Source organism: Streptomyces sp. NPDC104309 (genome assembly GCF_055584025.1).
Genome location: NZ_JBVJMV010000017.1, coordinates 1 through 57,409, shown reverse-complemented (window position 1 = coordinate 57,409; position 57,409 = coordinate 1). Strand labels below are relative to the sequence as shown.

49 protein-coding genes, 1 pseudogene and 1 riboswitch (1 of these 51 cut by a window edge) are annotated in these 57,409 nt (G+C 70.8%); of the genes and pseudogenes, 38 read left to right on the top strand and 12 right to left on the bottom strand.

Annotated elements, in window-relative coordinates:
- The 4 genes from ACZ68L_RS24510 to ACZ68L_RS24495 all read left to right on the top strand — a co-directional run.
- On the top strand, window positions 1-775 hold the 3' portion of the coding sequence (locus ACZ68L_RS24510; protein WP_469580176.1) for a M16 family metallopeptidase. It extends 608 nt beyond the left edge of the window; 775 of the gene's 1,383 nt are visible here — the last part of the coding sequence; the start codon falls outside the window, past its left edge; the stop codon is at window positions 773-775.
- Between the two features lie 26 nt (window positions 776-801).
- Entirely contained in the window at window positions 802-2,184 is a 1,383-nt protein-coding gene (locus ACZ68L_RS24505) for a M16 family metallopeptidase (RefSeq protein ID WP_469580174.1), read from the top strand.
- A gap of 443 nt (window positions 2,185-2,627) precedes the next feature.
- Window positions 2,628-2,794: riboswitch (cyclic di-AMP (ydaO/yuaA leader) on the top strand.
- 13 nt (window positions 2,795-2,807) lie between these two features.
- Window positions 2,808-3,608, top strand: a complete 801-nt coding sequence (locus ACZ68L_RS24500; protein ID WP_469580171.1) for a M23 family metallopeptidase — start codon at window positions 2,808-2,810, stop codon at window positions 3,606-3,608.
- A gap of 227 nt (window positions 3,609-3,835) precedes the next feature.
- Entirely contained in the window at window positions 3,836-4,549 is a 714-nt protein-coding gene (locus ACZ68L_RS24495; RefSeq protein WP_469580168.1) for a GntR family transcriptional regulator, read from the top strand.
- Between the two features lie 140 nt (window positions 4,550-4,689).
- Here the strand turns inward: ACZ68L_RS24495 and ACZ68L_RS24490 are convergent, their stop codons facing one another.
- A complete protein-coding gene (locus ACZ68L_RS24490; protein WP_093898943.1) occupies window positions 4,690-4,971 on the bottom strand; it encodes an HPr family phosphocarrier protein in 282 nt (93 codons plus the stop codon).
- A 172-nt stretch (window positions 4,972-5,143) separates the two neighbouring features.
- Between ACZ68L_RS24490 and ACZ68L_RS24485 the strand changes: the two genes are divergently transcribed.
- The 5 genes from ACZ68L_RS24485 to ACZ68L_RS24465 all read left to right on the top strand — a co-directional run bounded on the left by ACZ68L_RS24485 (window position 5,144) and on the right by ACZ68L_RS24465 (window position 11,704).
- Entirely contained in the window at window positions 5,144-8,119 is a 2,976-nt protein-coding gene (locus ACZ68L_RS24485) for a bifunctional acetate--CoA ligase family protein/GNAT family N-acetyltransferase (protein WP_469580165.1), read from the top strand.
- A gap of 130 nt (window positions 8,120-8,249) precedes the next feature.
- Window positions 8,250-8,846: a DUF5998 family protein gene (locus ACZ68L_RS24480; protein ID WP_376272361.1), complete on the top strand. Its 597-nt coding sequence runs from the start codon at window positions 8,250-8,252 to the stop codon at window positions 8,844-8,846.
- Entirely contained in the window at window positions 8,846-10,033 is a 1,188-nt protein-coding gene (locus tag ACZ68L_RS24475; protein WP_469580161.1) for an alkaline phosphatase family protein, read from the top strand. The genes ACZ68L_RS24480 and ACZ68L_RS24475 overlap by 1 nt, the downstream gene beginning before the upstream one ends.
- Window positions 10,034-10,113: 80 nt before the next feature.
- Complete coding sequence (locus ACZ68L_RS24470) at window positions 10,114-10,764, top strand: thymidine kinase (protein ID WP_469580158.1); 651 nt, start codon at window positions 10,114-10,116, stop codon at window positions 10,762-10,764.
- 43 nt (window positions 10,765-10,807) lie between these two features.
- Window positions 10,808-11,704 carry a PaaX family transcriptional regulator gene (locus ACZ68L_RS24465; RefSeq protein WP_469580156.1) on the top strand — a complete coding sequence of 299 codons (897 nt, stop codon included), beginning with the start codon at window positions 10,808-10,810 and terminating at the stop codon, window positions 11,702-11,704.
- 20 nt (window positions 11,705-11,724) lie between these two features.
- Here ACZ68L_RS24465 and ACZ68L_RS24460 read toward each other — a convergent pair whose 3' ends face one another.
- A complete protein-coding gene (locus ACZ68L_RS24460) occupies window positions 11,725-12,501 on the bottom strand; it encodes a VOC family protein (protein ID WP_469580153.1) in 777 nt (258 codons plus the stop codon).
- Window positions 12,502-12,734: 233 nt separating this feature from the next.
- On the opposite strand from ACZ68L_RS24460, the gene ACZ68L_RS24455 reads away from it, so the two are divergent.
- Window positions 12,735-13,562: a sulfurtransferase gene (locus tag ACZ68L_RS24455; protein ID WP_469580151.1), complete on the top strand. Its 828-nt coding sequence runs from the start codon at window positions 12,735-12,737 to the stop codon at window positions 13,560-13,562.
- A 175-nt stretch (window positions 13,563-13,737) separates the two neighbouring features.
- Here ACZ68L_RS24455 and sepH read toward each other — a convergent pair whose 3' ends face one another.
- A complete protein-coding gene (gene sepH / locus ACZ68L_RS24450) occupies window positions 13,738-14,799 on the bottom strand; it encodes a septation protein SepH (RefSeq protein WP_469580148.1) in 1,062 nt (353 codons plus the stop codon).
- A 497-nt stretch (window positions 14,800-15,296) separates the two neighbouring features.
- Here sepH and ACZ68L_RS24445 point away from each other — a divergent pair, with 497 nt between their 5' ends.
- A complete protein-coding gene (locus ACZ68L_RS24445; RefSeq protein ID WP_469580147.1) occupies window positions 15,297-16,334 on the top strand; it encodes a hypothetical protein in 1,038 nt (345 codons plus the stop codon).
- A gap of 13 nt (window positions 16,335-16,347) precedes the next feature.
- On the opposite strand, the gene ACZ68L_RS24440 is transcribed toward ACZ68L_RS24445, so the two are convergent.
- Together ACZ68L_RS24440 and ACZ68L_RS24435 are read right to left on the bottom strand one after the other, a co-directional pair.
- Entirely contained in the window at window positions 16,348-17,670 is a 1,323-nt protein-coding gene (locus tag ACZ68L_RS24440) for a D-arabinono-1,4-lactone oxidase (RefSeq protein ID WP_469580144.1), read from the bottom strand.
- Window positions 17,627-18,874 (bottom strand): MFS transporter, encoded by a 1,248-nt coding sequence (locus ACZ68L_RS24435; protein WP_469580142.1) that lies wholly within the window; start codon window positions 18,872-18,874, stop codon window positions 17,627-17,629. Before ACZ68L_RS24435 ends, ACZ68L_RS24440 begins: the two co-directional genes overlap by 44 nt.
- Before the next feature lie 152 nt (window positions 18,875-19,026).
- On the opposite strand from ACZ68L_RS24435, the gene ACZ68L_RS24430 reads away from it, so the two are divergent.
- Entirely contained in the window at window positions 19,027-20,154 is a 1,128-nt protein-coding gene (locus tag ACZ68L_RS24430) for a ferrochelatase (RefSeq protein ID WP_469580139.1), read from the top strand.
- A 38-nt stretch (window positions 20,155-20,192) separates the two neighbouring features.
- On the top strand, window positions 20,193-21,011 hold the full coding sequence (locus ACZ68L_RS24425) for an inositol monophosphatase family protein (protein ID WP_469580136.1): 819 nt from the start codon (window positions 20,193-20,195) through the stop codon (window positions 21,009-21,011).
- A 248-nt stretch (window positions 21,012-21,259) separates the two neighbouring features.
- Here ACZ68L_RS24425 and fliE read toward each other — a convergent pair whose 3' ends face one another.
- Window positions 21,260-21,433 carry a flagellar hook-basal body complex protein FliE gene (gene fliE / locus ACZ68L_RS24420; RefSeq protein ID WP_176740391.1) on the bottom strand — a complete coding sequence of 58 codons (174 nt, stop codon included), beginning with the start codon at window positions 21,431-21,433 and terminating at the stop codon, window positions 21,260-21,262.
- Window positions 21,434-21,806: 373 nt separating this feature from the next.
- On the opposite strand from fliE, the gene ACZ68L_RS24415 reads away from it, so the two are divergent.
- The 4 genes from ACZ68L_RS24415 (at window position 21,807) to ACZ68L_RS24400 (ending at window position 25,420) form a co-directional block, all read left to right on the top strand.
- Window positions 21,807-22,460, top strand: a complete 654-nt coding sequence (locus ACZ68L_RS24415; RefSeq protein ID WP_469580132.1) for a response regulator transcription factor — start codon at window positions 21,807-21,809, stop codon at window positions 22,458-22,460.
- Window positions 22,461-22,466: 6 nt separating this feature from the next.
- The gene (locus ACZ68L_RS24410) at window positions 22,467-23,696 is read left to right on the top strand and encodes a sensor histidine kinase (protein ID WP_469580129.1); all 1,230 of its coding nucleotides are present in this window, start codon (window positions 22,467-22,469) and stop codon (window positions 23,694-23,696) included.
- Between the two features lie 404 nt (window positions 23,697-24,100).
- Window positions 24,101-24,397, top strand: coding sequence for a DUF4193 domain-containing protein (locus ACZ68L_RS24405; protein WP_003965732.1), 297 nt, complete (start codon window positions 24,101-24,103; stop codon window positions 24,395-24,397).
- A 12-nt stretch (window positions 24,398-24,409) separates the two neighbouring features.
- The gene (locus ACZ68L_RS24400) at window positions 24,410-25,420 is read left to right on the top strand and encodes a hypothetical protein (protein ID WP_469580126.1); all 1,011 of its coding nucleotides are present in this window, start codon (window positions 24,410-24,412) and stop codon (window positions 25,418-25,420) included.
- Window positions 25,421-25,610: 190 nt separating this feature from the next.
- On the opposite strand, the gene ACZ68L_RS24395 is transcribed toward ACZ68L_RS24400, so the two are convergent.
- On the bottom strand, window positions 25,611-26,066 hold the full coding sequence (locus tag ACZ68L_RS24395) for a DUF3093 domain-containing protein (RefSeq protein ID WP_469580123.1): 456 nt from the start codon (window positions 26,064-26,066) through the stop codon (window positions 25,611-25,613).
- A 58-nt stretch (window positions 26,067-26,124) separates the two neighbouring features.
- Between ACZ68L_RS24395 and ACZ68L_RS24390 the strand changes: the two genes are divergently transcribed.
- The 7 genes from ACZ68L_RS24390 (at window position 26,125) to ACZ68L_RS24360 (ending at window position 32,947) form a co-directional block, all read left to right on the top strand.
- Window positions 26,125-26,709 (top strand): PaaI family thioesterase, encoded by a 585-nt coding sequence (locus ACZ68L_RS24390; RefSeq protein WP_469580120.1) that lies wholly within the window; start codon window positions 26,125-26,127, stop codon window positions 26,707-26,709.
- The gene (dut, locus tag ACZ68L_RS24385; RefSeq protein WP_093898960.1) at window positions 26,709-27,242 is read left to right on the top strand and encodes a dUTP diphosphatase; all 534 of its coding nucleotides are present in this window, start codon (window positions 26,709-26,711) and stop codon (window positions 27,240-27,242) included. Before ACZ68L_RS24390 ends, dut begins: the two co-directional genes overlap by 1 nt.
- A 1-nt stretch (window position 27,243) precedes the next feature.
- On the top strand, window positions 27,244-28,017 hold the full coding sequence (locus ACZ68L_RS24380; RefSeq protein WP_469580117.1) for a DUF3710 domain-containing protein: 774 nt from the start codon (window positions 27,244-27,246) through the stop codon (window positions 28,015-28,017).
- A gap of 370 nt (window positions 28,018-28,387) precedes the next feature.
- A complete protein-coding gene (gene kdpF / locus ACZ68L_RS24375; protein ID WP_351084850.1) occupies window positions 28,388-28,477 on the top strand; it encodes a K(+)-transporting ATPase subunit F in 90 nt (29 codons plus the stop codon).
- 7 nt (window positions 28,478-28,484) lie between these two features.
- Window positions 28,485-30,149, top strand: a complete 1,665-nt coding sequence (gene kdpA / locus ACZ68L_RS24370; RefSeq protein WP_469580112.1) for a potassium-transporting ATPase subunit KdpA — start codon at window positions 28,485-28,487, stop codon at window positions 30,147-30,149.
- Between the two features lie 26 nt (window positions 30,150-30,175).
- Entirely contained in the window at window positions 30,176-32,272 is a 2,097-nt protein-coding gene (gene kdpB / locus ACZ68L_RS24365) for a potassium-transporting ATPase subunit KdpB (protein WP_469580403.1), read from the top strand.
- A gap of 6 nt (window positions 32,273-32,278) precedes the next feature.
- A complete protein-coding gene (locus ACZ68L_RS24360) occupies window positions 32,279-32,947 on the top strand; it encodes a potassium-transporting ATPase subunit C (protein WP_469580110.1) in 669 nt (222 codons plus the stop codon).
- Window positions 32,948-33,029: 82 nt separating this feature from the next.
- On the opposite strand, the gene ACZ68L_RS24355 is transcribed toward ACZ68L_RS24360, so the two are convergent.
- On the bottom strand, window positions 33,030-34,463 hold the full coding sequence (locus tag ACZ68L_RS24355; protein WP_469580107.1) for a M1 family metallopeptidase: 1,434 nt from the start codon (window positions 34,461-34,463) through the stop codon (window positions 33,030-33,032).
- A gap of 22 nt (window positions 34,464-34,485) precedes the next feature.
- A complete protein-coding gene (locus ACZ68L_RS24350; RefSeq protein WP_469580105.1) occupies window positions 34,486-35,394 on the bottom strand; it encodes a M20/M25/M40 family metallo-hydrolase in 909 nt (302 codons plus the stop codon).
- Between the two features lie 284 nt (window positions 35,395-35,678).
- On the opposite strand from ACZ68L_RS24350, the gene ACZ68L_RS24345 reads away from it, so the two are divergent.
- The 9 genes from ACZ68L_RS24345 (at window position 35,679) to ACZ68L_RS24305 (ending at window position 48,954) form a co-directional block, all read left to right on the top strand.
- The gene (locus tag ACZ68L_RS24345; protein ID WP_469580103.1) at window positions 35,679-38,969 is read left to right on the top strand and encodes an ABC transporter permease; all 3,291 of its coding nucleotides are present in this window, start codon (window positions 35,679-35,681) and stop codon (window positions 38,967-38,969) included.
- Complete coding sequence (locus ACZ68L_RS24340) at window positions 38,966-41,917, top strand: hypothetical protein (RefSeq protein WP_469580100.1); 2,952 nt, start codon at window positions 38,966-38,968, stop codon at window positions 41,915-41,917. The genes ACZ68L_RS24345 and ACZ68L_RS24340 overlap by 4 nt, the downstream gene beginning before the upstream one ends.
- Window positions 41,914-42,051 carry a hypothetical protein gene (locus ACZ68L_RS24335; RefSeq protein WP_469580097.1) on the top strand — a complete coding sequence of 46 codons (138 nt, stop codon included), beginning with the start codon at window positions 41,914-41,916 and terminating at the stop codon, window positions 42,049-42,051. Before ACZ68L_RS24340 ends, ACZ68L_RS24335 begins: the two co-directional genes overlap by 4 nt.
- Complete coding sequence (locus tag ACZ68L_RS24330) at window positions 42,048-42,950, top strand: ABC transporter ATP-binding protein (RefSeq protein WP_469580095.1); 903 nt, start codon at window positions 42,048-42,050, stop codon at window positions 42,948-42,950. The genes ACZ68L_RS24335 and ACZ68L_RS24330 overlap by 4 nt, the downstream gene beginning before the upstream one ends.
- Before the next feature lie 95 nt (window positions 42,951-43,045).
- Complete coding sequence (locus ACZ68L_RS24325) at window positions 43,046-43,795, top strand: ABC transporter ATP-binding protein (RefSeq protein WP_469580092.1); 750 nt, start codon at window positions 43,046-43,048, stop codon at window positions 43,793-43,795.
- Window positions 43,796-44,193: 398 nt separating this feature from the next.
- Window positions 44,194-46,737 carry an ATP-binding protein gene (locus tag ACZ68L_RS24320; RefSeq protein ID WP_469580090.1) on the top strand — a complete coding sequence of 848 codons (2,544 nt, stop codon included), beginning with the start codon at window positions 44,194-44,196 and terminating at the stop codon, window positions 46,735-46,737.
- Between the two features lie 70 nt (window positions 46,738-46,807).
- Window positions 46,808-47,500 carry a response regulator gene (locus ACZ68L_RS24315; RefSeq protein ID WP_469580089.1) on the top strand — a complete coding sequence of 231 codons (693 nt, stop codon included), beginning with the start codon at window positions 46,808-46,810 and terminating at the stop codon, window positions 47,498-47,500.
- 260 nt (window positions 47,501-47,760) lie between these two features.
- Complete coding sequence (locus ACZ68L_RS24310; RefSeq protein ID WP_469580086.1) at window positions 47,761-48,177, top strand: OB-fold nucleic acid binding domain-containing protein; 417 nt, start codon at window positions 47,761-47,763, stop codon at window positions 48,175-48,177.
- A 3-nt stretch (window positions 48,178-48,180) separates the two neighbouring features.
- On the top strand, window positions 48,181-48,954 hold the full coding sequence (locus tag ACZ68L_RS24305) for a DUF3159 domain-containing protein (RefSeq protein WP_469580085.1): 774 nt from the start codon (window positions 48,181-48,183) through the stop codon (window positions 48,952-48,954).
- A gap of 113 nt (window positions 48,955-49,067) precedes the next feature.
- Here ACZ68L_RS24305 and ACZ68L_RS24300 read toward each other — a convergent pair whose 3' ends face one another.
- Together ACZ68L_RS24300 and ACZ68L_RS24295 are read right to left on the bottom strand one after the other, a co-directional pair.
- On the bottom strand, window positions 49,068-49,745 hold the full coding sequence (locus ACZ68L_RS24300; RefSeq protein WP_124721010.1) for a potassium channel family protein: 678 nt from the start codon (window positions 49,743-49,745) through the stop codon (window positions 49,068-49,070).
- On the bottom strand, window positions 49,745-50,413 hold the full coding sequence (locus ACZ68L_RS24295; RefSeq protein WP_124721011.1) for a potassium channel family protein: 669 nt from the start codon (window positions 50,411-50,413) through the stop codon (window positions 49,745-49,747). The genes ACZ68L_RS24300 and ACZ68L_RS24295 overlap by 1 nt, the downstream gene beginning before the upstream one ends.
- 302 nt (window positions 50,414-50,715) lie before the next feature.
- Between ACZ68L_RS24295 and ACZ68L_RS24290 the strand changes: the two genes are divergently transcribed.
- A complete protein-coding gene (locus tag ACZ68L_RS24290) occupies window positions 50,716-51,432 on the top strand; it encodes a GntR family transcriptional regulator (protein WP_469580080.1) in 717 nt (238 codons plus the stop codon).
- 146 nt (window positions 51,433-51,578) lie between these two features.
- Here ACZ68L_RS24290 and ACZ68L_RS24285 read toward each other — a convergent pair whose 3' ends face one another.
- Window positions 51,579-51,719, bottom strand: coding sequence for a hypothetical protein (locus ACZ68L_RS24285; protein WP_469580079.1), 141 nt, complete (start codon window positions 51,717-51,719; stop codon window positions 51,579-51,581).
- Here ACZ68L_RS24285 and ACZ68L_RS24280 point away from each other — a divergent pair.
- From ACZ68L_RS24280 to ACZ68L_RS24265, 4 genes and pseudogenes are all read left to right on the top strand, one after another.
- A complete protein-coding gene (locus ACZ68L_RS24280) occupies window positions 51,718-52,812 on the top strand; it encodes a 1-aminocyclopropane-1-carboxylate deaminase (protein WP_469580077.1) in 1,095 nt (364 codons plus the stop codon). The two genes, ACZ68L_RS24285 and ACZ68L_RS24280, sit on opposite strands and share 2 nt — an antisense overlap.
- 112 nt (window positions 52,813-52,924) lie before the next feature.
- A complete protein-coding gene (locus ACZ68L_RS24275; RefSeq protein WP_469580076.1) occupies window positions 52,925-54,973 on the top strand; it encodes an APC family permease in 2,049 nt (682 codons plus the stop codon).
- Window positions 54,974-55,077: 104 nt separating this feature from the next.
- Complete coding sequence (locus tag ACZ68L_RS24270; protein WP_469580073.1) at window positions 55,078-56,406, top strand: class I SAM-dependent RNA methyltransferase; 1,329 nt, start codon at window positions 55,078-55,080, stop codon at window positions 56,404-56,406.
- A gap of 758 nt (window positions 56,407-57,164) precedes the next feature.
- A pseudogene (locus ACZ68L_RS24265) lies at window positions 57,165-57,409 on the top strand (SseB family protein); the annotation flags it as partial.

Here is a 57,409-nt window from a genome sequence, read left to right as displayed (position 1 = left end):
CGCGGTGCTCTCGGTCGTCGGTGACATCGATCCCGAGCAGACGCTGGCCTGGATCGAGAAGTACTTCGGCTCCATCCCGTCCCACGACGGCAAGCAGCCGCCGCGCGACGGCACGCTCCCCGAGACCATCGGCGAGCAGCTGCGCGAAGAGGTGCACGAGGAGGTTCCGGCGCGGGCGCTGATGGCCGCCTACCGGCTGCCGCACGACGGCACCCGTGAGTGCGACGCGGCGGATCTCGCGCTGACCGTGCTCGGCGGCGGCGAGTCGTCTCGGCTGCACAACCGTCTGGTGCGCCGTGACCGTACGGCCGTGGCGGCCGGATTCGGGCTGCTGCGGCTGGCCGGCGCCCCCTCGCTCGGCTGGCTGGACGTCAAGACGTCCGGCGGTGTCGAGGTGCCGCAGATCGAGGCCGCGGTCGACGAGGAGCTGGCCCGGTTCGCGGCCGAAGGCCCCACGCCCGAGGAAATGGAGCGCGCGCAGGCCCAGTTGGAGCGGGAGTGGCTGGACCGGCTCGGTACGGTCGCGGGCCGCGCCGACGAACTCTGCCGGTTCGCCGTGCTGTTCGGTGACCCGCAGCTCGCCCTGACCGCGGTACAGCGTGTGCTCGACGTCACCGCGGAAGAGGTCCAGGCCGTCGCCAAGGCCCAGCTGCGCCCCGACAACCGGGCGGTGCTGGTCTACGAGCCGGTCGAAACGGCCGAGCCGGCGGACGCGGCGGACACCGATGAGACCGACGCCGATGACACCGACGCGCACGAAGGGGCGGACAAGTGACCGACGCTGCCGCGACTGGAGTTTCGATGCAGTACCACCCGCAGCCGGCCCCCGGTGTCGCACGACCCTGGGCCTTCCCCGCGCCGGAGCGCGGCGCCCTGCCCAACGGCCTCACGGTGCTGCGCTGCCACCGCCCCGGCCAGCAGGTCGTGGCGGTCGAGATCTTCCTCGACGCCCCTCTGGACGCGGAGCCCGAGGGCCTCGACGGCGTGGCCACGATCATGTCGCGTGCGCTGTCCGAGGGCACCGACAAGCACACCGCCGAGGAGTTCGCCGCCGAACTGGAGCGCTGCGGCGCCACTCTCGACGCGCACGCGGACCACCCCGGAGTCCGGGTCTCCCTGGAGGTCCCGGCCTCCCGGCTGGCCAAGGCGCTCGCGCTGGTCGCCGAGGCGCTGCGGTCGCCCGCCTTCGCCGACAGCGAGATCGAACGGCTGGTGCGCAACCGGCTCGACGAGATCCCGCACGAGCAGGCCAATCCGGCCCGGCGAGCCGCGAAGCAGCTCTCCAAGGAGCTCTTCCCGGCCACGGCGCGGATGTCGCGCCCGCGCCAGGGCACCGAGGAGACGGTGGAGCGGATCGACTCGGCGGCCGTGCGTGCCTTCTTCGACGCCCATGTCAGGCCGTCCACGGCGACCGCCGTGGTCGTCGGCGACCTCACCGGCATCGATCTCGACGCCCTGCTCGCCGACACCCTCGGCGATTGGTCGGGCGACGCCGCCGAGCCCCGTCCGGCCCCGCCGATCACCGCCGACGACACCGGCCGAGTGGTGATCGTCGACCGTCCCGGCGCGGTGCAGACGCAGCTGCTGATCGGCCGGATCGGCGCCGACCGGCACGACAGCGTGTGGCCGGCCCAGGTGCTGGGCACGTACTGCCTGGGCGGCACGCTCACCTCCCGGCTGGACCGTGTGCTGCGCGAGGAGAAGGGCTACACCTACGGCGTGCGGGCCTTCGCCCAGGTGCTGCGGTCGTCGGCCCCGGACTCCGCCTCGGGCGCGACCGGCGCCGCGATGCTCGCCATCAGCGGCTCGGTGGACACGGAGTCCACCGGACCGGCGCTGGAGGACCTGTGGACGGTCCTGCGGACCCTGGCGGCCGATGGACTGACCGATCAAGAGCGCGAGACGGCCGTGCAGAATCTCGTGGGCGTCGCACCGCTGAAGTTCGAGACGGCGGCCTCCGTCGCGGGCACTCTCGCCGATCAGGTCGAGCAGCACCTCCCGGACGACTACCAGGCACAGCTGTACGCCAGGCTCGCGGAGACCGGCACGGTCGAGGCGACCGCAGCGGTGGTCAACGCCTTCCCGGGAGACCGGCTCGTCACGGTCCTCGTCGGTGACGCTGCGCGGATCGAGGAGCCGGTCCGCGCGCTGGGCATCGGAGAGGTGTCGGTGGTCGCCGGCTGACCGTCGTCGTACCCCGTCGCGGATGCCGGATGCCGGATGCCGGACGACCGACCCGGCGCGGGTGCGGGCGCCGACTGGCCGGCTGCCCGGTCGCGTGTGACAGATCGCCGGCTGACTGTCACGTTCGATCGGGCACCGGCGGGGCTCCTGGCCATGTGCGGGTCGGTGCAGCGGAGCATCCGGCAGAGCAGGTCGCACCGGCTGAGTGCCGGTCGCACCGGTAGGTCCACCGATTCGCCGTAGGTGTGCATACCGGAACAGAAGGGAGGTCCTTGTGCGTCACATCTCGCCAGGGTCTCCCTTTTGTCCGTTCTGGTGGGGTGGTTGCCTGTCTGCCCTGTGGGATGCGCTACAAAACGGCCTGTCCGTTTGGTGAATGAAAGTGGCGCCGCTTAGCGTCGGCTGGGCTGTCCGCCACTCGTATGCCGCAACCGTGACGTACCGGACAGTCATCGCCGAGTCCCCGTCAGGCGCGAGCCTGGGGAGCCGGGGACCCACGCAGTCCCTGGGGTGAATCGGATGCCTGATCCTCGGTGAGGCCGGGGCGTCCGTAGGAGACCTTCCTGCTCCGAACCCGTCAGCTAACCCGGTAGGCGAGAAGGAAGGAAAGGATCAGCCACTCCATGGCTTTCACCCGTGCCACCGGGAAGCATCGCGCCCCGAGCCGACTGACCCGCAGGAGCGCGAAGATCGCCGGCACCGCGGCTCTGGCGACCACCGGAGTCATCGGCGGCATGGCCTCGCCGGCCCTCGCCGCGGACGCCGGGACTCCCTCCGTCAGCGAGACCGGTCTGAACCAGATCATCGCCATCGAGGGTGCACTCGCCGACCAGGTCGCCGCCCAGGCCGACGAGCAGAAGCGTCAGGCCGATGTCGCGGCCAAGGCTGAGGCGGAGGCCCGGCGCAAGGCCGAGGCCAAGAAGAAGGCCGCGGAGGCGAAGGCCGTGGCGGAGCGTGCGGCCGAGGCGCGTGCCGAGAAGGTGCGTGCCGCCCGGTCCGCCGAGCGCACCCGTCTGGGCGCCTACCAGCTCCCGGTCGCCGGCTCGTACGTCACCACCGGCTACAAGTCCAGCGGCTCGCTCTGGTCCTCCGGCAGTCACTCGGGCATCGACTTCCACGCCGCGTCCGGCAGCTCCGTCGTCGCCGTCGGTGCAGGAACAGTTGTCGAGGCCGGCTGGGGCGGTGCGTACGGCAACAACATCGTGCTCCGGATGACGGACGGTACGTACACGCAGTACGGCCACCTCTCCTCGATCGGCGTCTTTGTCGGCCAGAGCGTCGGTGCCGGTCAGCGGATCGGCCTCTCCGGCTCGACCGGCAACTCCACCGGGCCGCACCTCCACTTCGAGGCCCGGACCACGCCCTCGTACGGCTCTGACATGGACCCCGTCGCGTACCTGCGCGCCCACGGCGTCAACGTCTGACCGGGGCCTGTCAGCAGCACCCCTTCGAAGGCCCCGGCGTCGCGCCGGGGCCTTCGTCGTGCCCGGCCTCCGCACCCGCCCGCGGTACCTGCTCCCCGAACCGTTCTGTGGCCAAAAGATATTCATGAATTTCCACCTGGCATCGGAAATGTGGCCGCATTGCAATAGAGTCGCAGAACAGGCGTCGGTCGGCTGCGTTTCGCGGGGATTAAGGCGGAGGTTCGGACATGCGCATTCCGGCGCATTCGGTATGCACGGCAATCCGTGACGACATCGTCTCCGGTGTCTTCGCACGCGGCAGCCGGCTCACCGAGGAGTTGCTGGCGCGCCGTTACGGGGTCTCCCGTGTCCCGGTGCGGGAAGCGTTGCGGACCCTGGAGTCCGAGGGGTTCGTGGTCACCCGCCGGCACGCGGGCGCCTGTGTCGCCGAGCCCACCGAGCAGGAGGCCGCCGACCTCCTGGAGGTCCGGGCGCTGCTGGAGCCGCTGGGTGTCGCGCGCGCCGCGCAACGCCGCACCGAGGCGCATCTCAAGGTGCTGCGCGGTCTGGTCAGGCTCGGTCGGGAGCGGGCCGGGCGGGGCGAGGGGGAGGACCTGCGCTCACTGGGCGGCTGGTTCCACGAGACGTTGGTGCAGGCCTCGGGCAGTTCCAGCCTGATCGCGACACTCACTCAGCTGCGGCACAAGATCGCCTGGATGTACGTGGTCGATCAGCCGGCCCGCCCGGTGGATTCCTGGGCGGAGCACGGAGCCATTGTGGACGCGGTGGCGCGCGGCGACGCGGAACGGGCGAGGAAGCTGGCCACCCAGCATGCCGAACGGGCCACGACCGTGCACCGGCTGCGCCGCGCCGGCCGGCCGGACCGTCAGCCGGCCGCTTCCCGCGCCGGCCGGGTGAGGACTTCGCAACATTCCGTAAACACTCCGGGTGTCCGGAATTAATGATCACGCCGTATACAAAGAGTGGCAATTCCGTTCGGGTTTCTTTGGGCTGCCCGAATTCTCTTCGACCGCCCCCGCCCGGAAATGCGTGGAGCCGCGGCCCCGAATAAGGGTGCCGCGGCTCTCTCGCAGGAAATGGTTCAGACCGTCTCCGGAAGCTCGTCGAGCCCTTCGGCGACCAGCTTCGCCAGGCGGTCGAGGGCGGCTTCGGAGTCGTCGGCCTCGGATGCCAGCACGATCTCCTCGCCGCCGTGCGCGCCGAGACCGAGCACCGCGAGCATGGAGGCGGCGTTCACCGGGTTGCCGTCGGCCTTGGAGATCGTCACGGGCACGCCGGAAGCCGTGGCGGCACGGACGAAGATGGAAGCGGGACGGGCGTGCAGGCCCTCGGCCCAACCGACGTTGACGCGGCGCTCAGCCATGGTTCTGCCCTTCAGGAATCAATGGTTGTCTAGACCAGTCTCTCATGTGGTGCGCGATGCTCCGGCCGACCCGCAGCACGCCCAAAACCCGCACCGTACCGCCGATCGGCCCCCTCAGACTGCCCCGGCCCCAGGACCTACGCGACCGCTGGCGGAGCCGTAGTCTTGGCCCATGCACCCCTCGCCGGAGCAGAGTCCGCATCACGCGTATCCCGACCACTGGGAAGCGGACGTCGTTCTCCGAGACGGGGGAACCGCGCGGATCAGGCCCATCACCACGGACGACGCCGAACGGCTGGTCAGCTTCTACGAGCAGGTCTCCGACGAGTCGAAGTACTACCGATTCTTCGCCCCGTACCCGCGTCTGTCCGACCGTGATGTGCACCGCTTCACCCATCACGACTACGTCGACCGGGTGGGCCTCGCGGTCACGGTCGGCGGTGAGTTCATCGCGACCGTCCGCTACGACCGGATCGACGAGCGGGGCAGGCCCGCCTCCGCGCCCGCCGACGAGGCCGAGGTCGCCTTCCTCGTCCAGGACGCCCATCAGGGCCGGGGCGTGGCCTCGGCGCTCCTCGAACACATCGCGGCCGTCGCCCGCGAGCGGGGCATCCGCCGCTTCGCGGCCGAGGTGCTGCCCGCCAACAACAAGATGATCAAGGTGTTCCGGGACGCCGGTTACACCCAGCAGCGCAGCTTCGAGGACGGTTCCGTCCATCTCACCCTGGACCTCGAACCGACCGCGGAGTCGCTCGCCGTCCAGCGTGGCCGTGAGCAGCGCGCCGAGGCCCGTTCCGTGCAACGACTGCTCGCCCCCGGATCCGTCGCCGTCATCGGCGTCGGCCGCACTCCGGGCGGCGTCGGCCGCACGGTCCTGCGCAACCTCCTCGGTGCCGGCTTCACCGGCCGCGCCTACGCCGTGAATCGCGCCTTCCCCGCTGACCGGGGCACGATCGACGGCGTCCCCGCGCACCGTTCCGTCGGCGAGATCGACGAACCGGTCGACCTCGCGGTCGTGGCCGTCCCCGCCGACCGGGTTCCGGAGGCCGTGGCCGACTGCGGCGAGCACGGCGTCCAGGGCCTGGTCGTCCTCTCCGCCGGGTACGCCGAATGGGGAGCCGAAGGCAGGGAACGACAGCGGGAACTCGTCCGCCAGGCCCGCTCGTACGGGATGCGGATCATCGGCCCGAACGCCTTCGGTGTCATCAACAACGCCGAGGCCGTCCGGCTGAACGCCTCCCTCGCCCCCGAGCCGCCCGCGTCCGGACGTATCGGCCTGTTCACCCAGTCCGGAGCGATCGGCATCGCGTTGCTCTCCGGGCTCTACCGGCGCGGCGCCGGCCTCTCCACCTTCATCTCCGCGGGCAACCGCGCCGACATCTCGGGCAATGACTTCCTCCAGTACTGGTACGAGGACCCGGACACCGATGTCGCCCTGCTGTACCTCGAATCGATCGGCAATCCCCGCAAGTTCACCCGCCTCGCACGGCGCACCGCGGCAGTGAAGCCGGTGGTCGTGGTGAAGGGCGCCCGGCACAGCGGCTCCACTCCGCCCGGCCACGCGGTGCCGGTCAGCCGGATCCCCGACGCGACGGTCTCGGCGCTCATGCGGCAGGCGGGCGTGATCCGCGTCGACACGGTGACGGAGATGGTCGACGCGGGCCTCCTCCTCGCCGACCAGCCCCTCCCGGCGGGGCCGCGGGTCGCGATCCTCGGAAACTCCGAGTCGCTCGGTCTGCTCACGTACGACGCCTGCCTGGCCGAGGGGCTTCGCCCGCGCCCGCCCCGCGACCTCACCACCGCCGCCACCCCGCAGGACTTCCGGGACGCCCTGGCCGAGGCACTCGCCGACGAGGGCTGCGACTCGGTCGTCGTGACGGCGATCCCGTGGGTGGGAGAGGACGGCGAGGCGGAATCGGGCGGCGGAGAGGTGCTGGCGACCGCACTGCACACGGCTGCGGCCGCCGGCCCCGCCAAGCCGGTGGCCGTCGTCCATGTGGAGATCGGCGGCCTGGCGGAGGCTCTCGCCGCGGCCACCAGCACGGTCGCGCTGCCGCGCCCTTCGGCGCGGCCCCTCGGAGCCCCCGCCTTCACGGACGCCGGAACCAACGCCTCCGCGCAGGGAACCGCCACCGACCCCACGCCTGCCCTTGCGGCATCCGGCCCCGGACTCGGGCCCACCGGTCCCGCGCGGCCCGCGGCACCGGATGCCGCCGCAACCGGAGCGAGCAGAGTGGACGGCGAGGACGGCCCCGGATCCGGCCCCCGTAACGGCCGGATCCCCGCCTACCCCGCCGCCGAGCGGGCCGTGCGGGCCCTGGCCGAAGCGGTGAGGTACGCGCAGTGGCGACGGCAGGCCGCCGTGCCGGGCAAGGTGCCCGAGTTCCTCGACGACACCATCGACGAGCAGGGTGCCGCCGACCTGATCCACGCCCTGCTCGGCTCCGACCCCGACCCGCGGGGCCGGCCGCTCGCGCCCGACGAGGCGCGGGAACTCCTGGGCCGCTACGGCATCACCGTGCGACCGGCCCTTCCGGCCCCCGACCCGGAATCCGCCGTCGCCGCGGCGGCCCGGCTCGGCTGTCCCGTGGCGCTCAAGACCACCGCCCCTCATCTGCGCCACCGGGCCGATCTCGGCGGTGTCCGGCTGGACCTCGCCAACGAGAGCGCACTGCGCCGGGCATACGGCGAACTGACCGAGCTGCTCGGCAAGCCCGCGGAACTCCAGCCCGTCGTCCAGGCCATGGCGCCGCGCGGCGTCGACACCGTTGTCCGGGCCGCGATCGACCCGGCGGCGGGCGCCGTCCTCTCCTTCGGACTCGCGGGCGCGCCCTCCGAACTCCTCGGCGACACCGCCCACCGCCTCGTTCCGGTCACCGACCGCGACGCCGCCGAGCTGATCCGGTCCATCCGGGCCGCCCCGATGCTGTTCGGCTGGCGTGGCGCGGCGCCCGTGGACACCGCGGCGCTCGAAGAGCTGCTGCTGCGGGTGTCCAGGCTGGTCGACGACCATCCCGAGGTGGTCTCCATCGCCCTGGAACCGGTCGTGGTCGCCACCCAGGGACTGACCGTTCTCGGTGCGAGCGTCCGGCTCTCGCCGCCCCCGGCCCGCACCGACCTCGGCCCCCGTCGGCTCCCCAACTACTGACCGGAGCGGCAGGCCTCGACATCCGTCGCCGGAGGGGCGCGAAGGCACGGGTTGCCTCGCCGCTCCGGCCCAGGTCGGCCCTGCCGCACAACGTCCCCGGCAGTCGTCCGTCCCCCGTAGGATGGTGCTCATGGCTAAGACCGGTACGACGACCCAGGGGCTGCGCGCGGCGATCGAGCGCAGTGGCTACTACCCGGCCCTCGTGGCCGAGGCGGTGGAGGCCGCCGTGGGCGGTGAGCCGGTCGCTTCGTACCTTGTGCACCAGGAGACCACCTTCGACTCCAACGAGGTGCGGCGCCATGTCACGGTCCTGGTCCTGACGGACAACCGATTCATCGTCAGCCACACCGACGAGCAGAACGCGGACACCAGCTCCCCGACGCCGTACGCCACCACCTCCACGGAGTCGGTCAAGCTCGACCGGATCTCGTCGGTCGTGGTCAGCCGCGTCGTGGCCAACCCCGAGAAGTACGTACCGGGCACACTGCCCCGCGAGGTCGTCCTCACCATCGGCTGGGGCGCCGTCTCCCGCATCGACCTGGAGCCGGCCGCGTGCGGCGACCCCAACTGCGAGGCCGACCACGGTTACACCGGCAGCTCCACCGCCGACGATCTGAGCCTGCGGGTCAGCGAGGCCGGTGACGGTCCGGACACCGTGCGCCAGACCCTTGCCTTCGCGCAGTCGCTCTCCGAGGCCACGGCCGCGACCGCGGCGACCGGCCGCTGATGGCCCAGCCGGCCTGGCAGGACCCCGTTCTGCTCCCCGTCGACACCGCCCCGGTCCCGGAGTACGGCAGCGGCTCGCTCGGCGATCTGCTGCCCACGCTCGTCGCCGGACAGGGCGTACCGGGCTTCACCGCGGCGATCCCCGAACTCACCCCGGCCGACCGGAACTGCGTGTTCCTGATCGACGGCCTCGGCTGGGAGCAGATCAAGGCCCACCCTGACGAGGCACCGTTTCTGCACTCCCTGCTCCCCACCTCGCGCGGTGGCACCGGCTGTCCGGTGACGGCGGGCTTCCCGGCCACCACCGCGACATCGCTGGCCTCGGTCGGCACCGGACTTCCGCCCGGCGAGCACGGCCTGCCCGGCTACACCGCGCGCAATCCGGAGACCGGCGAGCTGATGAACCAGCTCCGCTGGAAGCCCTGGACCTCGCCGAAGGCCTGGCAGCCGTACCCCACCGTCTTCTCGCTCGCCGAGGCCGCGGGGGTGTGCACCGCCCAGGTCTCCGCGCCCGCCTTCGAGCAGACCCCGCTCACCAAGGTCGCACTCAGCGGGGGCTCGTTCCTCGGCCGGCTGTCCGGCGAGGAGCGGATGGACGTCGCCGCCGAACGGCTCGCCGCGGGTGACCGCTCGCTCGTCTACACCTACTACAGCGAGGTCGACGGCAAGGGCCACCGCTTCGGCGTGGACTCCGACGCCTGGCGGGGACAGCTGATGTACGCGGACGGCCTGGCCCGGCGGCTGGCCGAACAGCTCCCGCCCCGCTCGGCGCTGTACATCACCGCCGACCACGGCATGATCGACATCCCCTTCGACGAGCGGTCCCGGATCGACTTCGACGAGGACTGGGAGCTGCGTGCGGGCGTCGCCCTGCTCGGTGGCGAGGGCCGGGCACGGCATGTGTACGCGGTCCCGGGGGCCGAGAACGACGTACTGACCGTCTGGCGGGAAGTGCTCGGGGAGCAGTTCTGGGTGGCGAGCCGGGACGAGGCGATCGCGGCCGGCTGGTTCGGCCCGAAGGTCGACGAACGTGTCCACGGCAGGATCGGCGATGTCGTCGCGGCGGCCCATGACGACGTGGTGATCACGGCCTCGGTCAATGAGCCGCACGAGTCCGCGATGGTCGGCATGCACGGTTCGATGACCCCCGTCGAGCAGCTCGTGCCGCTGCTCGAAGTACGCTCGTAACCGCGTTTTTCCCACCGCAGGTCCTCCACCACCGTTTTCCCGGTCCTGCCTCGCCCCGCCCGAAAGGTCCTCAGCCCCTCATGCCCGAGCTTGTGTTCTTCTCCGGAACGATGGACTGCGGAAAGAGCACGCTGGCGCTGCAGATCGGCCACAACCGTTCGGCGCGTGGCCTGCAAGGCGTGATCTTCACTCGTGACGACCGGGCGGGAGAGGGGAAGCTCTCCTCGCGCCTGGGCCTCGTCACCGAGGCCGTCGAGGCCGATGAGGGCATGGACCTGTACGGGTACCTCGTCGACCGCATAAGCCGGGGCGGCCGGGCGGACTACGTGATCGTGGACGAGGCGCAGTTCCTGGCCCCCGTCCAGATCGACCAGCTCGCCCGTGTCGTCGACGACCTCGACATGGACGTCTTCGCTTTCGGTATCACCACGGACTTCCGGACCAAGCTGTTCCCCGGATCCCAGCGACTGATCGAACTGGCCGACCGGGTCGAGACGCTCCAGGTCGAAGCGCTCTGCTGGTGCGGCGCTCGGGCCACGCACAATGCCCGAACGGTCGGCGGCGAGATGGTCGTCGAGGGCGCACAGGTGGTGGTGGGGGACGTCAATCAGCAGGCGGGCGAGGTCGGTTACGAGGTGTTGTGCCGCCGTCACCACCAGCGCAGGACGACCAGCGCGAGCGCCCGCGCGGGCGCGCTCTCACCGGATGTGCTGCCCGTCTCCTCCGCCTGAACCGTCCCCTCCGGCGTCGGGTAGGGATGCTTAGGATGACGCTGTGAACACGGTGAGCGGAAAAGAGGCCGAGTCCGAACCGGGCCCGCTGGGCAAGGTGCAGCCGAGGCAGCTGATCGTGACGGTCTACGGACTGTACGCGCGCGACACCGACGGCTGGATGTCCGTGGCCTCGCTGATCCAGCTGCTCGCCGACCTCGGTGTCGAGGGCCCCACCGTGCGCTCCTCGGTCTCGCGGCTGAAGCGCGCCGGACTGCTCGACGCGGAATCGGTCTCCGGAGCCGCCGGATACCGGATCTCACCCGAGACCGAACACATTCTGCGCGACGGTGATCCACGCATCTTCGCGGCCCGCAGGGCCACGGTGGACGAGGGCTGGGTGCTGGTGGTCTTCTCCGTGCCTGAGTCCGAACGGGCCAAGCGGCACACCCTGCGCACCCAGCTGACCCGGCTCGGCTTCGGTTCCGTGTCGGCCGGGGTGTGGATCGCACCGGGACATGTGCACGACGAGGCGGAGGACATGCTGGCCCGGCACGGGCTGCGTTCGTACGCCGACCTGTTCCGGGCCGACTACCTCTCCGTGGCGAGGGACCAGGACATGGACAGGGACGAGGACGGCGGAGCGGACCTGGCCGCGAAGGTCCGCTCCTGGTGGGACACCGTCCGGCTGCAGCGGCTGTACGTCGAATTCCTCGCGGCGCACCGCCCGGTGGCCGAGCAGATCGCGAGCGGCGGACCGGTGACGGACCGCGAGGCGTTCACGACGTACATCAGGGTCCTCACCGACTGGCGTCGGCTCGTCTACCTCGACCCGGGCGTGGCGCGTGAACTGCTGCCTGCGGAGTGGAGCGGAACCGAAGCGTCCGAACTCTTCGACGAGATACACGCCCGACTGGCCGGACCCGCCCACCGCCATGTCGAACGGGTCCGCACCGGCTGACCGCCCCGCGGCCCGACGGCTCAGCGGGCCGCCGACCGCACGATCGTGAACGCCGCGCCCTCCGGGTCCGCCACGGTCGCCACCCGGCCGGTCGACCCCTCCCGGGGCGGCTGCAGGATGTATCCGCCGAGATCCACCACGCGATGGGCGGCCTCGTCGGTGTCCTCGACCTCGAAGTACGTCATCCAGTGCGGTCCCCGGTCGCGCGGCAGGGCGTGGCCGACGCCGTGCAGCGAGGCCACCGGGCGGCCGCGCAGATGCAGGGTCTGGTAGTCGAAATCGGCCGAGACCACGGCCTCCGCCTCGTAGCCGAAGACCGTCTGGTAGAACTTGCAGACCGTTGACGTCTCGCGGGTCATCAGCTCGTTCCAGACCGGGGTGCCGTGGGCGCCCGCGAGTGCCGTACCCATATGCGCGGCGGCCTGCCAGATTCCGAAGACCGCGCCACTGGGATCGGAGGCGATGGCGAGCCGGCCCGCTTCACCCGCGTCGAGCGGTCCGACGGCCACCGTGCCGCCGCAGGAGCGGATCACCTCCGCCGTGACATCGGCGTTGTCGGTGGCCAGATAAGTCGTCCAGGCGACCGGCAGATGGCGTTCGGGCGGTAGTTGTCCGATGCCCGCGACCACTTTCCCGTCAATCAGCGCGCGGACGTACGGACCCAACTGGTCCGGTCCGGGCACGAACTCCCAGCCGAACAGGGCGGCGTAGAAGTCCTGGGTCGCGCTCAGTCCGTGCACGATCAGACTCACCCAGCAAGGTGTTCCAGGCATTCGCCGGGCGGCAGCCTCGGTCATCGTCACTCTCTCCTCGGACCATCGTGGTGGCCGTACGGGGGGAACGGGGCCGGTGTGCCGCCGTGCGGTACAGGATGTGTACGCCCCGTGCAGATGCTTGCACCACCCGGCGCACGATGTGCCCCGGCCGCGCCGCACTTTCCGGGATCTCGACTGAGGAAGACCGGTTTTGGGCGGTACGTCCGTTTCGACGGTATGACGAGTGGGGCGGCTCCTGCGCGAGGATGGCACCCATGAAGCCCATCATCACCGCATCCGAATACGTGAGCGAGTCGGCGGGGCCACGTCCGCCGGCGCTCCTGGACGTACGTTGGCAGCTGGGCGGCCCGCACGGCCGACCCGACTACGAGGCCGGGCACATCCCCGGCGCGGTCTTTGTCGATCTGGACGCGGAACTCGCCGGTCCGGCGGGCGCCGGGGGCCGTCATCCGCTGCCCGATCCGGAGGAGTTCGGCGCGGTGATGCGCCGGGCCGGCGTCTCCCGGGACACTCCGGTGGTCGTGTACGACGGCGGCCAGGGCTGGGCGGCGGCGCGCGCCTGGTGGCTGCTGCGCTGGACGGGGCACGAGGACGTGCGGGTTCTGGACGGCGGTCTCGCGGCCTGGAAGGGGGAGCTCCAGAAGGAGACCCCGATCCCGGTCGAGGGCGACTTCCGGCCGGCCCCCGGTGCGCTGCCGCTGCTGGACGCGGACGGGGCGGCGGCGCTGGCTCGTACCGGACTGCTGCTCGACGCGCGAGCCGCCGAGCGCTACCGGGGCGATGTGGAGCCCATTGACCGGGTGGGCGGGCACATCCCGGGTGCGGTCTCGGCTCCGACCGCCGAGAACGCACGGGACGACGGCCGATTCCTGCCCGCCCGGTCGCTGGCGGCCCGTTTCGAGGGGCTCGGCGCCGACCGGGCGCCGGAGGTCGGCGTCTACTGCGGCTCCGGCGTGTCCGGCGCCCATGAGGTGCTGGCCCTGGCCATCGCCGGGATCCCCGCGGCGCTGTACGCGGGTTCCTGGTCCGAGTGGTCCGGAGACGAGTCCCGCCCGGTCGCCACGGGCCCCGACCCCCAGTAACGGAACCCGCGCCGCGCGGATCGACCGGCACCGCCGCAGGGCGCCCCGGCCGCGCACGGCCGGGGCGCAGGCCGCGCATCCGTCGCGAGCGTCGCGTAAGGCACCAGGGGCGCGTAAGACACGAGGGCCCGTACGCAGCGGCGTACGGGCCCTCGTCATGCCGCGGTCACCCCGTTCAGTCCTGCTTCTTGCGGCGCGTGCCGAAGACGATCTCGTCCCAGCTCGGCACGGCGGCCCGGCGGCCCGGCCGGACACCGTCCGCCTCGGCCTGGCGGTCCGTCGTCCCGGTCAGCCGGTCGCGGTGCCCCGCCACCGCCCGCGGCATCAGCACATCCGCATAGGCGGAACCGGCACCGAGGGAGGCCGCCGCGGCAGGCGGCTCATCGGTCTCCGGCTCCTGCGCGGCGGGTTCGATGGCCGGAGGTTCGGGCGGCGCGGGCCGCTCGGGCACCACCATGTCGCCACGGAAGCTCGGTACCGCCTCCAGCAGGCTGGTCAGCGAATCACGCTCGCCGGCCGAGATGCCGCCGATGTGTTCCTCGGGCTCGGGAGCCGGGGGCGTCGGGCGCTCCATCTGGCGGTCCAGGGCGCGGTCGAGCGGCCTGTCGCGGGGCAGCCGGGCGATCCGGGGCACGAACGGGAAACTCGGCTCGGGCGCGGCGACGTCGTCGGTCTCGCCGATCAGCGAACGTGCCTCGTCGTCCACGGCCTGCACCAGCCGGCGCGGCGCGTCGTACGTCCAGCTCGCCGAGTGCGGCTCTCCCGCGACCCGGTAGACCAGCAGGACCTCCCAGGTGCCGTCGTCGCGGCGCCAGGAATCCCACTGGACGGTCTCCTTGTCGGCGCCGCGCAGCAGCAGCCGCTCCTGCACCGCGTCGCCGAGTTGGGGGCCGGTGTTCTCGCCGGGACGGCGCACAGGAGTCTTCCGGGCCCGCTCGGCCATGAAGGCGCGCTCCGCGAGCACGGGGCCCTCGAAGCGGCGGACACGGTCGACCGGGATGCCGGCGAATTGAGCGACCTCCTCCGCGGAGGCACCGGCTCGTATCCGGGCCTGGATGTCGCGGGGGCGGAGGTGGCTCTCCACCTCGATCTCGATCTGGCCGAGCCGCGCGCGGTCGTTGCGCACGGCGGCTCGCAGCCGCTCGTCGATCGGAAGCGTGTACTCCGTGCTGTCCGCAGCCTTGAGCACCAGTCGTGTGCCGTCGTTGGAGACGGCCACGACACGCAGTTCGGGCATGGGGACCTCCCGGGTGGTGCCTGCCGACGTCACGTGCGTCGCTGCTTCCGCTAGTCGAGTGTGGCCTGCCCGGGTGCAGCCTGCCACAACATTGCCGTGTTGCCCGGCGTGTCGGGCGTGAGCCCTTGATCGCCGGTATGACACGGTGACCTATTGTGCAACACAATGTGACCGCTGGTCACCTCGTGTAGCCAGTCCCCGTGCTATGCCGTGGCGCCGCCGGATCGAGTGCCTCCTTCGGCCCCCTCCCGAAGATCCCGGACACCCACGTGGGAGTCCGGCCCCAGGGCTCGCCACAGTACTCCATTCGGGCCATGTGGGTGGACCGCCGCGCCGCCGAAGTTCTCGTCAGGTGCGGGAGTTGAGCTACCCGGCCCGATGCGGGATGACCTCCCTGCGTGTCCTGCTTCACACAATCCCCTGAAGCGGAACTATTCACTTCGCTCAAATGTCCCTTCCTGTTGCATGGTGGGAGAGATGTCAATCAAGGGCTGGAAATGGTGCAGAAGCCGGAAAGTGACATAGAACCCAAAGAAAGGCGTATAGACCTGAGCCTGCCGCAGGTGGCGGGCAGCGCGGTGGCAGCGGTCGCGGCAGCGGTGGCCGCCTCCCAGCTGGGCGTGTACGGAACGATCCTCGGCGCGGGCGTCATGAGCGTCGTCGCCACCTGTGGCGGTTCGGTCTTCCAGCACTTCTTCCGCCGCACGGGGGAGCAGATCCGCGAGGTCACGGTGCAGGTGAAGCACCCGGGCCGGGAAGTGACCGTGCGTACGCGGGAGACGGTCGACGCGCGCGGGGCCCAGGGGGAGCGGCGGCCACCGGCCGAAACTCTCCACGGAGCCGCGGACGCCACCGCGATGATGCCCGTCGTGGACGCCACCACCGTGCTGCGTGAGGCCGACGCCACGACCGCGCTGCGCAGCGTGCCGGTGGATGTGGATCCGGACCGTACGCGGCTGCCGCGGCAGTTCGACGGGACGCGGTCGACGACGGCGGGCCGTCCGGACCAGGACGAGGAGTTCTCCGAAGCCACCACCCACGGCACCCGGCTCCGCGGTTGGAAGCGGCCGGCGCTCGGGGCGGTCGTCGTCTTCGCCGTGACGATGGCCGGCATCACCACGTTCGAGCTGGTCTCCGGCAATGACCTGAGCGGCGGCCAGGGAACCACCGTGGGCTCCGTCGTACGTGGTGGGGAACGGGGCTCGGGGCCGAACGACCCGGCACCGTCGACCAGCGACGAACCCGCCCGGGGGCAGACCCCGGGCCAGGAGAGCGGTGCGACGCCCGGCACGGGCGCACAGGACGGGCAGAGCGGGAAACCCGACTCCGGTCAGGGCGGCCGTTCCTCGGCCGATCCGACGCCCAGCCCCACGCAGTCCGACAAGACCGGAAGCGTGACCGGCCCGTCCCCGGCGGCCACGCCCTCCCCGTCGGCGCCCGGCAACGGCGGCAGCACCGGCCCGAACTCCACGGGTGCGGGCGACGCCCCCGCGCAGGGCGACCGAGCCACCTCGGGCACGGGCACCGGGCAGTGAACGGCCGCGGCGCTCAGTCGCCCAGTACCCGGCGCAGATAGTCGTTGCCGAAGAGCCGGTCCGGGTCCAGCCGGTCGCGCACGGCGGTGAACTCGCCGAACCGCGGGTACACCCCGGCGAGGTACTCGGCATCGCGCGTGTTGACCTTGCCCCAGTGCGGGCGGCCGGCGTGGGCGGTCATGATCCGCTCGACCGCCGTGAAGTACGCCTGGTAGGGCGTGCCCTTGTAGAGATGGACGGCGATGTACGCGCTCTCCCGGCCCGACGCCGTGGAGAGCGCGATGTCGTCGGCGGGAGCGGTACGGACCTCCACCGGGAAGCTGATCCGCAGGGGTGAACGCTCGACCATGGCCTTGACCTCGCGCAGCGCCTCCACGGCGGCCTCGCGCGGCAGCGCGTACTCCATCTCCACGAAGCGCACCCGGCGCGGGCTGGTGAAGACCTTGTAAGGGATGTCGGTGTACGTACGGGCCGACAGGGCACGGCTGGAGATCTTGGCGATCGAGGGAATGGTGGCCGGGACCGCCCGCCCGAGCGAACAGGCCACCTGGAAGATCCCGTTGGAGAGGAGCTCGTCCTCGATCCAGCCGCTGACCTTCCCGGGCGGGGCGGCGGGGCCCGCGCTGCGGTTGTTGCGCTTGGTATTGCAGTTGCCGGTGTGCGGGAACCAGTAGAACTCGAAGTGCTCGTTCTCGGCGACCAGCTCGTCGAAATCGGCCGTGACCCGGTCGAAGCCCATCGGTTCCTCGCGGGCCGTCAGCAGGAAGACGGGCTCCACGGCGAAGGTGATCGCCGTGACGACACCCAGGGCGCCCAGCCCGATCCGGGCGACGGCGAAGATGTCGGCGTTCTCCTTCTCGGAACAGGCCAGCACCGTGCCGTCGGCCGTGACGAGTTCGAGGGCGCGGATCTGCGCGGATATGGACGCCGAGTCACGGCCGGTGCCGTGGGTTCCGGTGGAGGTGGCCCCGGCGACGGTCTGCTCCATGATGTCGCCCATGTTGGTGAGCGACAGGCCCTCCCTGGCCAGAGCGGTGTTCAGCCGCTTCAGCGGGGTGCCGGCCTCGACGGTCACCGTCATCGCCTCGCGGTCGATCTTCCGGATGCCGGTGAGCAGATCCGGGCGGATCAGCACGCCGTCGGTGGCCGCCGTGGCGGTGAAGGAGTGCCCGGTGCCGACCGGCTTCACCTTCAGCCCGTCCTCGGACGCCCGGCGCAGTGCCTCGGCGAGTTCCGGCACGGAGGCGGGGGACACGGCCCGTACCGGACGGGCGCTGACGTTCCCAGCCCAGTTACGCCACGCGTTCGTCGTCGTCCGTGCGTCGGTGTCGGTCATCTGCCCCGCGCCCTTCCGTAGGAACCGGCCCGCTGAGCCGGCGATATCCCAGGAACGCCACCGCGGCCGCGAGCGCTCCCGCCACCGCGGGCACCGCGTACCCCGCCTCGGCCCCGGACGCGTCGACCACCCAGCCGGCGGCCGAGGAGCCGAGCGCCACACCGACGGCGAGCCCGGTGCTGGTCCAGGTCATGCCCTCGGTCAGTTTGGTGCGCGGTACGTGCCGTTCGACGAGGGCCATGGTGGTCACCATCGTCGGTGCGATGGCGAGGCCCGCGACAAAGAGCGCCACGGCCAGAAACGGGAGGCTCCCGGCCAGTTGGAGGGGGATCATACTCACGGCCATCGCGCACACACCCACCAGCCACCGGGTGGAAGCCGGCCCCTTGAGGCGAAGCAGGCCGAAAACAGCTCCGGCCAGGCAGGACCCCAGCGCGTACACGGCCAGCACGAGGCTCGCCGCGGCCTTGTGGCCCCGCTCCTCGGCGAAGGCCACCGTCACCACGTCGATGGCCCCGAAGACCGCCCCCGTCGCCACGAACGTCACCACCAGCACCTTCAGCCCCGTGGAGCGCAGCGCGGAGCCGTCGGTGTGCTGCTCGCGCGGATGCGGCACCGGCTCGGTGGCGCGCTGCGCGGTCAGCCAGAAGACGCCGACCAGCAGGAAGCCGGCCGCGAGCAGTGGCCCCGCCTCCGGGAACCAGGCGGTGGAGAGACCGATCGAGATGATCGGCCCGAAGATGAAGCACACCTCGTCGACGATCGACTCCCACGAGTACGCGGTGTGCAACTGCTGCGGCGATCCGCGGTAGATGTCCGCCCAGCGGGCCCGGATCATCGACCCCACACTGGGGACGGAGCCCGCGCCCGCCGCGAAGACGAAGAGCGTCCAGTCCGGCAGCCGCTGCTGCGCGCAGATCAGGAGGCCGGCCACCGCCGCCAGCGCGACCAGGGTCACGGGACGCAGCACGCGGCGCTGCCCGTGCCGGTCGACCAGCCGGGAGATCTGCGGTCCGACCACCGCCGCCGACATCGCCAGCGTCGCGGAGAGCGCGCCCGCGAGCCCGTAACGGCCGGTGAGCTGGGAAACCATGGTCACCACGCCGATGCCCATCATGGACAGCGGCATCCGGCCTAGGAATCCGGCCGCCGAGAACCCCTTGGTGCCGGGGGCGGCGAATATCGCGCGGTAGGGACTTGGCAAGGAGGGCTCCGGAACAGCGTGATCGCACGCGCCAGTAATGCGTGAATATGGCCGGTACAGCTTACGGTCGGGACCGGCGCCCCGACACCGGGGTTGGCCGGGAGCCGATGTCGGTGGGAGCGCTGTCCGAGGCGGGTGGCAGGATCGGTGCCATGTCCGATCTGCGCGATCCCGCTCCCTACGACGCCCTCCTGCTCCTCTCCTTCGGCGGCCCCGAAGGCCCGGACGACGTGGTCCCGTTCCTGGCGAACGTGACCCGTGGCCGCGGCATCCCCGAGGAGCGGCTGAAGGAGGTCGGCAAGCACTACTTCCTGTTCGGCGGCGTCAGCCCGATCAACGCCCAGAACAGAGCTCTGCTGGACGCCCTGCGCAAGGACTTCGCGGAGCACGGACTCGATCTGCCGGTGTACTGGGGCAACCGCAACTGGGCGCCGTACCTCACCGACACCCTGCGCCGGATGGCCACCGACGGACACCGCCGCATCGCCGTCCTCGCCACCAGCGCCTACGCCTCCTACTCGGGCTGCCGCCAGTACCGCGAGAACCTGGCCGAGTCACTGGCCGCCCTGGAGGCCGAGGGCCTGCCGGTGCCCCGGGTCGACAAGTTCCGGCACTACTTCAACCACCCCGGGTTCGTACAGCCCATGGTGGACGGCGTCCTCGCCTCGCTGGCCGACCTCCCCGAGGACGTACGGGGCGGGGCGCACCTCGCCTTCACCACGCACTCCATCCCCGTCTCCGCCGCCGACACCTCGGGCCCGGTGGAGGCGCACGGCGACGGCGGCGCCTACGTCGCCGAGCACCTCGACGTCGCCCGGCTGATCGTCGACGCGGTGCGCGAGGAGACCGGCGTGGAGTACCCCTGGCAGCTCGTCTACCAGTCCCGCAGCGGCGCCCCGCACATCCCGTGGCTGGGGCCCGACATCTGCGACCACCTGGAGACACTGCACGGCGAAGGCGTCCCCGCCGTGGTGATGGCCCCCATCGGCTTCGTCTCGGACCACATGGAAGTGCTCTACGACCTCGACACGGAGGCCACCGCGAAGGCCGCCGAGCTCGGACTCCCGGTGCGCAGGTCCGCGACCGTGGGCGCCGACCCTCGGTTCGCCGCCGCCGTGCGGGAGCTGGTGCTGGAGCGCGCAGCCGCCGAACAGGGGCGCGGCGCGCGGCCGTGCGCACTGGGCACGCTCGGCCCGAGCCATGACCTCTGCCCGGTCGGCTGCTGCCCGGCGCGGGCCCTCAAGCCCGCCGTGGCGGGCGCCGACAGCCCGTACGCGTGACAAGCCCCCTGCCGCACGTCAGAGCCCCCTGGAGCGCCGTGACCGACCCGAACCCCTCCGAACTGCTCGACCTCGCCCTGGAGGCCGCCCACCGCGCCGGTGTGCTGCTGCGCGACGGCCGTCCGGCCGACCTGGGAGTGGCAGCGACCAAGTCGAGCCCCATCGATGTCGTCACCGAGATGGACATCGCCGCCGAGAAGCTGATCACGGGATTCCTCGCCGAGCGCCGCCCCCAGGACGGCTTCCTCGGTGAGGAAGGGGCCAGCGCGGCGGGCAGCAGCGGTATCCGCTGGGTCATCGACCCGCTCGACGGCACCGTGAACTACCTGTACGGGCTGCCGACATGGGCCGTCTCCATCGCCGCCGAACGGGACGGCGAACGCATCGTGGGCGTGGTGGAGGCCCCGATGCGCCGCGAGACGTACCAAGCGGTGCTCGGCGGCGGCGCGTACGCGAAGGGCGGTGCGTACGGTGAGGGCACCGCGCTGCGCTGCCGGCCCGCGCCCCCGCTCGACCAGGCGCTCGTCTCGACCGGCTTCAACTACGTCGGCCACGTCCGGACGCACCAGGCGGACGTGGCCCAGAAGCTGATCCCGAGGCTGCGTGACATCCGGCGCAGCGGCTCCGCCGCCGTGGACCTCTGCGATGTCGCGTCCGGCCGCCTCGACGGCTACTACGAGCGCGGGCTCCACCCGTGGGACCTCGCCGCCGGTGACCTCATCGCCCGGGAGGCGGGGGCGTGCACCGGTGGCCGTCCTGGGCTGCCCGCCGACGGTGACCTGACGGTGGCCGCGACGCCGGGTGTCTTCGAGCCGCTGCAGGGCCTCCTGGAGGAGTTCGGAGCCTGGCACGACTAGGCCCTGTCCTGCCGATCTTCGCGGGCCCGGGGCGTCTGGTGCGGCACCTCGCCGCGTTGTCGGTGTCGCCCGAGTACGTCCAGTACGAGGACGAACCTCCGCCTTGCGATGCACCGCACCAGACGCCCCGGGCTGATCCACGAAGATCGACAGGACAGGACCTGAAAGACCGACCGTCCGGAGCCTTCCGCCGCGCGAGAAGGGCCCCCGACGCCGGACAACGGCATCAGGGGCCCTTCTCGCGCGGCTCAGACGCTGGTGGCGCCGATTTCGACGCCGTGCTCGGCGGCGAGGCGGTGCAGGTCGTCCAGCTCGCCCTGCTCGACATCCGCGAGGAAGTCGTCGCCCGTCTCGCGCGCTTTCGTGAGGTCGGACTCGGTGGTCTTGATTCGTTGCAGCAGACCTGCGGTGAAAGCGTCCATAATGCGCCCCCTCATCGTGGGTCGGTGGCACGGGGGTGTGCCCGGGTTTCCCTCCGCGCGGAGGCGGTAGGGCGGGTGATCACGCGCTCTCCGGGGACGGAGTGGCCAGTGGTACGCCACATTCAAGGCGTGATCGCGGGTGTGAATGCGTCCTCCCCAGCCTCAAGCTCAGAGAAACCTCAACTGGCCGGGAAATCCGGCGCATTCCCCGGAGCCCGGGGTCGGCCAGCGCCGTCTTACCGCCGGTTTATGCGCGTTGCGGGCAGGATGGAGCAGCACAGAGCATCACCGACGAGCGGCCCGCATCACGGACCGTGAGTACATGGGGACGTTCTGAAATTTCCGTCTGATTTTTCTAAGGAAGGACAGCGCCGTGCGCGTACTCGTCGTGGAGGACGAGCAACTGCTCGCCGATGCGGTGGCCACCGGATTGCGCCGTGAGGCCATGGCCGTCGATGTCGTGTACGAGGGCGCCGCGGCCCTGGAGCGCATCGAGGTCAACGACTACGACGTCGTGGTGCTGGACCGGGACCTCCCCCTGGTGCACGGCGACGACGTCTGCCGCCGGATCGTCGAGCTGGGCATGCCCACCCGGGTGCTCATGCTCACCGCGTCCGGCGACGTCAGCGACCGGGTGGAGGGCCTGGAGCTGGGCGCCGACGACTATCTGCCCAAGCCGTTCGCCTTCAGCGAGCTCACGGCACGGGTACGGGCGCTGGGCCGGCGTACGACGGTGGCGCTGCCGCCTGTCCTGGAGCGCGCGGGCATCAAGCTCGACCCCAACCGGCGCGAGGTCTTCCGGGGCGAGGCCGAGATCCAGCTCGCGCCGAAGGAGTTCGCCGTGCTGGAGGTCCTGATGCGCAGCGAGGGCGCGGTCGTCTCGGCCGAGCAGCTGCTGGAGAAGGCCTGGGACGAGAACACCGACCCGTTCACCAATGTCGTCCGGGTGACGGTCATGACGCTGCGTCGCAAACTCGGCGAGCCGCCCGTGATCGTCACCGTGCCCGGCTCCGGCTACCGGATCTGACGGCCGATGCCCTCCGTCCCGGCGCCGCCGACGGCGCCTCCGAAGCCCACCTGGGAGCCCAAACAGCAGGAGCCGCCCTACTGGCTGCGGCCGACCATCCGGATACGGCTGACGCTGCTGTACGGCGGCATGTTCCTGATCGCGGGCATTCTGCTGCTGTCGATCATCTACATGCTGGCCGCGCAGGCCCTGCATGTGGGCAGCGAGCTGCCGTTCAAGATCGTCAACGGCCAGGTGACGAGTGAGGTCTGCAACCTGCCCGAGAAGGCATCACCGAACTCCTTCAACGCCGCGATGAACTCCTGCGTCAACCACCAGCGCCAGCAGGCACTCGACACGCTTCTCAACCGGTCGCTGTTGGCCCTCGTGGGTCTGAGCATCATCGCCTTCGCCTTCGGCTACGCCATGGCGGGCCGGGTGCTCTCCCCGCTGGGCCGGATCACCCGCACCGCCCGCCGGGTGGCCGGAACGGATCTGTCCCGCCGGATCGAGCTGGACGGCCCGGACGACGAGCTGAAGGAGCTCGCCGACACCTTCGACGAGATGCTCGACCGCCTGGAGCGGGCCTTCACCGCCCAGCAGCGGTTCGTCGGGAACGCGTCGCACGAGCTGCGGACCCCGCTCGCGATCAACCGGACGCTGCTGGAGGTCCATCTCTCCGATCCGCAGGCCCCGCCCGAGCTGAAACAGCTCGGCAAGACCCTGCTGGCCACCAACGAGCGCAGTGAGCAGCTGGTCGAGGGACTGCTGCTGCTCGCCCGCAGCGACAACCAGATCATCGAGCGCAAACCGGTCGACCTCTCCGAGGTGGCCTCGCGCGCGATCGATCAGACGCGCGGCGAGGCGGAGGAGCGGGGGGTGGAGATCCGTGGCGAGCTGGCCCCCGCCGTGATCCAGGGCAACGGCGTGCTGCTGGAGCGGATCGCGCTGAACCTCGTACAGAACGCCGTGCGCTACAACATCGCCGAGCGGGGCTGGGTGGAGGTCACCACCGAGCTGCAGTCGGGCCATGCCGTGCTGGTGGTCTCGAACACGGGCCCAGTGGTGCCCGCGTACGAGATCGACAACCTCTTCGAGCCCTTCAGACGGCTGCGTACGGAGCGAACGGGCAGCGACAAGGGGGTGGGGCTCGGACTGTCGATCGCGCGCTCCGTGGCGCGCGCTCACGGCGGCCGTATCGTCGCGGAACCCCGCGAAGGGGGTGGTCTTGTGATGCGTGTCTCACTGCCGGTCTGAGAGGCTGGGCGGAGCGATCGGCGCCCACATAAATTTGTTCGCTTTGAGCGGAATTTTCGGGACCTGAACCCGGAGCGGCCGTGTGTGATCGATCACAGGGGCGAATATCGGGACGTCAACGCTCCGTGATCAGGGCCGTCACCGGAAAACCCGCAAAAGTCGGGGTTTTCGGGGCCCGATATCACGGGAAGTACACGGGGTGGCGCCCGTGGAGCATGACACCGGGACCGTGTACGGTCCCCATCGCCACCCAAGCTGATCGCTCCCGAGCGGTTCTTTTGGGTGTCGATTGAGTAACAGACCTTGATGTGAGGCAAAATCTCCGCCTCGGGTCGGGCACAAGTCCGGCCTCTCACGCGTTACGTGCGCTGAGACACCGCAGACACCCAGAGGGGGAGAGCGACATGGCAACGGATTACGACACCCCACGCAAGACCGATGACGACGTCGATCAGGACAGCCTTGAAGAGCTGAAGGCCCGACGGAGCGACAAGACGGCGTCCGCCGTCGACGTCGACGAGTTCGACGCGGCCGAAGGGCTGGAGCTGCCCGGCGCGGACCTGTCCAACGAAGAACTGGCCGTGAGGGTCCTGCCCAAGCAAGCCGACGAGTTCACGTGCATGAGCTGCTTCCTCGTGCACCACAGGAGCCAGTTGGCACGCGAGAAGAACGGCCAGCCGATCTGCCGCGACTGCGACTAGGTCGAACAGGCCGTGGCAGGCGACACACCGTTCCGGAAGCGACGCTTGCGGCGCAAGAGGTCGTCGGAGGCGAATCAGGGCGGTACAGGCCCGGCAGAAGGCGTTGCAGCGCCTGCCGAGCGGTCCGCCCTGCCACCCTCCACGGGTGTGCGGGACGACGAGCGGGGCCGGCCGGCCTCGCTCGAAGTGGTCACGGCAGTCGAGGGAGTCGACACGGCCGATGGGGCCGGACAGGTCGACAGGACGGAGCCCGTGACCGGGGCAGGCCGTCTGGGTTCAGTGAAACGGGGAGTGCGCAAGGGCGGGGAGAGCGTCAGGGCCGCGATCGGTCATATCGCCGACCTGATCATCGAAACGGCTCCCCGCGTCCCTGTGCGTGACCTCTCCACCCTGCGCAAGCAGTTCCCGGGCCTGGGGCCCGAGGAGCTCGCCGACAAGCTCATCGCGGGCGCGAGCAAGGCCACCGCCGCCGTCGGCGCCGGTATCGGCGCGGCGGCCATGATGCCCGTACCGCCCGCCATGCTCGCCGAGCTGACGGCGGAGATCACCGGTGTGGCCGCGATCGAGATGAAGCTCGTCGCCGAGCTGCACGAGGTCTACGGGCTGCGCCCGCCGGGCGGGCTCCCCCAGCGTTCCACCGCCTACCTGACGTCCTGGACGGAGGAGCGCGGTATCGATGTCGCCCATCCCGCGACGGTCAACGCGGCGCTGGGCGGCCAGATGAAGCGCGAGCTGCGCCAGCAGATCATGAAGCGCACGGTGCGCGACCTGCCGAATCTCGTCCCGTTCATGATCGGCGCCGCTGTCGGGGCGATGATGAACCGGCGCGACACCAGAAAGCTCGCCGAGCGGGTCAGGAAGGACCTGCGCAAGCGCCAGATCCCCTGGGACCGCCTTCCGGAGCTGCCACCGATGGGTCCGGACGCCCCGCGCAAGGGGCTGCCGGGCGAGCTGGGGAGTCAGGACCCGCTCCGGCGGGTCGGAGGCCTGTTGGATGCCGACGGAGCCCCTGGGGGCCCGTGAAGGGCTCCTCCCGAGTCCATGGAAGAACGAAGCCGGCCCGGATCTCGAAGAACCCCGGACCAGGGCACTTGGCCAGGGCGCTACGGCGACGCCGCGCGCGTGCGTGCCGGGCCCCGCGGGCAGGCGGAGCTTCCCGGACGCGCCTCTTGGGCCCGTACCGCAAGGTCGGGCCCGTACCGTCATGTGCCTTTCAGGCCCGTACCGCGCTGAGCGCGGCGACCAGTGCCTGCGGCTCGCGGGTCGACAGATAGACGTACGGCGTCGGGTCCTGCGGGTCGGTGACCTCCACCCGCACCGCCGTCGGGATGTAGCTGCGCAGCAGCATGAACGCGCGGGTGTCCGCCTTGTACGAGCGCCACGCACGCGCCTCCTCCTCGTCCAGCACCTCGGCCCTGCCGAGCGCAGACACCGGAATGCGCGCGTCACCGGCCACCAGGGCGCCCGCGACGACCCGGATCCTGGCCGAACCGTAGGAGCTGACCGCGACCGCCGAAAGGGCCGTGCCGCCCACCAGGCCGGCCAGGAGTGGCAGGCCGCCGAGCGGCAACAGCATCAGGGCACAGGCGATGCCGACCAGGAAGGCGATGAGCCACCACGAACGGGGCGCGGTCAGTCGTTCGTCGAAAGGCGGGGTGGAAGGCTGCATGAACCCAAGCTTGGCACGGCGCGACCCGCGGGTGGCCGCGCGGGTAAGGTCTGCGCCTGTGAGTGGAACATCTGCGGCTCTGAAGCCCCCGGCCGACGCGGTGAAGCCGGTCCGGCACCCCGAAGCCCCGGCCCCCGGCGAACTCCTCGGCGCGCACTACGAACACTGTTTCGGCTGCGGCGAGGGACAGCCGCACGGGCTGCACCTCCAGGCACGGGCCGGCGAGGGTGTCAGCGTCACGGCCGAGTTCACCGTGAAGGCCGCCCATCAGGGTGCCCCGGGCCTGGCACACGGTGGCATTCTGGCCACCGCGCTGGACGAGACGCTCGGCTCGCTGAACTGGCTGCTGCGGGTGATCGCGGTGACCGGACGGCTGGAGACCGACTTCGTCGCCCCGGTTCCGGTGGACACCGTGCTGCACCTCGACGCCGAGATCACCGCGGTGCACGGCCGGAAGATCTACTCCCGGGCGACGGGCCGGATCGGCGGCCCGGAGGGGCCCGTGGCGGTCCGTGCCGAGGCCCTTTTCATCGAGGTGAAGATCGACCACTTCATCGACAACGGCCGCCCGGCCGAGATCCAGGCCGCGATGGCCGACCCCGACCAGGTCAGGCGTGCCCGCGCGTTCGAGGTGAACCCCTGATGCGCCATCCCGTGGACGTACTGATCCGCCGGGTCGACCCGGACGTGCCGATCCCGGCCTATGGGCACCCCGGCGACGCCGGGGTCGATCTGGTGACCACCGAGGCCGCCGAACTGGCCCCGGGCGAGCGGGCGGTGCTGCCCACCGGGGTGTCGATCGCGCTGCCCGACGGGTACGCGGCGTTCGTGCACCCGCGGTCCGGTCTCGCCGCACGCTGCGGAGTCGCTCTCGTCAATGCGCCGGGGACGGTTGATGCCGGGTACCGTGGAGAGATCAAGGTGATCGTCATCAACCTCGACCCGCGGGAGCCCGTGCGGTTCGAGCGGTTCGACCGGATTGCCCAACTGGTCGTACAGCAGGTCGAGAAGGTTCGCTTCCACGAAGTGGCGGAGCTCCCCGGCTCGGCTCGCGGCGAGGGAGGTTTCGGATCCACCGGAGGGCACGCTTCCGGTGATGTTGATGGCGTCAGGGGCGGGATTACCCAGGGCGGGAACAGCTACGCTTCGGTCGTACCCGACCGGGAAGGACAGTGACGTGTTCGGACGTCGCAAGAAGAGTGGTTCCGCCGAGGACATGGCGGACGAAGCGCGCGAGGCCGAGCAGGTCGTCGACGAGCCCGATGACGCCGATGGGGCCGACAGCGGCTCGCGTCGGATGAATCTCCCGCCGGCGCCGCGGCCGGACGGGCCGTGGGACATCACCGAGGTCTCCCAGCCCGGCGAGGGCCGGGTCGACCTGGGCGGCGTGTTCGTGCCCGGCGTCGAGGGCATGGAGCTGCGGGTCGAGGTGGCCGGTGACGCGATCGTGGCCGCGACCGTGGTGATGCACGACAGCGCCATTCAGCTGCAGGCCTTCGCCGCGCCCAAGAAGGAGGGCATCTGGGGCGAGGTCCGTGAGGAGATCGCCTCCGGCATCACCCAGCAGGGTGGGATCATCGACGAGGTCGAGGGTCCGCTGGGCTGGGAGCTGCGCGCCCAGGTCCCCGTACAGCTCCCCGACGGGACGAACGGGGTGCAGCTGGTGCGCTTCGTCGGCGTCGACGGGCCGCGCTGGTTCCTGCGCGGAGTGATCTCCGGCCAGGGTGCCGTGCAGCCGGAGGCCGCGGGGCTGCTGGAGACGATCTTCCGGGACACCGTGGTCGTCCGTGGCGAGGGCCCGATGGCGCCGCGCGATCCGATCGTCCTCAAGCTCCCCAACGACGCCCAGATGGTGCCCGAGGGCGTCCAGCAGGAGAACCAGGAGAACTCCAAGTTCTCCGGCGGCATGGGCCAGCTCCAGCGCGGACCCGAGATCACCGAGGTGCGCTGAGCGGATGAGGGCTGCCGCCCGGCAGAGCTGAAGGCCGGTGGGCCGTACCCCCTTCGAGGGGGTGCGGCCCACCGGCCTTTCCGCGTCCAGGGAACGCGTCCAGGGGCCGGCTGTCGTGGTGGCTGAACGGCGCACAAAGGGGCGCGTATGGGGCGCGTATAGGGCACGTATGTGCGCCGTCAAAGGCCCGCCCCTCTCCGTAAGGAAGCCATCAACGCAAGGCCGGGACGGCCGGGACGCGAGGTTTGCTCAGGAGGTCAGAGATTCCGTACCTCATCTAGGAGCACACGATGGCCGATGTGGCCTTCGTCGTCACCACGATCGCGGTGTTCGCGTTGGTGGCTCTCGTCGCCAAGGGGGTGGCCAAGCTGTGACCGCCGAAAACGTCGTCGGCCTCGTCGTGGCCGTCGCCCTGCTGGGCTATCTCATCCTCGCCCTTCTGTATCCGGAGAGGTTCTGAGCCCGATATGAGCCCCGTCCTCGCTGGTGTGCTCCAGGTTCTCGCGCTCGTCGTGGCGCTGGCGCTGGCATACCGTCCGCTCGGTGACTACATGGCCGGCGTCTACTCCTCGCAGAAGCACCTACGCGTCGAGAAGTGGATGTACAAGGCCGTAGGCGTCAATCCCGACGCACAGATGCGCTGGCCCGCGTACCTGCGCGGGGTCCTCGCCTTCTCCGCGGTGAGCGTCCTCTTCCTCTATCTGCTGCAGCGGCTCCAGGGTGTGCTGCCCGGTTCGCTCGGCTTCGCCTCGATCGACCCCGATCAGGCCTTCAACACCGCGGCTTCGTTCGTCGCGAACACCAACTGGCAGTCGTACTACGGCGAGCAGGCCATGGGCCACGTCGTCCAGACCGGCGGCCTCGCGGTGCAGAACTTCGTCTCGGCCGCCGTCGGCATCGCCGTCGCGGTGGCGCTGGTACGGGGCTTCGCCCGCTCCCGCACCGGTGAGCTGGGCAATTTCTGGTCCGACCTGGTGCGCGGCACCGTCCGGATCCTGATTCCGATCGCCGTGGTCGGCGCGCTGGTGCTGGTCGCCTGCGGAGCCATCCAGAACTTCTCCGGCATCCATGAGGTCGGCCAGTTCATGGGCGGTTCGCAGCAGTGGAACGGCGGAGCGGTGGCCTCGCAGGAGGTCATCAAGGAACTGGGTACGAACGGCGGCGGCTACTTCAACGCCAACTCGTCCCACCCGTTCGAGAACCCCAACGGGCTGTCCAACCTCTTCGAGATCTTCCTGATCCTGGTCATTCCGTTCGCTCTCACGCGGACGTTCGGACGGATGGTCGGCTCGCTGAAGCAGGGCTACGCGATCCTGGCGGCGATGGGTGTCATCTGGCTGGGCTTCACCACCCTGATGATGTGGACCGAGTTCAGCCACCACGGGCCCGCGTTCGACATCGCGGGCGGGGCCATGGAGGGCAAGGAGACCCGGTTCGGGATCGCCGGCTCGTCGATCTTCGCCGTGGCCACGACGCTCACCTCCACGGGTGCGGTCAACTCCTTCCACTCCTCGTACACGGGCTTCGGCGGGGGCATCACGATGCTGGGCATGCAGCTCGGCGAGATCGCTCCCGGCGGGGTCGGGTCCGGCCTCTACGGCATGCTGATCATGGCGATCATCGCGGTGTTCATCGCGGGCCTGATGGTCGGTCGTACGCCCGAGTACCTCGGCAAGAAGATCGGCACCCGGCAGATCAAGCTCGCGGCCTGCTACATCCTGATCACCCCGGCGCTGGTGCTCTGCTTCACCGCCGCGGCACTGGTTTTGCCGACCCCGCCGCACTCCATGCTGAACTCCGGTGCCCATGGATTCTCCGAGGTGCTGTACGCGTACACCTCGGGTGCGAACAACAACGGTTCGGCCTTCGCCGGGCTGAACGCGGACACGCAGTGGTTCAACACGACCATCGGTCTCGCGATGCTGCTGGGCCGCTTCCTGCCGATGGTGTTCGTGCTGGCCCTGGCCGGCTCGCTCGCCGAGCAGAAGCCCGTACCGGCGACCGTGGGAACCCTGGGCACGCACAAGCCGCTGTTCAGCGGGCTGCTGGTCGGGACGATCCTGATCATCACCGGGCTGACGTACTTCCCGGCCCTGGCGCTGGGGCCGCTGGCCGAAGGGCTGGCGTCATGACCACTCGTACGAAGCAAGAGGACTCGATGTCCACTGTCACCCCCACCCGGGCACCCCACCAGGACGCGCCCACGGGTCACCACAGCGAAGGACGCGTCGGCGGGGGCCTGTTCGACCCCGGACAATTGCTCAAGTCCTTCCCCGACGCCGTACGCAAGCTCGACCCCCGGGTGATGGTCAAGTCCCCGGTGATGTTCGTGGTGCTGATCGGTTCGGTGTTCACCACCGTGCTGGCGTGCCTGAACCCCGGCGACTGGTTCGGCTGGGCGATCGCGGTCTGGCTGTGGCTGACCACGATCTTCGCCAATCTGGCGGAGGCGGTCGCCGAAGGGCGCGGCAAGGCGCAGGCCGACACGCTGCGCAGGGCCAAGACCGACACCGTCGCCCGGCGGATCATCGGCACGAACGAGGAGCGGGTCCCCGGCACCGAACTGCGCGTCGGCGATCTGGTGGTCTGCGAGGCCGGTGACATCATCCCCGGCGACGGGGACGTCGTCGACGGTGTCGCCAGCGTCGACGAGTCCGCGATCACGGGTGAATCGGCGCCGGTCATCCGGGAGTCCGGCGGCGACCGCTCGGCCGTCACCGGTGGTACGAAGGTGCTCTCCGACCGGATCGTCGTCAAGATCACCACCAAGCCCGGTGAGACGTTCATCGACCGGATGATCGCCCTGGTCGAGGGCGCGGCCCGGCAGAAGACGCCCAACGAGATCGCGCTGAACATCCTGCTCGCGTCCCTCACCATCGTCTTCCTGCTCGCCGTCGTCACCCTCCAGCCGTTCGCGATCTACGCGGGCCAGAAGCAGTCGATGATCGTGCTGACCGCGCTGCTGGTCTGCCTGATCCCGACGACCATCGGAGCGCTGCTCTCCGCGATCGGAATCGCGGGGATGGACCGGCTGGTGCAGCGCAACGTGCTCGCGATGTCGGGGCGTGCCGTCGAGGCCGCCGGCGATGTCTCGACCCTGCTGCTCGACAAGACCGGCACCATCACGCTCGGCAACCGGCAGGCCGCCGAGTTCGTCCCGGTCAAGGGCACGACCGAGGCCGAACTGGCGGACGCCGCCCAGCTGTCCTCGCTGGCCGACGAGACGCCCGAGGGCCGCTCGATCGTCGTGCTCGCCAAGGAGAAGTACGGGCTGCGCGAGCGCCACCAGGGCGAACTGCGGCAGGCCGAATGGGTCGCGTTCACCGCCCAGACGCGGATGTCGGGCGTGGACGTCGACGGACGCAGGGTCCGCAAGGGCGCGAGCGGTTCCGTCGTCGCGTGGGTCAAGGAGCGCGGCGGCAGTGTCTCGCCGGAGACACGGACGCTCACCGAGCGGATCTCCGAGGCAGGCGGCACACCGCTGCTGGTGGCTCTGGAGGACGGACAGGGTGCCCGGGTCCTGGGCGTCATCCACCTCAAGGACGTCGTCAAGGAGGGGATGCGGGAGCGGTTCGACGAACTGCGCCGGATGGGCATCAAGACGGTCATGATCACGGGCGACAACCCGCTGACCGCGAAGGCCATCGCCGAGGAGGCAGGGGTCGACGACTTCCTCGCCGAGGCCACGCCCGAGGACAAGATGGCCCTCATCAAGCGGGAGCAGGCGGGCGGCAAGCTCGTCGCGATGACGGGCGACGGGACCAATGACGCGCCCGCGCTGGCCCAGGCGGACGTGGGCGTGGCCATGAACACCGGCACCTCGGCCGCCAAGGAGGCCGGGAACATGGTGGACCTGGACTCCAACCCCACCAAGCTGATCGAGATCGTCGAGATCGGCAAGCAACTGCTCATCACCCGGGGTGCGCTGACGACGTTCTCGATCGCCAACGACGTCGCGAAGTACTTCGCGATCATCCCGGCGATGTTCGCGGTGGTCTATCCCGGCCTGGACACGCTCAACATCATGCGGCTGTCCTCGCCGGAGTCCGCGATCCTGTCGGCGGTCGTGTTCAACGCGCTGATCATCATCGCACTGGTGCCGCTCGCCCTGAAGGGCGTGCGCTACCGGCCCAGCAGCGCCGACTCGATGCTCCGGCGCAACCTCGGGATCTACGGCCTGGGCGGCCTGGTCGCCCCGTTCATCGGCATCAAGATCATCGACCTGATCATCTCCCACATCCCCGGAATCGGCTGACCTGCCATGAACAACTCCGTAGCAAACACCGTCCGGTTGCTCTGGGCCGGGCTGCGTGCCCTGCTCGTCCTCACCGTCGTCTGCGGCGTGCTCTACCCACTCGCCGTGACGGGTGTCGCCCAGGGCATCTTCCCCGACAAGGCCAACGGCTCCGAGATCACCGCGAACGGCAAGGTCGTCGGCTCCGAACTGATCGGCCAGCGCTACGACCTGCCGCTGAAGAAGGGGCAGCAGACCGCGGCCCCGGACCTCAAGTGGTTCCAGCCGCGCCCCTCCAACGGCCTCGGCACCAACAGCGTCAACACCCAGTACAAGCTGATCCTCTCCGGCGCGACCAACCGCTCCGGCGACAGCAAGGAACTGATCGACGCGGTGACAGCCGCCAAGGCCGCCGTCGTCAAGGACAATTCCGTCCCCGGCCACCCCGTCAGCCCCGCCGACGTGCCGGCCGACGCCGTCACCTCCTCGGGCTCCGGCCTCGACCCGGCCATCTCCCCGGCGTACGCACAGCTCCAGGTGCGCCGCGTCGCCGAGCGGAACCATCTGGGCGTCGAGCAGGTGGAGAAGCTCGTCGAGCAGCACACGGACGGCCGGATTCTCGGCTTCGTGGGGGAACCGAGGGTCAACGTCCTCCAGCTCAACATCGCTCTCAAGCAGCTGGTGAACGGAGCTTGAGAGCACCGGGGCCGGCCTTCGCGGCCGGCCCCGGACCATTGGCCGCACGCCGCACGCCGCACGCCGCACGCCGCACGCAGGTTCAGCCCGTCGGCGAGCCCAGGCTGCCGGGACAGAGGTACTTCTCCGGCGGGATCACCGTGCCGTCGACCCACGCCCCGAAGAAGCCCTTGAGGTCCTTGCCCGAGACCTTCGCCGCCAGCGCCTCGAACTGCCGGAACGAGGCGTTGCCGTACGCGTGGTCATGGGTCCAGGTCCTGAGCGTCCGGAAGAACGCGTCGTCACCGACCGTGCGCCGCAGGGCGTGCAGCATCAGCGAACCCTTGAAGTACAGCGCGGAATGCAACTCCTTCCCCGGGCCCGGGTCGTAGAGCCTGGTGGACCAGAACGACGGGTCGTCGCGGTAGTTCTCGATCTCGGAACGGTAGTAGTCCTGATCCAGGTCGGCGCCCTTGTGCTCCTCCCACAACTGCCCGGCGTACTGGGCGAAGCACTCCGCCGCACAGCCGTCCCGCCAGTCCTTGAACGAGACGCTGTCACCGAACCACTGGTGGGTGTTCTCATGGACCACCGAGGCGTCGAAGAGCATTCCGCCGCTGTACGTGGGGCGGCTCTGCGTCTCCAGGGCGATGGCGCCGCCGGTGGGCTCCTTCGTGCCGCCGACAAGGATTGCGCCCGCCGAGGAGAAGGGGTACGGGCCGAACTTGGCGGTCAGGAAGTCCAGAATCTCCGTCTGCTCGGCCTCGGCGTCCGGGTCGATGACGGTGTCCGGGCTGTAAGCCGTGATGACCGGTGTTCCGGCGGCCGTCTTTCCCCGGTGGACGGTGAACCTGTCGATGGCGACGGTGCTGAGGTACGTCGCCAGCGGCTTGTCCTCGAACCAGTGGAAGGTCTTCCTGCCGTCCTTCATAGTGACCGGGCCGGGCAGTCCGTTGCCGACGGCCGTCCAGCCGTCGGGCACGGTCGCGGTGAGGGCGAAGGTGGCCTTGTCGGACGGGTGGTCGTTGGCGGGATACCAGGAGGTCGCGGCGTGCGGTTCGCCCGCCACGTACGCGCCGCCGCTCTTCAGGGTGTGCCAGCCCTCGGCGTCGGGCTTGCCCGCGTACTTCACCCGGACCGCGAACGTCGTGCCCTGCACGACCGGGCGGGCCGGGGTGATGACCAGCTCATGGGCCCCGGACCGGGAGAACGCCTTCACCGGGGTGCCGTCCACCGTGACCGATGCCACGGTGAAGCCCTTGAGGTCCAGGCTGAAGCGGTCCAGGCCGGTCAGGGCGCGGGCGGTGACGGTGGTGTCGCCGTCCAGGTGGTCGGTGCGCGCCGGGTCGTAGGCGATACGGACGTCGTAGCGGGAGACGTCGTAGCCGGAGTTGCCGTCGTCGGGGAAGTACGGATCACCGACGCCCGGACCGCCGACGGCGGCCGAGGCAGGGAGAACGGTCAGTAAGGTGCCGCTCACGACCGCGGCCACGAGGGCGGCAGCGGTTCTGCGGCGTCGGTTCAGCAGTCTGCGCATGTCTCGTTCCTGGGGATGGGGGTCAGTGTCGGGGAGGGGTGGCGGCGAGTTTCCACAGCACGCCGATGAGGGCATCGGTGCTGGTGGTCTCCGTCTTCGGGTCCACGTTGGCGAGGTTGTCGCACGCCTCGTGGATGCAGTCCGAGATACCGGTGCTGAAGCCGGACGACGGGATGCCGGCGTTTCCGAACGACTCGTGGTCCGAACCGCCGACGCCGATGTCGAACGTGGGGATGTTCCGCTCGGCGAACCATGCCTCGAACGCCTGCTGGGCCTCGGTCTCGCCGTGCTCGTCGTCGTGGACCACGAGCCACTGCTGGGTGTTCTTGCTGCCCGCCTGGTCGAAGTTGAGATAGACGTCGATCCTGCGGCGCTCGGCCTCGGAGAGCTTCCCGACGTAGTCCGCCGAGCCGATCAGCCCCAGCTCCTCCGCGCCCCACCAGGCGAACCGGAGGTGCCGCTCGGGCTTGAGACGGGACTTGGCCACCTCAAGGGCGGTGGCCAGGACCGCGGCCGAGCCCGAGCCGTTGTCGTTGATTCCCGGGCCCTCCTCGACGCTGTCGAGGTGGGCGCCGGTCAGCAGCACATGATCCGGGTCGCCGCCCGGCCAGTCGGCGATCAGATTGCTGCCGGTGGTGCCGTCGTGGGTGAAGGGGACGAGTTTCGTGCGGAAGCCCGCCCGGTCGAGGGCGTTCTTCACATACGTCACCGAGTCGGCGTACCCCTGCGTGCCGTGCGCGCGGTTGCCGCCGTTGCGGTCGGCGATCCGCTGCAGGGCACGCAGATGAGGCATCACCTGCCGCTCGGAGACGGTGGGGGCGGTGAGCGGCTGTGTTCTCGCGGTGGCGGTTGCGGCGGGGACCGCGGACATGGCCAGGGATATCCCGAGGACTCCGGCTGCCAGCCGGGGAAGGCTCCTGCGTGGCGTCATGCGCACCCTTTCAAGGACGGGGCACTCGCCCCGGTGGACCTCGGCAAGGCTGGTCGGCCGGTGTCAGAGAGTTGTCGGAAAGGTGTGGGGAAGCGGTAGTGCCTCGGCGAGGAGGACCGGCCCGCCGAGCCGGTCGAGCCGGTCGAGCCGGTCGAGCGGGCCGACGACGCGTCATGTGCGTGCCCGGCGAGGGGTGTCCGACTTGTCCTGAACATTGCGGTGCCGGTGGTGCCTGCCCATACTGGCCCGATCATCCGGGGGGATGGGAGTGACCAGGGGGACTGGTGGGGAATCCGGGAAGGCGGACGCCTGCGCTGCTGCGCCGCGGCAGGCATCACGGTCTGGTGCTCTGTGCGGCCGGACTCGCGGTGCTGCTCGCGGCCACCGTGCTGGCGGCGCTGGCCGCGCTCACCGAGCGCGCGGTCGAGGGCGGGGCACAGCGGAGGCTCGCCGCGGACTCCGGAGCCGTCGTCCAGGTCGGAGGCCGGCACGCGGCAGGCAAGGACGCGGCGTACGACCGTACCGACAGGGCCGTACGCGCCGCGATGGACCGTGTCTTCGCCGACGTACCGCAGCACACCTGGGCCGCCCACCGGGCGCCGGCGGCGATGTCCGGCGGCTACCCTGTCAGCGGCGCCGACGGCAGTAAGGCCGAGGACCTGACTGTCTCCGTCGTCGCGCTCCAGGACCAGTCGCGCCATGCCCTGCTGCTCTCCGGCCGTTGGCCGCGCGGTTCCACCGCGGGCGGTGCCACGGAGGCGGCACTGCCCAGAATCCTCGCCGCCCGGCTCCAGCTCCGCCCCGGCAGCCGGTTCACCGTCGACGCCAACGGCAGGGGCCGGGTCTCCCTGCGGCTGAGCGGGATCTACGCCCCCCAGGGCCGGTCGCCCGCCCTCTGGGAGGCCCTCGCCGGGACCTACGGAAGCACCGAGAACATGGTCCTGCTCGCCCCCGACGCCTTCACCGCGAACTCCCCGCTGGCCGGGGACTCCACCGACCTGTGGCTCGGCGTACCGGTCGCCTCCGGCCTCCGGCTGGACGGCATCGACGCACTCGCCGGACGACTGGACACCTTCAGCGGCAGCGACACCCGCCGTTCCGTCTTCGACGGCACACCGGTCCCCGGCTCCGAACTCGCCGTACTCGACGGGCTCGCGAACGCCCTGCGCGCACTCGACACCCCCGTTGCCGTCGCCCGCGCCGGCCTCTACATCCCGGCCACGCTGCTCGCGGCGCTCGCCGCAGCCGCGCTTGTCCTCACGGCCCGTCAGCTCGCCGAACACCGCGCGCCCGAACAGGCGTTGCTCACCGCGCGCGGCGCAGGCGCGCCAAGGATCACCGGCGCGGCCGCTGCCCAGTGGGCGTCCGTCGCACTCCCCGCGGGTTGCGCCGCACCGTTCCTCGCCGGACCGCTGCTGCGACTGCTGGACCGGGGCGGGCTCGTCCCCGGAGGCGTCCCCGACGAGCCGTCGACGCTCCCTCTCGCCTGGGCCGCCGCACTGCTCGCCGTCACCGTGCACGGCACCGCGCTGCTGGTGCCCACCGTGCGGGCGGTGCACGACCGGCGTACCGTCTCCCGGCTGCGGCAGCGCCTGAGCCGGTACTCCGGGGCGCAGCGCACCGGAACCGACGTCGCCCTGGTCGTCGTCGCCGTGCTCGGCTGGCTGCAACTGCGGCAGTACCGGTCCCCGGTGTCGGCGGGCGACGGCGGCAGCGGGGTCGATCCGGTGCTCGTCCTGGCCCCCGTCGCGATGACCGTCGCGGCCGTCCTGCTCGTGCTGCGACTGCTGCCGCTGACCGGCCGGCTCATCGACCCGATGGCCCGCCGCGGCACCGGACTCGTACTCCCGCTCGGCGGTTGGCAGATCGGCCGCAGGGCCTCCCGGCACGCCGGACCGACCCTGGTCGTCGCCCTGGCGCTGGCTGTCGGAGCGCTCAGCGCGACGGCGCTGGCGATCCTCGACCGGGGCGACCACGACCAGGCCGTGTTCGCCGTCGGCTCGGATCTGAGGATCGCCGCCGGGCCCGAGGACGCCGGAGGCATACCGGCCGGGGAGCGGAGGGAGACCTATCGGAAGCTGCCGGGGGTCGACGCGCTCACCCCCGTGCTGGAGGCGCCCGGCTACGTGGCGGACCAGCCCGTCGCGGTCACCGGGATCAACACCGCACGCGGACCCGTGCCCTCCCTGCGCCCCGACCTCTCCGACCGGCCGCTCGCCGAACTCCTGCGCCCGCTCGGACGCACCGTCCCACGCCATGGACTGGTGCTCGCCGGGACGCCCCGCACCCTCCCGTTGCGGGTGGCGCTCGGCGCCGACGGCCCCGGCGCCCCTGTGCCGATCACCCTCACCGTCACCTTCGAGGACGGCGACGGACTCGCCCACGAGAGTTCCATGCCGCTGCGCATCACGGGCACTCGGGCCCGTACGGTCCGTCTGCCCGTGCCCGCGCGCACCGGGCCGCTGCGGATCCTCCGGGTCGGCCTGAACATGCGGGGCGAAACGGTTCGGCGCACCTACCGTCTGACGATCGACCGGGTTCCGGGCGCGACCGCCCCCGCGTCCCTGAAGGACGTGACCGGAACCGACGTGTCCGACCCGGGCGCCGTGGGGTGCCCCGGAGCAGAACCCGATCCGTTCGCCGCGGCTCCCGGCACCGGGCCCGTGCTGTGCGGCAACCGACCGCGCGCCGGGACACTCGTCGACGCGGTGCTGCGCGGTCCCGACGTCACATCGGTCTCGCCCCTGTGGGACATCCGGCTGGCGGTCGGCACGGCGCGGAACACTCCCGATGTGCCCGCCCTGGCCGATGCGGCGTTGCTCGACCGGGGGACCGTCAAGATCGGGGACACCGTGGACGTGACGCCGCCGGACGGGGGCGCCCTGTCCTTCAAGGTGGTCGGCCGGATCGGGGCCGTCCCCGGGGCCGACCGGAACTTCCCGCGTCTCCTCGTCGACTCCCGGGCGCTGACCGGTCTGCTCGCCGCCCAGGGCCGGCTGCCCGAGGCCGAGACCGGCTGGCTGGCCTCGGTCCGGGGGCACGACGCGAGCGCCGCGCTTCGGGCGGTGGACGCGGATCCGCGGCTCGGCGTCGCGACGGACGTGCCCCATGAACGCGCCCGGCTCGCCGACGACCCGCTGCGGCACGGCGCACGCGGCGCGCTCACGCTCTGTCTGCTGCTGGCGCCGGCCTTCGCGGTGATCGCCTTCACGCTGCACACCGCGCTCTCGGCGCGGGCCCGGCGCCGAGAGTTCGCGCTGCTCCGGGCCATCGGAGTACGGCGTGGTCAGCTCGCGGCGTATCTCTGGACCGAGCAGCTGGGCCTGTCCGCCGTCGCCGCGCTGCTGGGCACCCTGCTCGGCACGGTGCTCGCTGCCGCGATCATGCCGGTGGTCACCGTGACCACCGACGGACAGCAGGTCTTCCCGGTCCTGCTGACGGCCGTGCCCTGGGCACGGGTGGCGACGGCCGGGGCGGCCACGACCGTGCTGATCTGTGGGGTGGTGGGCGGCGCCGCCCGGTTCCTGGCGCGGGTGGACCTGGCACGGGTACTGCGAGCGGGGGACGACGGATGACCGGCCGGATACCGGGGAGAGACGCCAGGAACGGGACGTCTCCCGGCCGCGCAGCCGGGAGAGACGCCTCCCACGGCACGTTCACCGGCCGGGCGCCGGAGGCCGACGCCTCCCACGGCACGTTCGCCGACCGTGCGCCCAAGAGAGTCGCGTGGAAGGGCACGTTCACCGGCCGGCTCCGTGCGCTGCGCTCCTGGCGGCCCGACGTGCTGACGGTCCGGGAGGCGCGGGCCGACGCCGTCCTGCTGGTCTGCCTCGCGGTACTCGTCGCCCTGCTCACGGCCGCGTCCGCCGCCGCGCCGCCGCTCATGGACCGGCTCGCCGGACGCGCCCTGCTCGACCGGGTGGCCGCTGTCCAAAAGGACGGGCCGGGCCTGCAGTTCAGCTCGGCCCTGGAGATCTCCCGCGCCGGGAGGACGGGGCCGGTCACGTTGGGGCGGGATCTCGACGACGCCGGCCGGCACATCATGAGCGCCGCGCCCGTCGTGCTCGCCGACCGCCTGGTCACCCGCTCCGCCCGGGTGGAGCTCCCGCCGGTGGCGACCACGATCGGCGGCGACTCCGTCTCGCTCGGCCTGCTGTACGCGAACGACGCGCCCCGCGCGCGCTCCTACACCGAGGGCCGGGCGCCGGGCGAGAACCGGAACCACGTCGAGATCGCCGTGTCCGATCGCACCGCGGACGTACTGCGGCTCCGCGTCGGGCAGCGCCTCACCCTGCGACAGGGGAGCCTGCCCGTGACGACTCCGGCCGTGGTGGTCGGCGTCTTCGAGCTCGGACCGCAACGGATTGGTCGCGAAGTTCCCTTGCTCGGCGCTCCGTTGAAGGTTCCCGCCACCGGCACCGACCGGCAGGCGACCGCGCTCACCTCGCCCGGCGCGCTCGAAAGGCTGCAGACGACGGGACGCGTGCAGCTCTCCGCCACCTGGAACCAGCGGCTCGACCTGACCGGCGCCGAAGCGATCCGGTTCAGCGGTGCGCGCGGTGGCGCGTTGCTTCAGCGCGGGCTGTACCAGTACGGGCAGTTGGTCGACGACTCCTTCTGCGGGCAGAGCGCCGACGGGTACCAGACCTGCGTCGTCGGTGCGCACCACGCGTCCTCGCCGACCATGTCGAGTCAACTCCCGGGCATCGTGGCCCGGTTCGCCACCGAGTGGCGCGGCGCCGAGGCCGTCATCTCGTTCTCGCTCGTCTCGCTGATCAGCATCGGCCTGGCCACCTGCGTCGTCATCGCCCTGCTTGCCGTGCGCCGGAGGCTGGACGCCCACCGGCTGCAACGGGCCCGGGGAGCTTCCGCGTCCGGCCTCGCCGCGAGCCGTGCCGGGCAGACCGCGCCCGCCGTGCTGGCCGGTCTGCCAACGGGCGTCGTGGTGGCCTGGGCCGTCGCGCCCCAGGGCGCGAGCGGCCCCGCGTACGGCACGGCGGCGGTCGTCGCGGCACTCGCCTGGCTGGTGCTGCCCGCGCTGACCTGGAACGCGGTACGGGACAGAGCGCCGCGACAGCCCACCGACGGCCGGGACGGGGCACGTTTCACCGGCGCACGCCGGATCACCGCCGAGGCCACCGTGCTGCTGCTTGCCGTCGCCGGTGTCCTTGCCCTGCGGACCCGGGGCATGCGGGATGCGACCGATCCACAACTCGCCGCCGTACCGGCGCTGCTGGGACTGGCGACCGTCCTGCTGCTGGTGCGCTGCTATCCGCTCCCCGTGCGGTTCCTGGCCCGCCGGTCCGCGCGCCGCCGCGGCGCCGTCCCGATGATCGCGCTCGCCCGCGCGGCCAAGGACGCCCCCGCGCGCGCCCTCGCGCTCCTCGTCCTGGTCATCACCCTCGGCACCGCCGTCTTCGGCAGCCTCGTCGCCGGGACGATCACCGAAGGACGCCGCACCGCCGCCGACTGGCATGTCGGTGCCGACGCGTCCTACACCGGCGGCCAGGCCGCCCCGGAGACCGCGCGGAAGCTGTCCCGAGCCCCCGGGGTCCGCCACCGGCTCACCGTCTCCCGCACCTCGGCGGCGCTCATCGGCGCCGACGACGGCGGCAACCACGGCCGGGCCGACCTGGTGTCCCTCGATGCCACCGCGCTGGGCGCCGCGGTGCCCCGTTCCGCGGCAGCCACCGCACTGTCCCGTGCCCCGCGCGCCGGACAGGGAGCCGTGCCGGTGCTCACCGGACCCGGGCTGCCCGTCGGAACGACGTACACCGGCACCCTGCGCGGCCGGACCCTCACCTTCACCGTCGTCGGCGTGCTCACCGATGCCGCGGCTCACGACCCGGCGCTCGGCCCGGTTCTCGAAGACCGTCACGACCGGGTGCTGCTCGCCGACTCGGCGGCGCTCACCGGGTTGCGCGCCCAGGACCAGGAGGAGAGGGCCCTTCTGCTGTACGGCTCCGCCATCGACGCGGACGCGCTGCGCGCCATCGCCCCACGCGCCGCGATCAAGGACAGCGTGGGCGACCTGCGGATCCGCTCCCAGGTGGCCGCCCGGGACCGGGACGACGGCGTGCTCGGTGCCCTGTCCACCGCGCACACCGTCTGCACCCTGCTCGCGGGCCTGTTGGCCTTCGTCGCGCTCGTGCTCGATCTGCTGCTCTCCGCGCCCGAACGCGGCCGCACCGCGGCGAAGCTCCGCACGCTGGGCCTCGGTGCCCGCGGTCTCGGAGGGCTGCAGATCCTGCAACTGCTGCCGATGGCTCTGGCCGCCGCGGCCGGCGGGGTGGCTCTCGGCGCCGCACTTCCGGCGTTGCTCGGACCGGCCCTGAAATTGCGGGACTTCACCGGTGGCCCCGCCGAACCGGCCCTGCACGTCGACTACGCGCCGGTGGCCCTGCTGGGTGCCGGATTCGCCGTACTGATCGTGGCGGCCGTCGCCGCGGAGACCTGGCTGGCCCGCCGCCGCGGGCTGGGGACGGTCCTGAGAGTGGGGGAGACGGGGGAGAGCACCGCGTGACGGATCGGATGGATGAGGGGGACGAGACGGACGAGGTGGTGGAGGCGGCCGAGATGGACAAGACGCACGAGGTACCCGAGACCTCCGACGCAGCCGGGACGGTCGAGACGTACGAAGGGAAGAGAGCCGCATGACGGACCTACGCCAACTGGAGGCGCGGGCCAGGGCAGGCGCCGCGCCCGCCACCGACGAGGGCCTGGTCGTCTGCGACAACGTCGTACGCGTCTACCGCACCGAGGACGTCGAGGTGCAGGCGCTCCAGGGCCTCGACCTCGTTGTGCGGGAGGGCGAGTGCATGGCGCTGGTCGGAGCCTCAGGCTCCGGCAAGTCGACCCTGCTTGCCATCCTGTCCGGCCTCGACACCCCCACCGCGGGTTCGGCCAGGGTCGCCGGGCGCGACCTGATGTCCATGCGCCGCCGCGAACGCCTCGACTACCGCCGGCGCACCGTCGGCTTCGTCTGGCAGCAGACCGGACGCAACCTGCTGCCGTATCTGACCGCCGTGGAGAACGTCACCCTGCCGATGAAGTACACCGGTGTCCCGCGTGCCCGGCGCGAGGCGCGGGCCACCGAACTTCTCGGCGTCCTCGGCGTCGCGCACTGCCGCGACCGCAGCCCCGCCGAACTGAGCGGTGGCGAACAGCAGCGCGTCGCCGTCGCGGTGGCCACCGCCAACAGCCCCCGGGTGCTGCTAGCCGACGAACCGACCGGTGAACTGGACACGGCGAGCGCCGAGGACGTCTTCGCCGCGCTGCGCCGCGCCAACGACGAACTCGGTGCGACCGTCCTGGTCGTCACCCACGACCCGATGGTCTCCGGCCAGGTGCGTCGTACGGTACGCATCCGCGACGGCCGGACCGCCACGGAGACGCTGCGCGACGGCGGCCCCGACGGGGGCGCGGAGGAGTTCGCCGTACTCGACCGGGTCGGGCGGCTGCAACTGCCCGACGAGTATGTGCGACGGTACGGGCTCCGCCACCGGGTACGGCTCACCGCCGAGGACGACCACATCGGCGTATGGCCGGACGCCTGACAGACATCCCGGCCATTGCCCGGCCCTGTGTCCGATGCACATACTGGCGGCCGACGAGACGATCACGTACGGGGAAAATTGTGCGGGGGAGAAACATGACCGACAACACCGGCCGGAAGAGCACCGGAGGGCGGAGCGGTGCGGCGGTGGCCGAGGACGCGGCGCGCGGCCCTATGGTCCGGGTCGAGGACCTGCACCGCTCGTACGGCACCGGCGCCGGGGTCGTGCACGCGTTGCGCGGGGTCTCCTTCGAGGTGCCACGCGGTGAGCTCGTCGCGCTCAAGGGACGCTCGGGCTCCGGCAAGACCACACTCCTCAACCTGGTCGGTGGGCTCGACGGCCCGGACGGCGGCCGGATCACCGTCGACGGCACGGACCTCGCCGAACTCGGTGAGAACGGGCTGCTGGAGCTGCGCCGGGACCGGATCGGCTTCATCTTCCAGTCCTTCGGCCTGATCCCGATCCTGACGGCCGCGGAGAATGTCGGCGTACCCCTGCGACTGCGCAGGACGGACCCGAGCGAGCGCGAGGAGCGGGTGGCCCTGCTGCTCTCCATGGTCGGCCTCGCCGACCACGCGGCCCAGCGTCCCGGAGAGCTCTCCGGCGGTCAGCAACAGCGCGTCGCGATCGCCCGCGCGCTCGCCAACCGCCCCGCGCTGCTGATCGCGGACGAGCCGACGGGACAGCTCGACGCGGAGACCGGGCTCGCGGTGATGGAGCTGCTGCGGGCGGTGGTACGGAGTGAGGGCGTCACCGCACTGGTGGCGACGCACGACGCCCAGCTGCTGGGCCTGGCGGACCGGGTGCTGGAGCTGAGCGACGGGCACATCGTCGAGCACGGGTAAGGACCGAGCGCCTCGGCGGGCTGAGGTGAGGGGCGGCCTTGATCCGGTCGGCGCCGGTCCGGCAGGCCGCCGCTGTACGGGACGTCCGGGCCGGGCCCGAAACGCCTCGGACACATCACGGACCTGGCCGGGACGCCACGGACCTGGTCCGGCCGCCGGCCCGGCCCGGAAGACCGGGCTCGGCCCGAGCGCCCGGATGCCCGGACCCACCGGTCGGCGGCGCCTCCGACCTCCGAGGGCCGGCCCCCGCCCGAGCATCCCGTACGCGATCCGGGCGTCAGAATCCTGTCAATTCGGTCCCCACCCCTACCCCTCGTCCGATTTGCCGAGAATCTACGGGGTAGCTTCGAACCGGCCGCCGCATCTGCGGCAGCCGGTTCAGAGAAGACAATGGGGCCATGGCACGCGGCAAGCTTCGGATCTACCTGGGTGCGGCACCCGGCGTCGGCAAGACGTACGCGATGCTCTCCGAGGCCCACAGGCGCGTCGAACGGGGCACCGACTGCGTCGTCGCCTTCGTGGAGCACCACGACCGCCCGCGCACCGAGGTCATGCTCCACGGTCTGGAGCAGATCCGGCGCCGTGAGATCGAGTACCGCTCCGCCGTCTTCACCGAGATGGACGTCGACGCGGTTCTGGAGCGCGCCCCGGCCGTCGCCCTGGTGGACGAACTCGCGCACACCAATGTGCCCGGCTCCCGCAACGCCAAGCGCTGGCAGGACGTCGAAGAGCTCCTCCAGGCCGGCATAGACGTGATCTCCACCGTCAACATCCAGCACCTGGAGTCGCTCGGCGACGTCGTCGAGGCCATAACCGGCGTACGCCAGCGCGAGACCGTCCCCGACGAGGTCGTCCGCAGGGCCGACCAGCTCGAACTCGTCGACATGTCGCCCCAGGCACTGCGCCGCCGGATGGCCCACGGCAACATCTACAAGCCGGACCGGATCGACGCGTCCCTGTCCAACTACTTCCGCCCCGGCAACCTGACCGCCCTGCGCGAGCTGGCGCTCCTCTGGGTCGCCGACCGGGTCGACGAATACCTTCAGCAGTACCGCGGCGAGCACAACATCCGCACCACCTGGCAGGCCCGTGAACGCATCGTCGTCGGACTCACCGGCGGCCCCGAGGGCCGTACGCTCATCCGCCGCGCGTCCCGGATGGCCGCCAAGGGCTCCGGCAGCGAGATCCTCGCCGTCTACATCGCCCGCAGCGACGGACTGACCTCCGCCTCGCCCAAGGAACTCACCGTCCAGCGCACCCTGGTGGAGGACCTCGGCGGCACGTTCCACCATGTCATCGGCGACGACATACCGTCGGCGCTCCTCGAATTCGCCCGTGGGGTGAACGCCACGCAGATCGTCCTCGGCTCCAGTCGCCGCAAGACCTGGCAGTACATCTACGGACCGGGCGTGGGCGCCACGGTCGCCCGCGAGTCCGGCCCCGACCTCGACGTCCACATCGTCACCCACGAAGAGGTGGCCAAGGGCCGCGGGCTGCCCATCGCCCGCAGTGCCCGGCTGGGCCGGGTCCGGATCATCTGGGGCTGGCTGGTCGGCGTCGGCGGCCCGGCGCTGCTCTCGCTGCTCCTCACCGGTCTGGAGAACGGACCGGGGCTCGCCAACGACGTCCTGCTTTTCCTCTTCATGACGGTCGCGGCGGCCCTGCTCGGCGGGCTGCTGCCCGCCCTCGCGTCGGCCGCCGTCGGCTCGCTGCTGCTGAACTACTGGTTCACTCCGCCCACCCACACCCTGACCGTGCAGGATCCGGAGAACTTCGTAGCCATCGTGATCTTCTTCGCGGTGGCGGTCTCGGTCGCCTCGGTCGTCGATCTCGCGGCCCGTCGCACCCATCAGGCGGCCCGGCTGCGTGCCGAGTCGGAGATCCTCTCCTTCCTGGCCGGCAGTGTGCTGCGCGGCGAGACGACCCTGGACGCGCTCCTGGAACGGGTCCGCGAGACCTTCGGCATGGAGTCCGTCGCCCTGCTGGAGCGGCAGAGCGACGTCGCTCCGTGGACCTGCGCCGGAAGCGTCGGCCCGGCGCCGGTGGCCCGGCCGGAGGACGCCGACGTGGACATGCCGGTCGGTGACCACATGGCGCTCGCCCTCTCCGGACGGGTGCTGCCCGCCGAGGACCGCCGGGTGCTCGGCGCGTTCGCCGCCCAGGCCGCCGTCGTGCTGGACCGGCAGCGCCTGGTCGGCGAGGCCGAGGAAGCCCGGCGGCTCGCCGAGGGGAACCGGATCAGGACGGCGCTCCTCGCCGCCGTCAGCCACGATCTGCGCACCCCGCTCGCCGCCATCAAGGCCGCCGTCAGCTCCCTGCGCTCCGACGACGTCGCCTGGTCAGACGAGGACGAGGCGGAACTGCTGGAGGGCATCGAGAACGGCGCCGACCGCCTCGACCACCTCGTGGGCAACCTCCTGGACATGTCCCGGCTGCAGACCGGCACCGTCACCCCGCTGATCCGCGAGATCGACCTCGACGAGGTGGTGCCGATGGCACTCGGCGGCGTGCCGGAGGGCAGCGTGGACCTCGACATCCCCGAGACCCTGCCGATGGTCGAGGTCGACCCCGGGCTGCTGGAGAGGGCCGTCGCCAACATCGTCGAGAACGCCGTCAAGTACAGCTCCTACGAAGAACACGTCACGGTGGCCGCCAGCGCGCTCGGTGAACGCGTCGAGCTACGGGTCGTCGACCGGGGCCCCGGCATCCCCGACGACGCCAAGGAACGCATCTTCGAGCCCTTCCAGCGCTACGGCGACGCCCCACGCGGAGCGGGCGTCGGGCTGGGCCTCGCGGTGGCCCGCGGCTTCGTGGAGTCCATGGGCGGCACGCTGGACGCCGAGGACACCCCGGGCGGCGGTCTCACCATGGTGCTGAGGCTCAAGGCGGCTTCGGGATACGTTCCGGTCAGCCCCGACCTGCCCGCGCGGGTCACCTCATGACTTCGCCGGTCACCTCATGATCTCCGGAACGCCCCGGGAGATCGCCGTACAGCAGAAAGGCAGGGCCCCCATGACCCGGGTGCTTGTGGTCGACGACGAGCCGCAGATCGTACGCGCCCTCGTGATCAACCTGAAGGCGCGCAAGTACGAGGTGGATGCGGCGCCCGACGGCGCCACCGCCCTCCAGCTCGCCGCCGCCCGCCACCCCGATGTCGTCGTCCTCGACCTCGGACTGCCCGACATGGACGGTGTCGAGGTGATCAGGGGGCTGCGCGGCTGGACCAGGGTGCCGATTCTGGTGCTCTCCGCCCGCCACACCTCCGACGAGAAGGTCGAGGCCCTGGACGCCGGCGCCGACGACTACGTGACCAAGCCGTTCGGCATGGACGAGCTGCTGGCCCGGCTGCGCGCCTCCGTCCGCCGCGCGGAACCCGTCGGCCAGCACGGCACCGACGACATGGTCGTCGTCGAGACAGAGGGGTTCACCGTCGACCTGGCGGCGAAGAAGGTCCACCGCGAGGGACGCGACGTGCGGCTCACGCCCACCGAGTGGCATCTGCTGGAGGTCCTGGTCCGCAACAGCGGCCGGCTGGTCAGTCAGAAGCAGCTGCTCCAGGAGGTGTGGGGGCCCTCGTACGGCACCGAGACCAACTACCTGCGGGTCTACATGGCGCAGCTGAGGCGCAAGCTGGAGGCCGACCCCTCGCACCCCCGGCACTTCGTGACCGAGCCGGGGATGGGCTACCGCTTCGAGCGCGGTTGAACGGCAGCCGGGCACGCTGGGCGTTGTCGCGTCGGGCGTGCCCGGCCGAGCCCCGCTTCGTCGGCAGGCGCGTGTTGCGGGCTCGGTCCGTTGCGCGCGCGTCGCTCCCCTGATCCGTAACGTCGCTTGCCCCTGCCTCCGTAACGTCGCTCGCCCCTGCTCTGTAACTCTGACGAGAACTCTGAAACCCTGATGAGTAACCCGTTCGAGTGAGACCCGGGACACCCGCTCGGAGCACGGGAGACCGGTACCCTTCGGTTATGAGTGCTGTTCCTCGATTCGAGAAGCCAGGCAAGGCGGAGAAGCCGTCCGGCCGCTTCCGGCGGATGCTCGACCGGTTGTCCAGCTCCCAGCAGGACCTGGAGTCCGAGGAGCTGCAGGAGGACTCGCAGGCTTCGGGATGCACGCGTATCTCCGAATGCACCGACCGGCAGATCGTGAAGGTGACTGGTACCTTGCGGACCGTCACCTTGCGGCCGCGCGCCGGAGTGCCCGCCCTGGAGGCGGAGCTCTTCGACGGCACCGCGCCGCTTGACGTGGTCTGGCTGGGCCGGCGCTCCATCGCGGGCATAGAACCGGGCCGCAAGCTCATCGCCTCGGGCCGGATCGCCATGAGTCACGGACGCCGGGTGCTGTTCAATCCCAAATACGAACTCCGACCGCTCGGCAAGGAGTAGCCGGTGACGTCTCTCGACAAGCCGACGTCCGACACGGACCGCACCACCCGCACCGACCAGCAGGAGGCCGACGCGAAGGCGGTCACCGAGGCAGCGCTCTTCGACGCGTTCGGCGGTGTCCGGGGGATGGTGGAGACAGTCCTTCCCGGGCTGCTCTTCGTCACGATCTTCACGATCAACAAGGATCTGCACATCTCGGCCATCGCGGCCCTGGTGGTGTCCCTGCTCCTCGTCGCCGTACGGCTGATCCGCAGGGACACCGTGAAGCACGCCTTCAGCGGTGTCTTCGGCGTGGCCTTCGGTGTGGTCTTCGCCATGATGACCGGCAATGCCAAGGACTTCTATCTGCCGGGCATGCTCTACACGCTCGGCCTGGCCCTCGCCTATCTGATCACCACCCTCGCAGGGGTGCCGCTGATCGGTCTGATCCTGGGCCCGGTGTTCAAGGAGAACCTCTCCTGGCGCACCAGGAACCCCGGCCGCAGGAAGGCATACGCCAAGGCGAGCTATGCGTGGGGACTGATCCTGCTCGCCAAGTGCGCGATCCTCTTCCCGCTGTACTGGTGGGCCGACACGACCCAGTTCGGCTGGGTCCTGGTCGCCCTGAAGATCCCGCCCTTCCTGCTCGCGGTCTATCTGACCTGGGTCTTCCTCGCCAAGGCGCCGCCGCCCATCGACGTCTTCGCCGAGATGGAGGCGCAGGAGCAGGCCGAGAAGGCCGAGAAGGCCCGCAAGGCCGAAGCGGCCGCCGCCGCGACGCGCCACCAGGAGTACTGAACCGCCCAGAGCGGAAAGCAAGGGGCCCGGAACCGATTCGCACGGTTCCGGGCCCCTTGCTTTCCGCTCTGGGCCTTGTGTCGGCCCCGCGCCTCGTGCCGGCTCTCCGCCGGTCAGTCGTCCGAGTCGCCCCGGCGCACCGACAGCAGATCCTCCAACTGCTCCTCGCGCGCCTGCGCGGCCACGAACAGCAGCTCGTCACCGGCCTCCAGCGTCTCCTCGGTGCTCGGCGTCAGCACGCGCTGCCCGCGGATGATGGTGACCAACGAGGTGTCCTCGGGCCAGGCCACCTCGCCGACCTGGGTGCCGGCCAGCGCCGACTCCGGGGGCAGCGTCAGCTCGACCAGGTTGGCGTCACCGTGGCTGAAGCGCAGCAGCCGGACCAGATCGCCGACGCTCACCGCCTCCTCGACCAGGGCCGACATCAGCCGCGGTGTGGAGACCGCCACATCGACGCCCCAGGCCTCGTTGAACAGCCACTCGTTCTTCGGGTTGTTGACCCGGGCGACGACCCTCGGCACGCCGTACTCGGTCTTGGCGAGCAGCGAGACGACCAGGTTCACCTTGTCGTCGCCGGTCGCGGCGATCACGACGCTGCAGCGTTGAAGTGCCGCCTCGTCGAGCGAGGTGATCTCACAGGCGTCCGCCAGCAGCCACTCGGCCATGGGCACCCGCTCCACCGAGATGGCCGTCGGTGCCTTGTCGACGAGCAGCACCTCGTGCCCGTTCTCCAGCAACTCGCCCGCGATGGAACGTCCCACCGCACCGGCGCCGGCAATCGCGACACGCATCAGTGACCGCCCTCCTCGGGGCCCTCGGCGAAGGCCGCCTCGACCTTTGCGATCTCGTCCGTACGCATCATCACGTGGACCAGGTCGCCCTCCTGCAGCACGGTCTGCGACGTGGGCAGTATGGCTTCGCCCAACCGGGTGAGGAATGCCACGCGGACGCCCGTCTCCTCCTGCAGCGTGCTGATCTTGTGGCCGATCCAGGACGGTGTGGTGTGTACCTCCGCGAGCTGCACACCGCCGCTCGGATCCCGCCACAGCGGCTCGGCCCCCGAGGGGAGCAGCCGGCGCAGCATCTGGTCCGCGGTCCAGCGCACGGTGGCGACCGTGGGGATACCGAGACGCTGGTAGACCTCGGCGCGCCGGGGGTCGTAGATCCGCGCCGCGACGTTCTCGATGCCGAACATCTCGCGGGCGACCCGGGCGGCGATGATGTTCGAGTTGTCGCCGCTGCTCACCGCGGCGAACGCGCCGGCCTCCTCGATCCCCGCCTCACGGAGGGTGTCCTGGTCGAAGCCGACACCGGTGACGCGCCGTCCACCGAATCCGGACCCGAGGCGCCGGAACGCCGTGGGGTCCTGATCGACGACGGCGACCGTGTGCCCCTGCTGCTCCAGGGTCTGCGCGAGAGCGGCTCCGACTCGCCCGCAGCCCATGATGACGATGTGCACCTTGCGCCTACCTCGCAGTCCTGGTCGTCCGGCTGACCTGCGAAAACACCCTGCTCACACTTCTTTCTCAGCTTGCCGGGCAAACAACGGGGCAACGGTGTGTCCCGTTGCCCAGGATGAGCTTATGCGGCCGGGATTGCGAAGCCTCATCCGAGTGCGCTTTCGCCGCGTCCGCGCGATGCGGATGAGCACCGCGCAGTGTCCGCGCGATTGCGGACGGGTACCCCGCAGTGTCCGCCGAGCACACCAAGCGCGCGCGGACCCTTGAGCGCGAGCGACACAGACATCTAACATGTCAGTTCATGGAGACCCTGCGCCCCGTCCGACGGACCTTGCTGCGGGACACCGCGTACGAGGCGATCCGTGACGCCATCGTCCGTGGCGACATCCCGCCCGGTGCCCCTGTCCGTGACGCCGAGCTCGCCGAACGCCTCGGGCTGTCGAGAGCGCCGGTCCGCGACGCGCTGTCCCGGCTTTCCGGCGAGGGGCTCGTCGAATCCAAGCCGCAGAGCTACACCCGGGTGACCCGCCTGGTGCCGCGCGACGTCCGGGACGCGGCGGCTGTCGTACGGGCCATGCAGGAGCTGGCCGCGAGGACCGCCGTACCTCGTCTCACGGATGCGGACATCGCCGCGATGCGAGAGGCGAACCAACTCTTCAGGGACGCGACCCGCCGCAGCGACGTGGCGGACGCGCTGCGCGCCGACGACCGGCTCCATGACGTCCTCGTCGCGGCCTGCGGCAACCGTGCCGTCGCCGCCACGGTTGAGCACTACACCCCTTTGATCCGGCGGCTGGAGTGGCGGCAGTTCGGCACGGCGAGCGCGGCACACGGCTCGGCTGAGCTGCACGACCGGCTGATCGAGGCGTGCGCGGGGCGTGATGCCGAGGCGGCGTCCCGGGTCACCGCGGAGATCTGGCGGGCTCTCGAAGAACTGGCAGACGAACCGTCCGACGAACGACTCGATGTGGTGGCCCAGGGACGGCCCGTCGAAGCGGCCCACGGGCAGCCCCGATAGGCCGACGGCCCGTCCGGTCAGGTCGACGACCGGCCGAGGGTCCGAGCCCCGACCGGATCCCCGGCGTGCCCGAGGACAAGCCGACACCCGGCCCGTCAACAACCCCTGCCGCGCCGACTACGAGCACGAACCCCACCCCGTGCCGACTACGAGTACGCCCCCGTCGCCACTGTTATTGCGCCGAGTACGAGCCCCACCGCCACCGCGCCGAGTACGACCCCCACCCTCACCGCCACCGCGCCGAGCACGAGCACGAACCCATCGACCCCGACCGAGGGAGCTCCCATGACGTCCGCCGCCCCGACCCCGCCCACCCCGTCCCCCGCCTCTCCCGCCTCCTCTTCGGCCTCTCCCTCCCTTCTCTCCTCGTACGACCGCTACCCCCTCCTCTTCGGTCCCTCTCCCGTACACCGTCTCGACCGGCTCACCGACCACCTCGGCGGCGCCGCCGTCTGGGCCAAGCGGGAGGACTGCAACTCCGGCATCGCCTACGGCGGCAACAAGACCCGCAAGCTCGAATACCTCGTCGCCGACGCACTGGCGAAGGGCTGCGACACCCTCGTCTCCATCGGCGGAGTCCAGTCCAACCACACCCGCCAGGTCGCGGCGGTCGCCGCCCGCGCCGGCCTCACGTGCGTACTCATCCAGGAGAGCTGGGTCGAATGGCCCGACGCCGTCTACGACAAGGTCGGCAACATTCTGATCAGCCGGCTGGCCGGTGCCGACGTCCGGCTGGTGCGCGCCGGGTTCGGTATCGGGGTCAAGGAGAGCTGGGAGCAGGCGCTGCGCGAGGTGGAGGAGAGCGGCGGCCGGCCGTACGCCATCCCCGCGGGCGCCTCCGACCACCCGCTGGGCGGGCTCGGCTTCGCGAATTGGGCGTACGAGGTCGCCGAGCAGGAGCGCGCACTCGGTGTGCTCTTCGACACCGTGGTGGTCTGCTCGGTGACCGGCTCCACACAGGCCGGCATGGTAGCGGGGTTCGCCGCGCTGGAGGAGGAAGGCGCCCGCCCGCGACGTGTGCTGGGCATCGACGCCTCCGCCGAGCCCGCCCGCACCCGCGAGCAGATCGCCCGGATCGCGGCGGCCACCGCACGGCTCATCGGGGTGCGCCGGGAGCTCACCGTGGACGACATCGAGCTCGACGAGCGCTACCACGCGGGCACTTACGGCATCCCCGACGACACGACCCTGGACGCCATGCGGCTCGCCGCCTGTACCGAGGGAATGATCACCGACCCCGTGTATGAGGGGAAGTCGATGGCGGGAACGATCGGCCTCGTCGCGCGGGGCGAGATCGCCCGCGATTCCACCGTCCTTTACGCACATCTCGGCGGTCAGCCCGCATTGAATGGATACAGCGCCCTTTTCGCAGGCGCCTAGTGCAAGGATTTCGTTAAGGATTTCGTGGCTTTTTCGTCCGAGCGCAGGAGATTCCGGGGCCACGGGGGTGGTGGGTCTGCGGCTTCCATACGGAACGCTTACGATCCTCTGCGTGTCCAAACTGACCGACGTGCCCAAACGGATCCTGATCGGGCGCGCACTGCGCAGTGACCGGCTCGGAGAAACGCTCCTGCCGAAGCGCATCGCCCTACCCGTCTTCGCCTCCGACGCCTTGTCCTCCGTTGCCTACGCGCCCGGCGAGGTTCTGCTCGTCCTGTCTGTCGCGGGCATGTCGGCGTACCACTTCAGCCCGTGGATCGCCCTTGGCGTCGTGGTGGTGATGTTCACCGTCGTGGCGTCGTACCGGCAGAACGTGCACGCGTACCCCAGCGGCGGCGGCGACTACGAGGTCGCCACAACCAACCTCGGCCCCAAGGCCGGCCTGACGGTCGCCAGCGCGCTGCTCGTGGACTACGTCCTCACCGTCGCCGTCTCCATCACCTCCGGCATCGAGAACCTGGGCTCGGCGATCCCGTTCGTGGTCGAGCACAAGGTGCTGTGCGCCCTCGCGGTGATCCTGCTGCTGACGCTGATGAATTTGCGCGGCGTCAAGGAGTCCGGGTCGCTCTTCGCGATTCCGACGTACGTGTTCGTCGTGGGCGTCTTCATCATGATCGCGTGGGGTGCCTTCCGCGGTCTCGTGCTCGGCGACACCATGCTCGCGCCCACCGCCGGCTTCCACATCAAGGCGGAGCAGGAGGGACTCGCGGGCTTCGCCCTGGTCTTCCTGCTGCTGCGTGCCTTCTCCTCCGGCTGTGCCGCGCTCACCGGCGTCGAGGCGGTCTCCAACGGCGTCCCGGCCTTCCGCAAGCCCAAGTCCAAGAACGCGGCGACCACGCTGACGATGATGGGCGCGCTGGCCATCACCATGCTCGTCGGCATCATCGCCCTCGCCCTGGTCACCAAGGTCCGGATGGCCGAGGACCCGGCGCACAACCTGCTGAGGGGCGGTGTGCCGGTCGGCTCCAGCTATGTGCAGGACCCGGTGATCACGCAGGTCGCCGAGGCCGTCTTCGGCAACGGCAGCTTCTTCTTCATCGTGCTCGCCGCGGCCACCGCGCTGGTGCTGTTCCTCGCGGCGAACACGGCGTACAACGGCTTCCCGGTGCTCGGCTCGATCCTCGCCCAGGACCGCTACCTGCCGCGCCAGCTGCACACCCGCGGCGACCGCCTCGCCTTCTCGAACGGCATCGTGCTGCTCGCCGGCGCGGCCGCCATGCTCGTCGTCATCTACGGCGCCGACTCGACCCGGCTGATCCAGCTCTACATCGTCGGCGTGTTCGTGTCCTTCACGCTCAGCCAGACCGGCATGGTCCGCCACTGGAACCGCCACCTGGCCACGGAGAGGGACGCCAGCAAGCGCCGCCACATGATCCGCTCCCGCGCGATCAACACCTTCGGCACCTTCCTGACCGGCCTCGTCCTTGTGATCGTCCTGGTCACCAAGTTCACCCACGGTGCCTGGGTCGCCCTGCTCGGCATGTGCATCTTCTTCGCGACGATGACCGCGATCCGGAAGCACTACGACCGAGTCGCCGAGGAGATCGCCGCCGACGAGACCCCGTCCGACGAGACGATCCGGCCGTCCAGGGTCCACTCGATCGTCCTGGTCTCCAAGCTCCACCGGCCCACCTTGCGGGCCCTCGCCTACGCCAAGCTGATCCGCTCCGACCGGCTGGAGGCGCTCTCCATCAGCGTCGACCCGGCGGAGACCAAGGCGCTCAAGGACGACTGGGAGCGGCGCGGCATCGACATCCCGCTGAAGATCCTCGACTCCCCGTACCGCGAGGTGACCCGTCCGGTCATCGACTACGTGAAGAGCCTGCGCCGGGAGAGCCCGCGCGACGTGGTGAGCGTGTACATCCCGGAGTACGTGGTCGGCCACTGGTACGAGCACCTCCTGCACAACCAGAGCGCCCTGCGCCTCAAGGGGCGGCTGCTGTTCACGCCGGGCGTCATGGTGACCTCGGTGCCGTACCAGCTGGAGTCCTCCGAGGCGGCCAAGAACCGCGCCAGGAAGCGCGCCGAGTGGAACGCGCCGGGCTCGGTGCGCCGCGGCCCGGTGGAGCGCAGGCCCAAGGAACCCACCAACAAGAGCTGACGTTCCCCGCCCGCCCGCTCGTGGTAAACGGCCGGACGACACCCACGTAGAATCGTAGGTTGTTGTCCGGCCGTTAGTCCCTTGATCTCTGGAGCCACCCCCTCATGCAGAACGAACCCACGTCGTCGCTGGTCGGGGAGGAGTACGAGGTCGAGGTCGGGCCCGTCGCACACGGCGGCCACTGCATCGCCCGCACCTCTGAGGGGCGGGTCCTCTTCGTACGGCACACGCTGCCCGGCGAGAAGATCATCGCCAAGGTCACGGAAGGCGAAAGCGACTCCCGCTTCCTGCGCGCCGACGCGGTACGGATCATCGAGGCGTCCAAGGACCGCGTCGAGGCTCCCTGCCCGTACGCGGGACCGGGCAAGTGCGGTGGCTGTGACTGGCAGCACGCCAAGCCCGGCGCCCAGCGCAGGCTCAAGGGCGAAGTGATCGCCGAACAGCTCCAGCGCCTCGCGGGTCTCACCCCGGAGGAGGCGGGCTGGGACGGCACCGTCATGCCGGCCGAGGGCGACAAACTGCCGGCGGGCGAGGTACCGGCCTGGCGCACCCGCGTCCAGTACGCCATCGACGAGGACGGCCGTGTCGGCCTGCGCAAGCACCGCTCGCACGACGTGGAGCCCATCGAGCGCTGCCTGATCGCGGCCCCCGGCGTCACCGAGCTCGGCATCGAGAGGCGGGAATGGCCCGGTATGGCCTCGGTGGAGGCCATCGCCGCGACCGGCTCCCACGACCGGCAGGTCATCCTCACCCCGCGACCGGGCGGCCGGCTGCCCCTCGTCGAGCTCGACAAGCCCGTCTCGGTGATGCGTGTCGACGAGCGCGACGGTGGCGTCCACCGGGTGCACGGCCGCGCCTTCGTCCGCGAGCGCGCCGACGACCGGACCTACCGCGTCGGCTCGGGCGGCTTCTGGCAGGTCCACCCCCAGGCCGCCAACACCCTCGTCCGCGCCGTCATGCAGGGCCTCCTGCCCCGCAAGGGCGACACCGCCCTCGACCTCTACTGCGGCGTCGGCCTGTTCGCGGGCGCGATCGGCCAGCGCATCGGCGAGAAGGGCGCCGTCCTCGGCATCGAGTCCGGCAAGCGCGCCGTCGAGGACGCCCGTCACAACCTGAAGGACCTGGAACGGGTCCGTATCGAGCACGGCAAGGTCGACCAGATCCTGCCGCGCACCGGCATCACCGAGACCGACCTGATCGTCCTCGACCCCCCGCGCGCCGGCGCCGGCAAGCAGACGGTGAAGCACCTGACCGGCCTCGGCGCCCGCCGCATCGCGTATGTGGCATGCGACCCGGCGGCGCTCGCCCGCGACCTGGCGTACTTCCGCGAGGGCGGGTACAAGGTGCGGACGCTGCGGGCGTTCGATCTGTTTCCGATGACGCATCACGTGGAGTGTGTGGCGATTCTGGAGCCTGCTGACAAGGGCGCCTGACCTGCGGGTTTATAGCTCGGGTGGGTTGCTTGATCTGTTGCCCTCCGTGGAACGGGTCGAGCGGGCAGATCGCCTCCTGGAGGTGGCTTGACCTGCGGTTTCATGGCGGAAACGACTACGGCGGCGGCGATGTCAGGGTCTCGTTCGGAGATTCTTGACGCTCGGATGACGCTTGCTCTGTGGCTCTGGTCCAGCCGCATGGCTCTGGTCACTGGGGCGATCACGAGACGATTTCGGTATCTCGGGCCATGGCAGCGGGCTGCTCGGTTTCCGGTGCCCTTGATGTGCTTCGGGTCGGGCAGTCGGTGAGCCGTGTCGTGGGCGTGGCGGGTTCGTGGCCGTTTGCGTCGGTGGGCTTGGTAGAGGCTGTAGGTGGGGCGGGCGGGGAGGTACTTGTCGACGAAGGGGTCCTGCGCCGCCGTTCTGGCCGGTGATGGCGTCGTAGACGTCGCCGGGGAACTCGAAGGGCGTCTTCGGCCTTTGCATGAAGCCGTCGCCGAAGTCCCCCGTCATCCTGCCTAACCCCAGCGGCCTGACCCGGAAGACCACAACAGCCCGGACGTGATCCCGGGGCTTCGGGGCGTCACTTTCTGCCTGGTTGCGGGGCGGATGCGAGCTGGGGGGCTCAGCGGAGCATTGCGCAGGGGCGTTTACGGGCCCATCCCGGCGTGCGTGGAGCTGGGCGGGGTCCGGGCCGTGACTGGCTGGCCATTTTTGCTCGTTGCTCCGGGGAAGTGTGCCGTGACAGCATTTGACGCGTGTTCGATCACGGGGATGACATAGCAGCGCCGCCTGTTCGGCGTTCGAAGATCGCCGACTTTGCCGATTGGCCTGCTCCCGAGGTGCCGACGTCACTGTGTGAGGCACTGGAGCCGGTCCCTGCCATGGCGTCGGAAAGTGATCCGACGGCGGCGGCTCGGCGTGAGTTTGCGTTGTTGCTGGGGGAGTTCCGGCGTACGGCGGTGTTGGTGCCGCTGGATGGGGCCGGGGATTTGTGGTCGGC

Excerpts from the sequence above, each read along its gene's own strand:
- ACZ68L_RS24360 (WP_469580110.1), top strand. The coding sequence starts at position 32,279 with ATGAACAACTCCGTAGCAAACACCGTCCGGTTGCTCTGGGCCGGGCTG.
- ACZ68L_RS24330 (WP_469580095.1), top strand. The coding sequence starts at position 42,048 with ATGACGGACCTACGCCAACTGGAGGCGCGGGCCAGGGCAGGCGCCGCG.
- sepH (WP_469580148.1), bottom strand. The coding sequence starts at position 14,799 with ATGCCCGAACTGCGTGTCGTGGCCGTCTCCAACGACGGCACACGACTG.
- ACZ68L_RS24310 (WP_469580086.1), top strand. The coding sequence starts at position 47,761 with ATGAGTGCTGTTCCTCGATTCGAGAAGCCAGGCAAGGCGGAGAAGCCG.
- ACZ68L_RS24505 (WP_469580174.1), top strand. The coding sequence starts at position 802 with ATGCAGTACCACCCGCAGCCGGCCCCCGGTGTCGCACGACCCTGGGCC.
- ACZ68L_RS24300 (WP_124721010.1), bottom strand. The coding sequence starts at position 49,745 with ATGCGTGTCGCGATTGCCGGCGCCGGTGCGGTGGGACGTTCCATCGCG.
- ACZ68L_RS24445 (WP_469580147.1), top strand. The coding sequence starts at position 15,297 with ATGGTGCAGAAGCCGGAAAGTGACATAGAACCCAAAGAAAGGCGTATA.
- ACZ68L_RS24410 (WP_469580129.1), top strand. The coding sequence starts at position 22,467 with ATGCCCTCCGTCCCGGCGCCGCCGACGGCGCCTCCGAAGCCCACCTGG.
- kdpA (WP_469580112.1), top strand. The coding sequence starts at position 28,485 with ATGAGCCCCGTCCTCGCTGGTGTGCTCCAGGTTCTCGCGCTCGTCGTG.
- ACZ68L_RS24340 (WP_469580100.1), top strand. The coding sequence starts at position 38,966 with ATGACCGGCCGGATACCGGGGAGAGACGCCAGGAACGGGACGTCTCCC.
- ACZ68L_RS24470 (WP_469580158.1), top strand. The coding sequence starts at position 10,114 with ATGCCCGAGCTTGTGTTCTTCTCCGGAACGATGGACTGCGGAAAGAGC.
- ACZ68L_RS24315 (WP_469580089.1), top strand. The coding sequence starts at position 46,808 with ATGACCCGGGTGCTTGTGGTCGACGACGAGCCGCAGATCGTACGCGCC.
- ACZ68L_RS24270 (WP_469580073.1), top strand. The coding sequence starts at position 55,078 with ATGCAGAACGAACCCACGTCGTCGCTGGTCGGGGAGGAGTACGAGGTC.
- ACZ68L_RS24460 (WP_469580153.1), bottom strand. The coding sequence starts at position 12,501 with ATGACCGAGGCTGCCGCCCGGCGAATGCCTGGAACACCTTGCTGGGTG.
- ACZ68L_RS24455 (WP_469580151.1), top strand. The coding sequence starts at position 12,735 with ATGAAGCCCATCATCACCGCATCCGAATACGTGAGCGAGTCGGCGGGG.
- ACZ68L_RS24355 (WP_469580107.1), bottom strand. The coding sequence starts at position 34,463 with ATGCGCAGACTGCTGAACCGACGCCGCAGAACCGCTGCCGCCCTCGTG.
- ACZ68L_RS24285 (WP_469580079.1), bottom strand. The coding sequence starts at position 51,719 with ATGGGAGCTCCCTCGGTCGGGGTCGATGGGTTCGTGCTCGTGCTCGGC.
- kdpB (WP_469580403.1), top strand. The coding sequence starts at position 30,176 with ATGTCCACTGTCACCCCCACCCGGGCACCCCACCAGGACGCGCCCACG.
- ACZ68L_RS24325 (WP_469580092.1), top strand. The coding sequence starts at position 43,046 with ATGACCGACAACACCGGCCGGAAGAGCACCGGAGGGCGGAGCGGTGCG.
- ACZ68L_RS24495 (WP_469580168.1), top strand. The coding sequence starts at position 3,836 with ATGCGCATTCCGGCGCATTCGGTATGCACGGCAATCCGTGACGACATC.
- ACZ68L_RS24430 (WP_469580139.1), top strand. The coding sequence starts at position 19,027 with ATGTCCGATCTGCGCGATCCCGCTCCCTACGACGCCCTCCTGCTCCTC.
- ACZ68L_RS24320 (WP_469580090.1), top strand. The coding sequence starts at position 44,194 with ATGGCACGCGGCAAGCTTCGGATCTACCTGGGTGCGGCACCCGGCGTC.
- ACZ68L_RS24485 (WP_469580165.1), top strand. The coding sequence starts at position 5,144 with ATGCACCCCTCGCCGGAGCAGAGTCCGCATCACGCGTATCCCGACCAC.
- ACZ68L_RS24480 (WP_376272361.1), top strand. The coding sequence starts at position 8,250 with ATGGCTAAGACCGGTACGACGACCCAGGGGCTGCGCGCGGCGATCGAG.
- ACZ68L_RS24405 (WP_003965732.1), top strand. The coding sequence starts at position 24,101 with ATGGCAACGGATTACGACACCCCACGCAAGACCGATGACGACGTCGAT.
- ACZ68L_RS24290 (WP_469580080.1), top strand. The coding sequence starts at position 50,716 with ATGGAGACCCTGCGCCCCGTCCGACGGACCTTGCTGCGGGACACCGCG.
- ACZ68L_RS24280 (WP_469580077.1), top strand. The coding sequence starts at position 51,718 with ATGACGTCCGCCGCCCCGACCCCGCCCACCCCGTCCCCCGCCTCTCCC.
- ACZ68L_RS24395 (WP_469580123.1), bottom strand. The coding sequence starts at position 26,066 with ATGCAGCCTTCCACCCCGCCTTTCGACGAACGACTGACCGCGCCCCGT.
- ACZ68L_RS24440 (WP_469580144.1), bottom strand. The coding sequence starts at position 17,670 with ATGACCGACACCGACGCACGGACGACGACGAACGCGTGGCGTAACTGG.
- dut (WP_093898960.1), top strand. The coding sequence starts at position 26,709 with ATGCGCCATCCCGTGGACGTACTGATCCGCCGGGTCGACCCGGACGTG.
- fliE (WP_176740391.1), bottom strand. The coding sequence starts at position 21,433 with ATGGACGCTTTCACCGCAGGTCTGCTGCAACGAATCAAGACCACCGAG.
- ACZ68L_RS24500 (WP_469580171.1), top strand. The coding sequence starts at position 2,808 with ATGGCTTTCACCCGTGCCACCGGGAAGCATCGCGCCCCGAGCCGACTG.
- ACZ68L_RS24475 (WP_469580161.1), top strand. The coding sequence starts at position 8,846 with ATGGCCCAGCCGGCCTGGCAGGACCCCGTTCTGCTCCCCGTCGACACC.
- ACZ68L_RS24350 (WP_469580105.1), bottom strand. The coding sequence starts at position 35,394 with ATGACGCCACGCAGGAGCCTTCCCCGGCTGGCAGCCGGAGTCCTCGGG.
- ACZ68L_RS24490 (WP_093898943.1), bottom strand. The coding sequence starts at position 4,971 with ATGGCTGAGCGCCGCGTCAACGTCGGTTGGGCCGAGGGCCTGCACGCC.